A 57,279-nucleotide genomic window follows, 5' to 3' on the forward strand; every position below is an offset into this window, starting at 1 on the left:
CAGTCACAGCGTTTGCCCAGCAGGCGCTGACAATTGCAGGGACCATCGAAAATGATGTCGCAGCGGCCTTTGCTGCGCGCGATACCGGCGGTGCGATGGATAACGACACCCCAATCATAAAGGCTTAGGAAGATGGCAAACACACCAATCGGGCTTGGCCCAAACACGCCGATATCGGGATTGTCCCAATCAGCTGACGTAAAAGCTGGTGATGATCTGCGATTCCGCTCGCCCGACAACAAGGGCAGTTCAGTAGCCGAGCTGTTGCGTGGAAAGCTATCGCAATTCCGCGCAGGCACTGCGGCACCGGCAAATTTAGCTGTGAATTTCCAACCGCTGGCCAATCCCAGCGCGGCGACACTTGGGATCATGGGCCGGTTGCAAAACGGTATCTAGGGTCAGAGCCCTATCTAGCTGCCAAAGCGGAACGCCTGCTTTGGCTGATCTTTCTTCGCCGCTTCAACCCGGTGATCACCCATTTCCATGTCGATCACACCGTGATCCAGCGGGCCCTGATAAAGGCTGCTTTTGTTGTGGGAGACCCAGATCAGAATCTCGGCTACCACATCAAACAGCTCATCCGGGACATATTGATCGACATCGGTATCGGCAAAAAGGCTACGGGTCAGCGGCACGTTGCGGAAAATCGGAACGCCCGCAGACTCGGCCTGACCGCGCAGGAAATGGGCGTATAGATTGCGGCCCTTTGCAACGACAATGGGCAGCGGGTTCACATCAGGATCATATTGGATCGCGACGGCAAAATGGGTTGGGTTGATCACAACAGCGGTTGATTTCTTAGCCCGCTCGCCGCCATCGCTCATGGCGAGTTCCTGGGCAAGCTGTTTGCGTTGGCCTTTGATGATCGGATCGCCTTCACTTTCCTTGAATTCGCGTTTGACCTCTTCTTTGGTCATCATCAGGCTTTTGGTGTGTTGTTTGCGTTGAAACATGAAATCCAGCACAGCAACGATGACAAAGGCCAGGGCCGACCAAAGTAGCGTCTGCGCCATGACCTGGGCGGTTACATCAATGATGCAAACCATGCCGCAGGCCACCGTATTCAGATAGGGGCCCAATGCGTCGCGGACGACGATGAACAAAAGAACCGATAGCAGAACGATTTTGAGGATCGATTTGAAAACCTCAAACAGCTGCTTCATTGAGAAAATACGCTTAAACCCCTTCATAGGGCTGATATTTTCCAGCTTCATGGCGACATTATTACCCGCAAAGATCGTACCGAATTGCAGATAATTGGCAAAGATACCGGCGACGATCACCACAACCAGTAACGGGGCAATAATCGCCACGCCTTCGTTAAAAACGATGGCCATGCCAAGAAAGGCGGCGGTTTGGAAATCGACCGTGTAAAGGGCGGTGATCTGGTCGATCGCGGCAACCAGCCGGTCAAATATGGCCCCCCACATGAACCAAAGATACGCGATAGCCGTCATCAGTGACGCGGTGGTGACGACCTCTTGACTGCGGGCGACCTGGCCTTTTTTCCGGGCGTCGCGCTCCTTTTTGGGGGTTGGTTGTTCTGTCTTTTCACCGGTGGAATTATTGCTCATGGGGCACCCCCCTGATTTTCCCGCAAAATGCGGCCGCTTTCCAGGATGGTGTAAAGCGCCTCGGTCCAGGTTGCGAAGAAGGACTGTTGATCAGTTGCATAGGGGAAAAGTAGGCTGCAATAGAAGATCAGGATCACAATGGCGACGCCGCTTTTGATGGGCATGGCGAGGATGAAAACCTGGATTTGCGGCGCAAACCTGCTGACCATGGCCAGTGCAAATTCTGAAAGGAACATGATCGCGACCACCGGGGCGGCAAGCACGAACATCATGCGCATGGCGTGATCAAAAATCCGCAGGATCAATGCGGGAAACTCAGGCGACAGGATCGGCAGCGCCTCGGTCACAGGCCAAAGCGAGTAGCTGGTGTACAGAACCTGCAAGATGATCAGCATCCCCCCGATTGAGAAGAAATAGGTGACAAACGCCTGCGAAAAGAGGTTCCCCAAGGGCGATGTCTCGGTGCCCTGAAGCGGGTCGATGCTTGAAGCAATCGCCGCCCCCCGTTGGTTGTCAATCAAATCGCCAACGGCTGTGATCATCCAGAAAATCCAGCCGACCATGTAGCCAAAGACAAAGCCAATCGCGAATTCCTTGGCAAAGAAATAGGCGACGCTGCCCAGCGTGCGGTCAATCGTGTCCGCATTAACCAGATTAACCGGAACAATGGGCACGCAAAGGATCAGGATCGTCGCGTTTCGCGCCAGGCGGGGCACCGCGCCTGGGCTGAGGATCGGGGCGGTGATCAGAAAGCCGTAAATCCGCGGGATCGAGATCAGCAGCGCCAGCAGATAGGTTTCGAATTGCAGGAAAAGCCCGACCAAGACCTCCATCGGGCTAGCCTGTCAGCTCGGGGAAGGTCGTGAACAAGGTCATTGTGAATTGCAGTATTTCCGAGCCCAGAAACCCGGCCGTCGCGGCAATTGTGATCGCCACGGCAATCAGTTTGACAGCGAAGGACAGCGTTTGCTCCTGAACCTGCGTCAGCGCCTGCAGCAAGCTAACGAGAATGCCCACAACCGATGCCACGATGATCGTGGGCATGGACAGCACCATCACCAGGATCATCGCTTCGGTTAGCGCATGTAATGCGTCACTTGGCGACAAGGCTTACCCTTTCTCACACATAGGTCTGGACCAGGCCCAAGATCAGCCGCGACCAGCCATCGACCATGACGAACAAAAACAGCTTGAAAGGCAGCGAAATAGTCAATGGCGATACCATCATCATGCCCATGGCCAGCAGGATGTTTGAGACGATCAAATCGATAGCGACAAAGGGCAGGTACAGCAGAAAGCCGATCTCAAACGCCTCGCGCAGCTGCGAAATCGTGAAGGCAGGCAGCAACACCACAAGCGAGTTTTCATCAACCCGTTCTTGCATTTCAGGGGGCCACAGATCTTGGGTGGCGCTCAGGAAAAAGTTTCGTTCCAGATCATCTGCGTGGCGGTCCAGAAAGGCGACAAGCGGCTCTTTACCGGCTTGAAAAGCGGCTTCGAACCCCGCCACATTGTTGAAATCGAAATTCCCTGCGATCATGATGTCATAGGTCGCGACGGCCACCGGGGCCATGATGTAGCCCGTCAGGATAATGGCCAGCGCATTGATCGCCATATTGGGCGGGATTTGTTGCACACCCAGGGCATTGCGCACCAGCATCAGGACCACGGCGATCTTGATGAAGGATGTCGCAACAACTGCCAGAAACGGCACAATCGCCGCTCCGGCCAGTATCAAGATAAGATTAAGCGGATCCATCGGGGTCTACGATCCCGGCTCTTGGGTTAAAAGCTGATTGACCCGAACGGCGAGCCGATCATCGATCTGCACGATCTCGCCCGACGCTATGGTCTGCGCGCCTGCACGAATGGTCACTTGTAACCCGTCCGCAGTCAATTGGTGGGGCAGAGGCACAATTGCGCCGGTCTGTAGGCTTTCCAGCTCAGACAATGTCATGCGCGTGGTGCCGCATTCAAATATCAGCATGGTTGACACAAGCGATGCCATGTCCGGCAGCGCTGCATCTTCATCGGCTTGTGGCGCCACAGGGTCGCCGGGTGCATTGTCCATCGCGTGCAACTTTCTGAAATTTTCAAAGGGCTGGACCGTTTGGCAAAGCCATCCATCCTCTGCCGGTTCAAAGTGGTAGATGCGGTCTTCGCAGCGCAGGATCAGGTCGGCTGTTGCGGGGTCTTCCAGCACGATAAAATCGCCGATTTCTAAACTGCGAACCTGATCCAGTTTCAATGCAGCCCGTCCGATCAGCCGATGCAGCGGAACGTCCAGCCTGTCGCGCAAACCGGTCAAAACCGTATTGGGGGTATGCAGCTTGCCATTCAAAAAAGCGCAAATATCGGTCGCACTGGCCCCGATCGAAAAGAAGACCGGGCTTTCGGCAAGCCCATCCAGCGCGGCGGCAAACCATTGCAGCTGCCCCATATCCGGGCCGTCCTGCGTATCTGCGCCCTCAAACGTCATGCCAGCGGTAAGCGCGGCCGGAAAGGCCTGCAAAAGAAACACGGCAGAGCCTTTGTAGATAGCATCCGCCACAGCGGGGGGCAGATCATTTGCCGCTTCCAGATCGAAATCGACCCCCAGCAATTGGGCAAAGGGAAAGGCATCCAAATGCAGAAAAAGCCGTTGCCCATCTGCTGCACGCAATTCGTGCATTGGGCCGGTGATATGCGGTGCGCCAATCGGGCTCAGCCGTAGGCTGGCCCCTGTTCCGGCAAGCGGCAAGGGTGCGCCCATATGGTTCATGGCCATGTTCCAAAGCGGCAGATCGCTTGGCGCGACCCCGCTGTCGGGCGGTGTCCAATGTTGCGCGGTCATAACTTGTCTTTGTCTGATGAAAGAAAGTGCAGCAGGGGCGAAGCCGCGCCGGACTTTGCCTGTGTTGGGCCAGCCTCTTCGACAGGATCGGCAGCATCTTCCAGCCTCTGGGCGACTTTGATCGTTTTTGCCGGATAGCGGTTTTGCAAAATCTGCGCGAGGTTCAGCGCGGCCTGTTTGATATCATGCGCTGCCTGATCCACGCCGCGCACGACCGTCACCGTCAGAACACCCTCATTCATGACCACCTGCACTTCCTTAAGCCCGGTTGATGCATCAAGCGGGATGGACAAGGACACGGGTAGCGGTGTGACGACAGGACCAGAGCGTAAAGCGGCGTCCATCTGCCGCGACACCAATTTAGCAATCTCATCAGTCTTGATCTGTTGATTGGCGGCTGTAGCCGCCTGCAAAACCGGCGCTTCTTTGGCGGCCGCCTTTTCGGGGGTCAGGGTGACCAATACATGGGTTTGATCATCGCCCGTGTCGCGGCCCGGGGTGTCATCTGTATCCTGTTGCCCGCTATGGCGGGGCTGTTCAGGCGTGTCTAAAAGCTGTTCAAGCGCGTTTTGGCTGACCAGAACCGATGAATTGGAACGGCCATGCCCACCCGCACCATGATTGGTCTGACCGCGTTGATGCTGGGTTGCGCCGCGGTTTAGAAAATCACCTGACTTGGTTTCGACCGGCTTGCTGTCCTTGTTGGTCACAACCGGTGGCACTTGGGGTTGGCCATTGATCGTTGTCATATGCGGATGCCCTGCTTCTTTGAGAACAAATCTTCGATTTCGGCGTCTTCTTGCGCTTCGATGGCCTGCAATTGCTGTGTGATCAGGTCCGATTTGATCGTGGTGAATTTCTCAAGGTCGCGCTGTGCTATTTGGTACTGCACACGCGCTTCATCGCGTTCTGTTTCACATCTGATACGGATTTGAGTCAGGCGTTCTGCCTCGTCCTCGTGGTCTTGATGTTCGGCCTGAAGATCCAAAACTTTTTGCTTGGTTTCGTCGATCCTTTCGACCGGGACGGGTTGTTGCATGATGGCGTCATAAAGGGCCGCTTCCTTGGCGGGCAGGGCCGCGCGGCTTTCGGCAACGACACGTTTTTGGGCCGCCTCTTGGGCCAGGGCCGTCTCAACGGCGGCCCGTTTGGCACGCAGGGCCTTCAGCTTGTTTTGCTCATGCAGGCCTTTGACATGGCACAAGGTCTTGAACTGGGTTATCATGCCGCCACCTGCCGCAATTTCGCGACGACATCATCGAAACTGTCAAATTCGTCGGTGCGCTGACGCAAAAACGCGTTGATATGGGTGTTTTTGTCGATGGCCCGGTCAGATTTCGGGTCGCTGCCACGTTGATATTCGCCGATCTTTACCAACAGTTCGACATCTTGATAGGCTGCCAGCAGGCTGTTGACTTCACCGGCCGCTTGTTTCTGGTCGTCTTGAACAACAATATCCATGACCCGGCTTTTTGACGCCAAGACATCAATCGCGGGGTAATGATAGGCGCTGGCCAGTTTGCGGGACAAAACGATATGGCCATCAAGGATCGAGCGGGTTTCGTCAGCGACAGGCTCGTTCATGTCATCGCCTTCGACCAGCACGGTGTACATTGCCGTGATAGACCCCTTGTCGTTCATGCCCACCCGCTCCATCAGCTTTGGCAGATTGGCAAAGACAGAAGGGGGGAAGCCGCGCCGGGTTGGCGGCTCGCCCGCGGCCAGACCGATCTCACGCTGCGCGCGGGCAAAGCGGGTGACGGAATCCATCAAGAACAGAACTTTTTGGCCCTGGTCGCGGAAATACTCGGCAATTGAGGTGGCAACAAAAGCCGCCTTCGCCCGCTCCATTGAGCTTTTGTCGGATGTCGCAACCACCAGAACGGTGTTCTTCATCCCCTCGGGACCAAGGTCATGTTCGATGAATTCGCGCACCTCGCGGCCACGTTCTCCGATCAGGGCAAGAACGGTGATATCAACCGCCGCCCCTTTGACCAGCATCGACAGCAAGGTCGATTTCCCGCCACCGGCCGCTGCAAAAATACCCATCCGCTGGCCTTCGCCAGTAGTCAAAAGCCCGTCAATCGCACGGATGCCGGTCGGCAAGGGCGTGTCGATGATCCGGCGTGTCATCGGATCGGGGGGATCTTGGTAAACTGGATAGGTGGTTTCGGCGACAAAGGGGGTGTCTTTGCCATCGATGAAATTGCCCAACCCATCAAGCACGCGCCCGCGCAGCCCTTGACCGACAGGGACGCGTTGTACGCGGCCAGTTGGGTAGACTTCAGTCTTTGGCGCGACACCCTGTGTTTCGCCAATGGGCGACAGAAGGGCCTCATTGTTCAGAAAGCCAACCACTTCGGCCAGCAGCCGCGCGCCCGTCTCGCGGGTGAATAGTTCGACAATCTCGCCGACCTGCACATCTTTGACAACGGCATGGATAATCGTGCCAATTACCTTGGTAACGCGCCCGCTCATCGCATAAAGATCGTTTTCGGCAATGGTTTCGCGCAGCGCGCCGCTGAAACTGCCGATGCGTTTGCCAATCAGGTCAAGCCGCGCGGCACTCACATCTTGGATATCTTCAAACGGGGCCTGATCAGTCATGAACGCCCCCGGTTGCGAGTGCTGGATCAGCGGCGCGGTTGGCTGCAACCTCGGTCAATGCGTCGTCCAGATGGGTCAGCTTGGCATCCAGATCACAATCGATCCGGCCAACGGCCGTTTCAATAATGATGTTAGGCGCGCGAAGCGCCGGGTCTTCGACGACATCCATGAACTCAATCGCCGGGAAGGCGGCCATCAAAGCGTCAATCCGTTCGCGTAATGTGTCAGCCAACGCCTCGGGGACCCGGATCTGCACGCGCTTTTCGCGGCGGACCTTGGTCAGGCCGCTTTGGATCAGCGCCTCGGCCAGGCTGATATCATCAAAACCATGCACGATCTTGCGGACCGATACCAAAACCAACCGCGCGAGACTTTCTTCGATCTCTGACAGATGTGCATCCAGCGTGGCATGTTCTGTCAACAAACGCTCTAGCGCGGCCTGCTCGGCGGCCTTTTGGCCTTCGGCGAACCCACGTTCGCGTTCAGCTTCCAGATGCTGTTTGGCTTCTTCAACAATTTGCGCGGCCTGTGCTTCAGCACTGGCAACAAGATCATTGGCAGCGGATAGCTTGGCGGCTTCAGAGGCCTTGATCAGCCCCGATCCTTGCGGCAACCGAAAGCCTAGTTTTTTAAAACGGTAGATATCCATCAGGCCCGGCCCATCGCGGCTTGCGGACCCTTGGCGGCCAAAAGCCGTTGAAACGCGCGTTGCTGCGCGGCCTCTAGCGGCGGATGGCCACTGATGAAGGACTGCGGCAACCGCCAGGCAAAAATCTGGGCAAGGCCCGTGTCCACATCATGCAGATAACGATGCACCAGACTGGCGCCCATCCCCAGCGTTGGGTGGTCTGCGTCAGGGTCACCTGCAAAATAGTTTTGCAATGAAGGATCTGCCATTTCAGCGTAAAAGAACGGGGCCTCACGCAGGGCCGTATTGTAGGCGGCATCGCCCAGTATGGCGGCGACGCGTTCCCGGTCGGTCTTTAAAACGCAGTTGCGCACGGCATGTTGCAACTTGACGGCGGTGACCTGACGCAAAAAACCCTCGATGATATCCAGCGGTGCGATGACCAGATCGCAGGCATCGCGGGTCGCAGCCGTTGGGTGCAGATCAAGCGTTGGCGTTCCCAGATGCCCCGCAATGGCGGTATTCATCGCCTTGTTGATCCCCGGCACACGGCAAAGGCCCTTTAGCTGGGCATCATCCAGACCAGAGACGGCAGCAACGTGATCGGCATGGAAAAACTGCACTGGATTAGCCAAAACAGCCGCCAGCTGCACCAGCTGTTTCAGCGGCGGGCTGTCTGCCGCAGGATCATCAATAGGATGATTGATATGGGGCATGGCATTCATTCTGATGGGGTTGCTTGATCAGCCAGGGCAAGCTCGGCGGTGCGCCGAGCCTTGCGCGCCCGTGAAAAACCCAAAAGGGTCAGCAGGTTTGTGACAACCAACAGGACAAGCGCGATGGCTGCGCCGCCGATGGCCCACCAAAAGATCTGTGCGTCCGCCTCACGTATGCCCAGACCGGGGACGATTTCGACAATGGGCGATGGATCATTGCGAACGGTGATATTCGGGCGCTCAGCCTCGACCAGCAGGACAGTCACATCATCATAGCCGACGCCCTCGATAGAGCTGCTGACAAGGCGGCGGATTTGCGGTGTGGCAAAATCCAGATCGACACCAATACGGTGTTTGATGAAAACGGCGGCCGAGGACGGGGTCAGCTCTTCGCCAAAATCGGGCTCTTCGGGCAGCACGATATGCACGCGGGCGGTCAGCACGCCGTCGATCTCAGTCAGGGTACGCGACACCTCTTCGCCCAACGCATAGACAAAGCGAACACGCTCTTCAAAAGGCGATGACATGATGCCGCTTTTCTCAAATACGGTGCCCATGGTTTCATGGGTTTCGCGGGGGAAGCCATTTTGCTTGAGCACATCAATCGCGCGGGGCAGGTCAGATTCCTCAACCCGCAACGTGACGCCCTCATCGCCAAGATACTCCTTGGTCACTTCGATATTGTTTGAGATCAAAACAGCGAGCATTTCATTCGCCTCGCGTTCTGACAGATTGCGATAAAGATCAGTCTTGCACGCGGATAAAACGAGCAAACAGAGCAGAAGAAAAACGCGCCGCATATTGTAAAACTCCAGCAGGCCGCAGCCTTATTGGCCCTTCATCAATGTATCGAAGGTCTGGGTTGATTTGCCGGCCAACTTGGATGTGACATCCATCAGCATGGAATATTTGACCACTTCAAGCTGCAAATTGATCAGTTCAGAGGTGTTCGTCAGCCGCGCGCCTGCGGTGTCGGCAGGGGTGATGCCGGTGACGGCCTGCTCTTGTGCGTCAAAGACGCCGCGCAGCTTTGACAAACCATCAATAATGCCTTGCCCGGTGCCGGGGGCTTCGACAGCGGCGGTCTTGATTTCACTGATTGCGCCAAGAGGATTTTCAAATGTTGGCGGGGTGGCTTGGACGGTATTTCCATTCACCGGCTGGATCTGATCCGCCGGTGTCGCCTGAACCTGAACGAACGTCTCAGGGCGGGGGGCTGCATCAATCTCAAACGCGGCATTGATGCCATCAGTGGCGGAAAAGGCCACGGGCTCTGGCGCGGGGATATCGGCGCGGGCCATGGATTGTTCAAATCGCAGAACAGATTGGCTTTTAGCGCCTGCCGGGTTGGTCAGATCGGCGGTGTTGATCCCGGTGCTGGTTCCCGTAACATTGGTCAGTGATGCGGCTGATATGGACATGGATGTTTCCAGATGGCGTTAATGTTGCGGTGCGTTTGCAGCAACCGAGTTGAGCGTGTCAGCAGCGATGCGGGCAAAGGGCGTATCGGCGCTGGTATCGATGACCGATTGCAGCAGTTTCTGGCCCTTCTTCACCTCGGACGCCTGAACCAGGGCGATGCCCAAAAATGTGTTGACCGCGTCGCTGGGCGGGGCGGTTTGCAGGGTTTTCACCGCCGCAGCAGGATCGCCATTCAAGATCTCGACCATGCCCAGACCCAAGTAACCGGCCTCGCCTTCGGGGCGCATGGCCTTGACGCCGTCAAAGATCGCAACCGCATGATCCTTCAGCCCGCGTGAGACAGCGATAAAACCGATATCGGTCAGCAGTTTCAGGTCTTCTTGCTCTAATAACTCGGCCATTTCGGTTCCTAACGTGATGAAACAGCGCTGGGTTGGTGGGGCGATTTTGGGGCCCGGTGCCATCCCGGCGCTGGTCGTTAAGTTCCTCTAGCAACCATCCGAAAGCCGATGTGTACAATTTGGTACACTTCGGGGGCGAATGATGGCCTAGGAAGCAGTTGCGCCTGATCATGGGTGCCGTGCGATCCCAAACTCAGGCCGTCACTTCATGTTGAAATTTCTGAATATGCTGTCCAAACGTAACGACGTTGTTCTGGCATTTCTGCTGATCTGTATCGTCTTCATGATGATCCTGCCCTTGCCCACAATCGTGGTCGACGTGCTGATTGCGGTGAACCTGTGCCTGGCGGCGATCTTGCTGATGGTGGCGGTCTATATCTCGGATGTTGTGCGCTTTTCTGCGTTTCCATCGATCCTTCTTTTGACCACGCTTTTTCGGCTGGCGCTGTCGATCACCACAACCCGGCTGATCCTTTTGCAGGCGGATGCAGGCGAGATCGTGGACACGTTTGGGAACTTCGTTGTCTCAGGCAATCTGGTTGTCGGGGCCGTGATCTTTTTGATCCTGACCATCGTGAATTTTCTTGTGATCACCAAAGGGTCCGAGCGCGTGGCCGAAGTGTCGGCCCGCTTTTCGCTTGATTCGATGCCAGGCAAACAGATGTCGATCGATTCCGACATGCGCGCCGGAATGATCGAAATTGACGAAGCCAAGAAACGGCGCGGCAAGCTGGAAAAAGAAAGCCAGCTTTATGGCGCCATGGATGGGGCGATGAAATTTGTCAAAGGCGATGCGATCGCCGGGCTGATCATCATCGCGGTCAATATCATCGGCGGTGTGATGATCGGGACCTATCAGCGCGATATGACCATGGGCGAAGCGCTGGATGTTTATGCGATCCTGACCATCGGTGATGGGCTTGTGTCGCAGATCCCTGCACTCTTCATCTCGATCACGGCGGGTTTCATCGTCACGCGTGTTGCGTCCGAAGAAAACGAAGACCTTGGCAGCGACATTGCCACGCAGATCGTCAGTGAACCTAAGGCGCTTTTGATTGCATCGGGTATTTTGGTGGGCTTTGCATTGGTGCCTGGTTTCCCAACGATAGTGTTCCTGGTCCTTGCGATACTTTGTGCAGGCGGCGGTTATCTGATCATTAAACGCAACGACCTTGCTGCCAGTGCGGGCGGCGGGGCCAATGAAATGCCTGCCTTTGCCCCGGCTATTCAACCACATAACACGCCGCCCTCATTTCCCGATGAGGGCGACGATTTTGAAAAAGTCGAACCTGTCACTTTTGCGCTGACAGTGCCACTGATCGTCGACATTGCCTCTAGCGTGCGTGCGGCCATCCGCCCCGAAAAGTTGGATAATGAGGTGGCCCGGGTCAGACGCGCGCTTTATTTCGATCTTGGGGTGCCATTCCCGGGTATTAATCTGCGACTGAACGATAATCTGAAAGATGGCGAATATCGGATCATGGTGAATGAAATTCCGGTCGCCGCAGGCCAGGCGCGGCCGGGTTTTGTCATCGTACGCGAAACCGAGGCCAATTTGAAAATGTTCAACATCCCCTATGAGGTGGGTGATGACTTTCTGCCAAACACGCCCAGCTATTGGGTCGCTATGAAACATCAGGGGTTGGTCCAGCGGGCGGGCATTCAGGTGATGACGCTTTCTTCGATGCTGACATATCACTTGGCGCATGTGTTGAAAAACAACGCGGCAGAGTTCATCGGCATTCAGGAAACCATGTACCTGATGAACCAGATGGAAAAGAACTACGGGGAACTGGTACGCGAGGCGACACGGGCATTGTCCATCACGACAATTACCGACGTGCTTCAGCGGCTGGTCAGTGAAGAGGTTTCAATCCGGGATATGCGCACGATCCTCGAAGCTCTGGTTGAATGGGGGCAGCGCGAAAAAGACCCGATCATGCTGAACGAACATGTGCGCAGTGCGCTCTCACGCTACGTGACCTTTAAATTCTCCGGCGGGCAGAACATCATTCCGGCTTATCTGTTGTCGAAAGAAATCGAAGATGAGGTGCGCGGTGCGGTGCGTCAGACTAGCGGGGCGTCCTATTTGGCGCTGTCACCGGATGTGCACCGGCAGATCATCACAGCGCTCAAAGCGGCGACGGGCAATCTGGCAACCCATGCCACCAGCCCGGTCTTGCTTGCGCCGATGGACATCCGACGCTTTATGCGCAAAGTGGTTGAGCGGGATTTTCCAACGCTACCGGTGCTGTCCTTTCAGGAACTGACACCAGACGCGAATATTCAACCGCTTGAGCGGATCAAACTTGGCACGTCCGCACCCGAGCAACTTTCATCAGCATCGTGAGAGCCAGCGTTACGGGCCTCGCGGACATTGATTTTCAACGGTTTCGGCGCGGTCGGATGCGCCGAACAGAAAATTTCGAAAAAAATCCGCTTTGTACAGAATAATACAGTTTGCCCGTGCGTAGACATCTAGAACAGCGGGTGTTTGCGCGCCAACCAACGAGGAACTGAAATGGAAAATCCAGTATCAACCAGCCCCCGCCTTGCTGTCATTCTTGAGAACCCTGCATCAACAACCGATGCGGCGATCCAGTCGGAAGAGGCAAATCCAAACGCACCGGCATCCAGCGATGCCAAGGCGCGTCAGTTTGCCCAGATGTTGGACGACCAACAGCAGGTGACAGAGCTCGAGATCAAATATGAAACCGCCCTGTTCGATCCCGCGCAGGACATTGAAATTAACGCAACCTATTCAGAGCCCGGAAAGACGGCGCAACTGTAATTGGTTTAGGTAGGTCTTATTCAACATGGGAAAGCATGTGATAGATTGGTCTGAAGAGTTCTCCGCGCTGCCGCAGCCGGTCAAGGACTCTATCTTTCAGAAATCTGTTACACGGACTTTTTCGAATAATGGGATCATCTATTTTCAGGAAGACGATGCAACCAGCTTTCACTTTGTGATTTCGGGTCATGTACGCCTGTCCTATTTGATGGAAGACGGAACCGCCATTCTGTATACAATCGTTCCGCCAGGTCACAGCTTTGGGGAATTGGGCGTCTTTGATAACGGCCAATACCCCGATACCGCATCGGCAATTGGAAAAACCCAAATTTTGTCAATCAAAGCGGATTCGGCGGCGGCAATGGATATGAATGGCGGGCACCTGCAGGGCGCCTTAAGTAAGCTCATCGCAAAACGCTACCGCACCTATATTGACGTGACCAAAAGTCTTTATCTGAAAAGCTTGCAGGCGCGTCTTGCCCAGTCACTGTTGCGTCTTGTCGACAGTTTGGGGGAAACCACAAATTACCAAGGAAAAAAGGTCGCTTGCCTTGGTTCTGCCGTGAATCAAAGCGATCTTGGGTCCATGGCGCGCGGGACACGTGGGAACATAAACCGCACTCTGAAAGGGTGGGAGGCTAATAATTGGATCGCGATTGAAAGTCGAAAGATTCTAATTTTGGACCGCCAATCAATTATTGATCTGACATTCGACGAATAGGGTCGATGAGAGGAATGAAGAATGAGTGACGCGTTAGATTTTGGAATGACTGACTTGGAAGAGCGTCTGGCGTCAAATGAGGGCGCTGAAGTGAAAACGGAAATTCTCGGCAAACTTGCCATGACAGGTGAAGACATCGCGCAGAAAATAAATTCCGGTTTGCATCCGGATGAATTCAAAAAAGCACAAGCTGTCTATCAGGCGCTTGCGGCTGCACATGAAATTGTAACCGTATTTCCGACAAAAAAGCCGGAATAAGACTTAAGCAGAAAGGACCAGACAATGGGAACAGTATCAGACTTTGCAAATGTTGCGACCGGCGCACGCGCCGCGCCGGATTTTGCCAATCCGGGGACTGACATAAACCGCGAAGGTTTTGATTTGATTTTCCGGCAGACCCAATTGCAGGAACAAATGGCGAGTATTGAAGACGATATTCGTGAGATTGAACAAAATACCAACCTGTCCGACACGGAAAAGATGTTTTCGATGCAGATGGCAATGAACGCGTGGTCCGCGATCACCAACCTGCGGTCGAACATGCTGAAAAACGTGTCAGATTCACTGAAAACGATCGCGCGTAACGTCGCCTAAGGCGATCTGCCACCTTTTGGTGGCAGCAGGATGATCATTTGGGGTGCCTTCAGGGCTCTCTTATCCTGCGCCTGTTGCCCAGTTGCGAAAATGCGTGTCCAGACAAGATGAGTGCGGATCATGATTGATGAAAACGCCTATGTCCTGAAAGTTCTGACCGGTGCCCAAGCGGGTGCTGAAGTATCGATTGCGGATGCAGAATATGTCGTCGGATCTGGTCCCGACGACGATCTGCATTTCGTTGATGTCAGTCTCAAACCTGGCCACGCCCGTCTGCGACTTGCGGGTGGCGTGATCACGATCGCAGGCGGTGCGGGCACAGTCAAAACGCAATCGGGAATCCACATCTTAGCCGGGGACGAAACCTGGCAAGAAATCGACGCGCTTGACATCATCACGATTGGTACAACCTCTTTTGCGATTGGGCCCTCTGTTGCCGATTGGTCGCGGGTGCAAAACTTTAACGCAGCTGGCGACGCGCAGAAATCCGCGACCCCGCCGCCCGTCGTCACCCAACCAAAATGGGGGGCAGGGCGCTATATCGGTATCGCGGCGATCCTTGCGCTTGGGACATTCGGAGCGGTCTGGATGACCGGCGATGCGGCACAAGACACAGCCCGGGCCGAGACGATCGATAACCGGCCTGAGCTGGAGATCATCCTTGATGCCTTTGGCGCGTTTCCCTTTGCCGGGGGTATTACCGTCGCGCAAGAGGTGGACGGTGTGATTGAGGCTGCAGGTTATGTCGACACACCGGCCGAACGGCGCGCTTTGCGCAATGCGATTGATGAAACAGCGATCCCGGTGCGTTTCCGGGTCTGGTCGCGCGCGATTATCGAAAATGAAATTCAGGCCATCGTCGACAACCAGCAAATCCCAGTACAGTTCGGGATCGACAGCGAAGGTGTACTGACCCTGCGCGGGGACATCCTGGACCGGCGGCGCGTGGACCGGCTGATTGCAACGATCACCGAAAACGTGGCGGGCGTCGCGGCTGTCGATACACAGGTGCAAACAGCAGAAAGCTACCTGGAAGAAATCCGCGCTCTGCTAGTCCGGACCGAGCTGGACGAAAGTGTGATTGTCCGCCTGGATGGCATGCTGATCGAGGCCAATGGCGTCGTTATCGCCGACAAGATCGACAACTGGGTCGGCTTTATTCAATCCTACGCCCGGCGCTATGCCGACAAGGTGGCGTTGCGGTCCTTTGTTCAACTGGTTGATGAGAATGGCGAAATCATCGCCGATCCGGTCTCTGCCCAACCGGGTTTGCCAGTCATTCTTGGCTCGGCAGATGCATTGGAAAGCGAACCAACTGCGGCGTCTGACCCAGAAGCACCGGCATTGCCCGGTTCCAATCAGTCGGGCGTTGTGCTGGATCTTGATCGACTGCGCGAAGGATCATTTGGGGCCGAAGATGTCTTTGCGGGCTTTAACAGTTCGGGCCTGACCAGTCCGACCAATTTCACGCCCGCAAATGTGGTGCAGCCAAATTTTGGACCGGACTTGCAGCAGACAAATGTCGCCGTGCAGCCAAGTGTGATTGATGCGCAATATCTCAACCGGGCTGCCCGCCCGGAATCGATCCGGGGCACGCGCGTGCTGTACAACATGACGAAGGCGCTGCTTTCAAATGAAACGGGCGTGGCGGCGCCGCACGGTTATGTCGATGATCTGGCCGCGCTTGGCGATGTTGATGTGACCTTGGAAGAGCTGAAAAGGCTCTGGACGCCGACCTTGGGTGGACAGGCTGCGCAAGATGCGTATCTGAATATGCTGGTGAACGATCCAGCCGCCGACTTTACCGAATGCTGGGACAACTCGATCGCGGCCTTCGGAAATCTGCCTTACACATTATTTTGGCTCGATTACCTCAGCATTTCGGATGATGTGGACGTGAGCGTCATCAATCTGGACGCGCAGGTGCTCTTGCTGGAAGCCGCCTTGAACCCCAACCGATTGGCAGCCTGCGCAGCACGGCTCAGCGCGGCGCAAGACATCGATTTGGCCAGCTTGTCACTTTATCTGCAAGAGACGGACATCAACCCGGAATTCATCCGCTTTATCGCGCGGCAGCTTGATCCCTATCCGTTTGCTTTGTCAGGCGTCAATACGGGCTTTCAGAACCGCTACGCGCAGCTTGCAAATGGGGCGCGTCTGAACGAAGGGGCCGCGCCTGACCCCAGCAGCCTGCTGGTGAATATTGGTGAGCTGGGGGTTCTCGTTAAAGAACAGGACCGGCTTTTGGTGACGGTCTATGACGCATCATTGAACTGGAAATCCGGTGGGTAGCGGGGCCGCGCCGGGCGGGTCAAAACTGTACTATTTAGCACAGAAGACCCAAGGCCAGAACACTAGCAAGGCGGTTGGAATGGGCGGCCCATACCGAAAACCCGCGTTCGATTTAATTTTCACAAGCCGCAGCATGGGGGCCTGAAAATGCGCTTTATCTTTCTGATCTTCGTCATGGCGTTCAGCGCATGTACAACCCTGGATGACGGGCGCACTGCGCGGCTCGACCGTGATGCCATCGCAGATCTCGACAATGGCGGGGACAGCACCAGCGGACTTGAGATTAACACGTTGTTTGTTAATCGCAGCGGCGTGACAGGGCTGCAGCAAGATACCTTTTTAGAACTCGATATCATCCAGAATGATGACCCGGTGTTCCGAACAGCACAAAGCCGGAATATTCAGGAACTCAATGAAGCTGGGGCTGATCCGTTTAACCCTGATCAAAGGGTCGAAATCCGGTTTGAAAATGACCCGCTGACATTGGTCGTTGATCAATTGCTTGGCGGGCTCTTGTCTGCCAATTACATCGCAGCAACGCCCTTGCAGGGGACGGTGGATTTCGAAACGCGTGCGCCTGTCTTGCGCTCAGAAATCCCAACGATCCTGCGCGATATCTTGGGGGCGCAAGGTTATGTGATGAAGCTGATCAACGGGGTCTACCAAATCGGTGCGCCAGAGACGATTGAGCAGCTGGAATTGAACGCAGCCGCTGGTGCCAGCTCTGAATTTGAAACGCGTGTCATCCGTATTGAGCGGGGCGATCTGAACGAAATCGCCGATGTGGTCGCCCGGATTTTGCCGCTTGGGGCAACTGTGACGCCCGTTCCAAATGACGGGTCCTTGATTGTCAGCGCCAGCGCTGCGGATATCACCGCCGTTGTGAACCTGGTCAATACGCTCGTGGATACAGGGGTCGCGCAGGATTTGGTCAGCATCGTAACCCTGCAGCGCAGCGCGCCCGAGTCGGTGGCCGCGTCGCTTTTGTCCTATTACGAACAAAGGGGCACGCCGCGTTCACGCATTCCCATCGTGATCCCGTTGGAAAACCAGCAATCGCTGTTACTGGGGGCGCGTGATGCGGGAACAATGAACAATGCGCGGCAATTGATCCGCAGCATGGACCGGGATCTGCGCGATACGGCCTCACTGCGGATCATCCCGATGACGCATTTGCCCGCCGCCGAAATCGCGGCACAACTGAACCAAATCTTCGGCGGGGGGATCACGCCCAATATCGCATTAAACCAAACAGCTGCACCCGCATCGACATCGGTGCCGGTCCCGGCGAACATCCGCGCCGAGAGCGCCGCCGAAACCGCGCCGCCCGAAGCAGAGCTGGCACAAGCGGCCAGCGCCTCGCCTGTTGGTATTTCCATCGTGCCAGATAGCCGGAACAATGCGCTGTTAGTCTTTGCGACATTTGAACAATTCAAACGCATCCGCGAAGTCGTCCAAGCGCTGGACCTGCCATTGGCGCAGGTCGTGATCGAAGCGACGATTGTTGAGGTGGACGTCAATAATAACCTTAGCTTCGGGGTGCAGTCCTTTCTGAACCGCTCAAACCTGAGCGTCCGGTCGGCCAGCACGACGACACCTGCCGACCCAGGCACCGCCGGGTTCTTTGGTAGCTTTACCGCGATCGGGGGTAGCTCGGTTGATGTGGTGCTAAATGCGCTTGAAAGCGTGACGGATGTGCGGATCATCTCATCACCCTATTTGACGGTGCTTGACGGCAGCTCTGCACGCTTGTCCATTGGCGATCAGGTACCGTTCCTGACCAGTTCAACCGACGCAGAAACGGACGGGACGACGACCACAACAAATGAGATCGAAATCCGCGACACTGGTGTGATCCTTGAGGTGACACCAAGCATTGGCGCCGACAACTCGGTCCTGCTGAATATCGTGCAAGAGGTCAGCTCGGTCGCACCTGCAGGGGCCGAGGTGAACCAGCTAACGCCGACAATCCAGCAGCGGACGATTACATCAGATATCGTGGTGCAATCGGGGCGGACGGCCTTGCTTGGGGGGCTGATCCAGGACAGCCAGATCGATGTGACAACCGGCGTTCCGGTGGTCAGCGACATCCCTGTTGTGGGTGAGCTCTTTAAGCAAACCACAAACGATGTGGCCCGGACGGAACTGTTGGTGATGATCACGCCCCGCGTGGTGCGCAAGCCATCTCAGCTTGACAATATCACGCGGCAATTGCGCGAAGGGCTCAGCCGCTAAGCGATCTAGCCTAACAGGCGATCAGCGCAGCGGTGTCCTGCAGTTGGGTGATCGACATGGGGCGGGACAAGGCAAAGCCCTGCGCAAGGCAGGCGCCCTTGTGCCGGGCAAGCTCAAGCTGCTCTTGGGTTTCAATCCCCTCGGCGACAACCTTTTGCTTGAGGCGGGCAGCAACCATTGTCAGGGCATCGACCATGGTCTCGGTCCGCTCATTTGTGGCCAGCTCTTGCATGATGCTGCGGTCGATCTTGATGATATCCACGGGCCATTGGCAGGCATGGGTCAGGCCGGTACGCCCAGCCCCGAAATCATCAAGGGCAACACGACCGCCGCGCAAACGAATTTCCCGCAACAGGTTTGGCACCACGCCATTGCGCGATTTGACCATCGTGTCCTCGTTGATTTCGATGACCAAATGATCCCAGGACAGCTTGTATCGGGACAACACGGCTTGGATATCAAAGATGAAATCAGTGTTTAGGCAGTCATTATCGGTCACATTCAGCCAGATATCCGGTACGTCCCGGACATCGATGCAGGCCTCGACAAAAAGCTGCTCTAGGGCGGTATCAAGGATATGGGCGGTCAGCCCCGCCGCCAGACGATAGTCACGGAACACCCAGGAAAACGCACTTGGTCCAAGCAGGGTTCCGTTTTGATCCGGCATACGGGCCAAAATCTCAAGCCCCTGACATTTACCATTCGCAACGTCGTAAATGGGTTGGAAGTGGGTTGTGATGCGCTGGATTTCAAAGTCGTTTGGTCCGCCGAATTTCGTTGCAGGTTCAAGCATCGTACTCATATCGGATGAATAGACGGTGGCAGACACCTGATCGGATCTCTTGGCAGCATAGAGCGCGCAATCGGACATGCGCAGTAATTCATGAAACTGGGTGGCTTGATCGGGGAAAGTACTGACGCCGGTACTCAGCGCGCCAAGTTCTACTTTTCCCAGCGTCGCTATTCCCCGTTTAATCGCCAGATTAGTATGGCGAATAACGCTTTGAAGATAGGCACGACCTGAGTCAGGAATATCGACAAGCGCACAGAATTCGTCACCACCTGTTCGGCCGATAATGCTCCCCTTGGGCAGCGTGACTTTCAGGGTGGCGGCGATCGTCTTTAGATATTGATCACCAAAAGGATGCCCATAAAGATCATTCACCTTTTTGAAGTCATCTAAATCGAAGGCAAGCATGGCCGCCGGTCGCAGATCATTAGTCAACCGGGCCTTGCACTTCTTTTCAAAAGAGGCCTTGTTTTCTAGCTTGGTCAGTTGATCGGTTTCCGCAATCTTGGTCAGCCGCTTCGCATGATCATGGGCCACCGCCAAATCGGCCTCTAACTGATGTGAGATATGGCTACGGGCCAGCAACATCGCCGTCAAATCGCTGATATGGCTCCCTTTTTCTGCGTGGAATGCATCGAAATCTGCGGCATCAATCGCCAGCGCCATCCAGCCAATCTGTTGGTCGTCAAAGGCAAGCGGGTATGCGGCCAGGGCGAGATCAGTGTGCACGCATTGGGTGTGCGATGCGTCTGTGTTTTCGCTGATACTACGCGCGTCCAGCAATTCTTCTAAACTACAGTAAATGGCGTCTTTATTTATTGCTTTGGGGCAGGTTGCGCCGCCCAAATGTCCGAAAAAACGATGCCATATCGCGACACCTTTGACACCGCAGGCCTGCAAAACCGCCTCCGAGGCGTTTTGTGCAATACGGTCCATGGAATCCTGAACAACGATTTGCGCATCAAAAGAAACTGCAGTGTCAGTATTACCCAATGGTCTCGTTCCCAGATATGTCGTCGATGGATCAGGCCAGCCTTTGGATAGAAAACCCAGGGGCTTCGCGAAATTTACCATTTGGTAATGGTTAGGCCGGGATCGTTAAAAGAGAGTTAATTTTGTCGTGGGCTGGGAGCGCGTTCCGGGTTTATAAGCATTTTGAATGCGCCTGAAAAATTTGGGCGCGCAATGCGGTCATGGCCGGGCCGGGTGGCAAGGAAAACGATGCATTATCTTCAGCGCGAGCTTCAGGAAAAACTCAAGAATGACAGTGAAATATGGACGTTTTTGCAGCAGTCCTGCCTTGATGGCATCTGGTACTGGGATCTTGAGGACCCCGAACATGAATGGCTGAGCCCCGAGTTTTGGCAGCTCTTCGGCTATGATCCCGAAACGAAATCCCACACCCCTGAAAGCTGGTTCGATATCATCGATCCTGACGACAAGCAGCTTGCGCTCGAAAATTTCGAAAAACACCTGGCTGATCCGAATCATCCTTATGATCAGGTGGTGCGGTATCGCCATGCCGATGGCAGCACAGTGTGGATCAGATGCCGGGGGCTGGCGTTGCGCGATGCCGAAGGGCGGGGTATCCGAATGTTGGGCGCGCATACCGATCTGACGAATTTCGTACGTGAAAACGACCGGCGCGGTAAAGAAACGGCGCGGCTCGCAGCGCGCCTGTCTGCGGTGTTCAACACGGCACATAGCGCAATTTTCGGGCTAGACCGGGCCCGTAACATTGTCACGCGTAATCCTCCGGCGCGTGATCTACTTGGGCATGCGGATGACGATGCGAATGTTCCTTGGCCCAGCACGGTGCACTTTCTTGATAGTGCGGATCTCAAACCGCTTGATGCATCAAACGACCCGATCAATCGGGCGCTCGCGGGCGCGCGGCTGGGGGGCGAGGTGCATCTGATGACCCTTGGCGACGATACCGAGCGGGCGCGTTACGTGCGCATCTCCAGCGCGCCTGTGGATGGTGCAGATAGTGACATTCACACCGTGATCGTGATGGATGACGTGTCCGAGCAGGAAAAGAACCGCCAACAGATCGAACGGCAAAGCCGGTTGGATGCGCTGGGGCAGCTGACAGGCGGTATCGCGCATGATTTCAACAACCTTCTGTCCACGATCATGTATGCCAACTCAATGCTGCTCGAAGAGCAGCAGTCAGAACATTCCGCGCGTCTTTTGAAGGAAACCCAAAAGACAATTCTGCGTGGACGTGATCTGGTCGACCGACTGCTTGCCTTTGCAAAGCAAAAACCGCAAAGCCCGAAATACCGCAATGTCGGGGTTCTTCTGGAAGAGTTTTTTAAACTCGCAAAGCCAACAATCGAAGAACAGATTAACGTCGATATCCATGTAGACGGGCCGGAATTGTCGGTGCTCTGCGACCAGCACATGCTGGATAATGTGCTGTTAAATCTCGTGCTGAATAGTCGCGATGCGATCACGCGCAGCAATGAAGGCAACAAGATCACGCTTAGCGCATCCGAGGTTACTGATGAGGCCGAATTGGCCCCGCTACGAAATGCCAATCTGGGGGCGATGCGTGCGGATCAGCGCTATGTGAAACTGCAGGTGTCCGACAATGGCCCCGGCATGGCGCCCGAGGTACGCAGGCGCGCAACCGATCCGTTCTTTTCGACCAAATCCAGCAATTCCGGCACCGGCCTTGGCCTGTCGATGGTCTTTGGTTTTGTGCAGCAATCGGGCGGCTCGATGCGGATCACATCCGAGCCGGGGGAAGGAACACAGGTTTCATTGATCCTGCCAATGGAACAGCAAAGCCGCGAAGAGCCTGCGGCACCAACCGGCGAGGTGGGTTATTCTGGGCGGGGCGAAACCGTTCTTCTGGCAGAGGATGAGCAGGTGCTGCTCTTGATGATGAAAGAACAGCTTGAATCGATGGGCTATGTCGTCGTGGCCGTTGGGACGGGCGTTGCGGCATGGCAGCTGATCGAAAGCGGGCTCGAGTTTGATATTCTGGTATCTGACGTCGTGATGCCCGGCGGTGTGGGCGGGTTCGAACTGGTCCGGCGGCTTGCGGACACGCACCCGCAGATACCCGCCGTTTTGCTATCGGGGTATGCGGGCTATTCGGCCGAGCGGCGCGATGATGTGGATGCCACCCATCTTGCCAAACCTTGCCCGCCCGAAACCTTAGATGCGACGCTGCGCCAATTGCTGGACAAGGCGGCAAATCGTCAGGGTTAAAGCCTGATTTCAGGGCCCTATCGCGTTTCGATTTTAACTTGAGACATGTCGCATCACTTTTCGCGTTCGACCGAAGGGAGAGGCAGCGAAGAAGTGATTCAAGTATAAATCGAAATGCTTTAATCCCAACGAAACAAGATTATAGCGCCTGGCGTCCGGTCGCCTGCAACACCCAGCATTGTCTTGCGCACCTCAAGTGTCATCGGGCGGCCCGAATGGGTGCCGGTTTTGATCTGCGGCTCGCCGGTTTTCCACAATGCAGCGGTCATTTCGGCCAGATCAGCAAATTCAAGCCGCGGGCCGACAATATCAACCGAACGATTGATATCATGCTCTTGAAGCAAGAAGTCCCGCTCAATCATTTTGCTAAAGCGGCGCAGCTGATTTTCTTCGTCCAGAATGATCACGCCCGTATTCAGCAGCTGCAGCACGCTCTCGGTTGTCTCGTTCAGCTCTGACAGCATGTCGATCTTGCGCTCATGTTCAGCACTGACAGACACAAGCTCTTCGTTGACGGCATGCAGCTCTTCGTTTGAGCTTTGCAACTCTTCGTTTGAAGCCTGCAATTCCTCGTTTGAGGCTTGTAATTCCTCATTTGAGGCCTGCAATTCTTCGCCGCTGGCCTCAAGCCGTTCGGTCACATGTTGCAGTGTTTCTTCGGTCAGACGCAGGTCGCGTTCCAAGACATGCACACGTTTTGTCAGGACCGTGACATCGTCCGAATTCGTGACCTCAACCGGGATGTCCTTGATATCCAAGACAGAACTGGGCTGGCTGCCTTCAAACGCGACCTTGACCAGGATCAGATCATCATCGGGGCCAAGGTTCAGCGCTTCGACCTCAACGGTGCAGCGGGTCGGACCCTTTTCAGCCAGGTTGACCGTGACGGTGCGGGTATGTGTTGTCAGATGGCCAAGACGTAGTTTTTCGATGCCAACATTGATTGGAAAATGCAGGTCGGGGTGAACGATTTCCTGCACCGTCCAATCGGCCAGGTTGTTCATCGTATCAATGACCTCGGCAGCCGCCCCGAACCAATTCAGCACGGTCGATTGTGACGATAGCAATATTGATGAAGGCGCATAGCGTTTCAGCAGAATATCATAGCTGCGGATCAGTATCTCACGGGACCGGACCGCATTGATCTGGGTGCGCAGCGGGGTGCGTTCGTCTGAAATGCGGCTCGGATGGGGATTGCGCGAAAACGAAAACTCGCGCTTGGACGGGATTTTCACCTGGGCAAGCGATGGGGTCCGCGCGACTTTGCGGAAGATACGCCAGCGGGGATCAACCACTTCAAAGGCTGTCTTGAACTTACCGACGCTTTCCGAGGCCCCGAGAAACAGATAGCCCTGCGCCAAAAGCCCGAAGATGAACATCGAAATGGCGCTGGCTTGCGGCTCTTCTTCGAAATAGATCATCAGGTTGCGGCAGGACACCAGATCAAGGTTCATGAAAGGCGGATCGCTGATCAGATCATGGGTGGAAAAGATGATTTTCTGGCGCAATGTCGATTGGATGACATAGCCACCGGGTTTTGCGTCAAAGTAACGGGCGCGCAGGTCATCGGGGACACGTTCTAGCTTGTCCTCGGTGTAAAAACCGCGGGACGCAGTCTCGATTGAACCGCTGTGGATATCGGTGCCGATAATGCGAAAACGGCGGTCAGATCCCGCCTCGCGCAGGGCTTCGCTCAGCTCGATCGCGATCGTATAGACCTCTTCGCCACTGGCGCAGGCGGGAACCCAGATTTTGATCGGGGCGGTTTCGTCCGTATCTGCGGCCAGTTGATCCAGGACATTCGTGCGCAGCGACGCCATTGCGTCCGCGTCGCGGTAAAATTCAGTAACGCCGATAAGCATATCTTCAAATAATTCGCTGACCGCTGTGGGGCTTTGCGATAAGACCTCTTCATATTCTTCAAGACTGGCATGTCCGCGCAGATGTAGGCGGCGGACAATACGCCGGTTCACATTGGCCGGCTTGTAATTGCTGAAATCGACATTGTGCTGGGCTTCCAAAATCGCCAGGATTTTCTTGATCCCGTCGCCCATCGGCCGGGGCGATGCGCCGGTACCGATTTTGCCATGGGCAAAAATATCTTGCACCACGCCGGGCATATCGGTGGCGTCCAAAACCCGGTCTACAGAGCCTGACAACAGCACAGCACGGGGCATTGATGGAAAGGACGCCTCATGCATGGATTGAACAAGCACAGCCGCACCCGCATCATGTAGAATTTGCGCGCCTTTCGACCCGTCCGAGCCTGAGCCGGACAAGACTATCGCAACGGTTCTGTTCCAATCGCGCGATGACAGGGACGTAAAGAACCGGTCAATAGGCAGATGGGGCAGCCCCTCCCCGTCGATATAGGTGAAGGTGCGAAACAGGTTACCCTCAAGCTCAAGATATTCATTTGGACGGTTCAGATAGATGGTGTTGATTTCCAGCTGCATACCGTCTTTGACATGCTTGATGGGCAGGTTTGACCGTCTGGCCAGCAGCTCATTCATCATCGACCGATAATCGGGCGAGAGATGCTGCACAATGACATAAGCAACGCCGGGTTCGTCCGATACGGCGTCAAAGAAGGCCTCAAGCGGTTCTAGACCGCCAGCTGACGCTCCGATGGCCACAAGCGGCACGACTTCGCGACTCAATTGTCCGATAGTCTTGTCCATATGTTCTATGGCCTTTCACAAAAATCATGTTTACTAACCTATCGAACTCTCGGCATCCTATCAACCACAGGTAAAGTGAGGCAATGGCCAAAGTACTGCTCGTCGATGATGACCTTATTTATCTCAGCGAAATGGCCGATTCCCTTGGTTCATTCAACCATATGGCCACGGCAGTCACCTCGCTGGATGAGGCATTGGCAAGTCTGAAAAGCGAGACATTTGATATCGTCATTTGTGACACGATCATGCCGGGCGGCGGTGCGCTGTCGCTGTTGCATGAGGTGCGGGCAATTGATGCGAGTATTCCTTTTGTCGTCATCACAGGGCGCCCTGAAATCGCGACATCGCCGCTGTTCCAAAAGGGCATGAAGGAAGCAAACGCGAAAATCGAAAAATCCGCCACGCTGTTTGAGATCGACCGCGTGATCCGAACTTTGGTAAGTTGAAACAGCCAAAGATCACTCAAAACAAGGCTTTTGGGCCTGGATCGGTATCATATGTGTTTTCACAATACGCCCTTTGTTGACCTAAACCGATGCTGACCGATAGCGCCCTTCAAGAGGTGCTGAACTGCGTTAAGGACAGGTTGCTATTTGCGTATTCTGATGATGGTGCCAACTGTATCGCCAACAAGATCGCCCATGCCTTTGTGCCTGCGGGGATGGATATCGCAGATTGGCTGTCCGGCCCGTATTTTCATGACGCCGCCAATCGGACCCGGCTTCCGGCGCGGGCGACACCAAAGGCGGTTTTGCTGGGTGAGAAATTCGATAGCGTGACAGTGGGCTATCTAAGCCCGGCAGGGGCCGAACATATTTTCGAATTCGATCTGCGGCAAATGCCCGAAAACAATTGTTGGTTGATCACCGGCCACGATGTGACGTTGCAGCCTTCCACCGCATTGGATCCGACCGCGACACATGTTGAAAAGGTGGCACATGATCTCGGCAATGTGCTGGGGATTGCGCAGATCGCAGCGGACGGGCTTGGGCGATCAGGGCTGGGCGACGATGCGCGCATGCGGGTGGCCGATATCCTCAATGCGGTGCACCGGGGCAATTATTTGGTGCAGTCATTGATCGATCCGGATCAAGCATCAGACAGGCAGGTCGAACACACGGCAGATGTGCCATCCGTGATCCAGAACGCAGCCGAGCTTTTTCAACGGGTACTGCCGCCAGCGATCACGCTTTCGGTCGACCCGGTGCCACAAATTCGGACAACCGCAGGATCACATTCCGAACTTGAGGCAACGGTCATTGAAATGCTGGGCGCCGCACGGAAATTCATTGTCCTGTCACCGTCCAAAGCGGGACGGATATCCGTTCAAACGACGCAGCGGACAGATACGGTGAAAATCCGTGTTCTGGCGCGGATCGATGCCTCAGACGCGATGCAGGCCGCATCATACGCAATGCCACCTGACCTGATCAGAACGCTTGTGGCCAGCGCCGAGTTGGCGAAGGCGGCGGGCGGCGGGCTTAGCGTGGGGAGCGCGGATGACCACGAACAGCGGATTTCCTTGCGGCTGCCGGTACTGCCCGCCTCATTGGACAATTATGCGCCCTCGGGGCACCAACCGCCCAGCGATATGCTGCGGGGTTATAGGATTTGTTTGGCGCAATCTGATGGAACGCTAGCACGGTCTTTGGCGCGCTACCTGCGGGCACAAGGGGCAGATATTATCGAAATCAGCGAAGGTGATGCATTCCCTGACGTGATCAAAGCGATCCGCGATGTCGATGTTGTGATCGCCTCGCAAACACTTCCCGATACCACGCCTGTTCGCGATCTGGTGCGCGCGATGCCAAGCGCGGCTCCGCATGTGCGCATGATCCATTTTTCAACTGTCGCGACCTATCCGAAAACGGCCGAAGGCAACGTATTCGGGCTTTGCCTGCCAAAGTCAGTTCCGCTAGAGACGCTGCTGAACGCGATCCGGCTGCTGCCCCCGCGCGCAGATTTGGGGACAGACGGCGGATAGGCGGTGTCACTGAAACGTGCGAAAAGCTTTGGTATAAATCGAAATGCTTTGGGCTTGCGACTCTCCGGCTTTTGGTATACCGCCGCATACAAATAGGCGGGGGCGTGGCGTTGACCTGGTCTTCCTGCCTCTGAGCCCCCAGCATGACGTGTCAGGATAGCCCATGAGTTTATATACAGATTACCTAAATGAGATCGAAACCCGTAAGGAACAGGGTCTCAGCCCAAAGCCAATCGATGATGCCCCGCTGACCGAAGAGGTGATCGCGATCATCAAAGACACCGGTCACGAACACCGGGCTGATGCGCTGCACTATTTCATCTATAACACGCTGCCGGGGACAACCAGCGCGGCGGGGGTAAAGGCGCAATTCCTCAAGCAGATCATTCTGGGCACAGAAAACGTTGCCGAAATCACGCCCGAATATGCGTTCGAACTGCTGTCACATATGAAGGGTGGCCCCTCGATTGAGGTGCTGATCGATTTGGTGACGGGCGATGATCAGGCAATTGCCAAACAGGCCGCCGAGGTACTGAAAACCCAGGTCTTCCTCTATGAAGCCGATACCGAACGCTTGAAAGCGGCGCATCAGGCGGGCAACGCCATCGTGACAGAGATTATCGAAAGCTATCTGCAGGCAGAGTTCTTCACTAAGCTTCCCGATGTCGACGAAGAGGTAGAAGTCGTCACTTTTGTTGCAGCCGAAGGCGATATTTCAACCGATTTGCTGTCGCCGGGCAATCAGGCGCACTCGCGTGCTGACCGCGAATTGCATGGCCAATGCATGATCGATGAAAAGGCACAAAAGCACATCGAAGAGCTGAAACTGCAGCATCCTGACGCACGCGTCATGTTGATCGCCGAAAAGGGGACTATGGGCGTTGGCTCTTCGCGGATGTCTGGGGTGAACAATGTCGCACTTTGGACCGGCAAGCAGGCCTCGCCCTATGTGCCATTTGTGAATATCGCGCCCGTTGTGGCCGGTACCAATGGGATTTCGCCGATCTTCCTGACAACTGTCGGCGTGACCGGCGGGATCGGGGTTGATCTGAAAAACTGGGTCAAGAAGGTCGATGAAGACGGCAATGCGATCCTGAACAATGACGGCAACCCGATTTTGGAACAGAAATACTCGGTCGAAACCGGGACAGTTCTGAAAATCAACACCAAGGATAAAAAGCTCTACAGCGAAGACGGCGAAGAGCTGGTCGATATGTCCGCCTCTTTCACACCGCAGAAGATGGAGTTTATGAAGGCGGGCGGCTCTTACGCCATCGTCTTTGGCAAGAAACTGCAGACATTCGCGGCTGAGACACTGGGCGTCGAAGCGCCGCTGGTCTTCGCCCCATCCAGAGAGATCAGCCATGAAGGCCAGGGCCTGACGGCCGTTGAAAAGATCTTCAACGCCAATGCGCGCGGCACCACGCCGGGCAAGGTGCTGCATGCAGGATCGGACGTGCGCGTTGGCGTGAACATCGTTGGCTCACAGGACACCACCGGCCTGATGACCATGCAGGAACTCGAAGCGATGGCGGCGACCATTGTGTCCCCGTCGGTGGATGGCGCTTATCAATCAGGCTGTCACACCGCATCGGTCTGGGACATCAAAGCGCAGGCAAACACCCCGCGTTTGATGAAGTTCATGAACAACTTCGGCCTTGTCACCGGGCGTGACCCCAAGGGCGAATATCACGCGATGACCGACGTGATCCACAAGGTGCTGAACGACATCACCGTCAGCGATTGGGATGTGATCATCGGCGGCGACAGCCACACGCGGATGTCGAAGGGCGTAGCCTTCGGGGCGGACTCGGGCACGGTGGCGTTGGCTTTGGCGACGGGCGAGGCGTCGATGCCAATCCCTGAATCTGTGAAGGTGACTTTCAAAGGCCAAATGGCCGATCACATGGATTTCCGCGACGTGGTGCATGCCACCCAGGCGCAGATGCTGGAACAGCACGGCGACAACGTCTTCCAGGGCCGCGTGATCGAGGTGCATATCGGCACGCTGCTGGCCGATCAGGCGTTCACCTTCACCGACTGGACGGCCGAGATGAAGGCCAAGGCCTCTGTCTGTATTTCGGATGATGAGACGCTGATCGGCTCGCTGGAACTGGCGAAATCGCGCATCCAGATCATGATCGACAAAGGTATGGAGCATGACAATGGCATGCTCGCCAGCCTGATCGCAAAAGCCGACGCGCGGATCGCTGAAATCAAATCAGGTGAAAGACCAGCCCTGCGTCCCGATGCGAATGCGAAGTACTTCGCCGAGGTTGTGGTTGATCTGGATGCAATCGTTGAACCGATGATCGCCGACCCTGATGTGAACAACGTCGACGTCTCCAAGCGGTATACTCACGACACAATCCGCCCGATTTCCTTCTACAAGGCGGAAAAGCATGTTGATCTGGGCTTTGTTGGCTCCTGCATGGTGCACAAGGGCGACATTAAGATCGTGGCGCAAATGCTGCGCAATCTTGAGGCCGAACATGGCGAAGTCACCTTCAAAGCGCCGCTTGTCGTCACCGCGCCGACCTACAACATCATTGATGAATTGAAGGAAGAGGGCGACTGGGAAATCCTGCAAAAATACTGCGGGTTCGAATTTGACGATGCCGCGCCTAAGACAACCGCGCGGACCGAGTATGAGAATATCCTCTATCTCGAACGGCCCGGCTGTAACCTTTGCATGGGCAACCAGGAAAAGGCGGAAAAGGGTGACACCGTGCTGGCCACCTCAACGCGCTTGTTCCAAGGACGGGTTGTTGCAGACACGGCCGAGAAAAAGGGCGAATCCCTGTTGGCTTCAACCCCGGTCGTGGTCTTGTCGGCGATCCTGGGGCGGACCCCAACTTTGGACGAGTATATAAAGGCGGTTGACGGGATCAACCTGACGAAATTCGCACCGCCCAAGAAAGCCCCAATCGACGCGCTGTCCGTGCATTACTAAGCACGGCACCCTGACGAATGACAAAGGCCCGCTGCATCAGGCGGGCCTTTTTCTATGCAAAGGTTGGGCCCCATCTGGGTCAGGTAGACGATATTGGAATTCCAAAATGGAATGGCTCCTAACCCCATAGTGTCTGGTGTGGACAGTATGGGCACCTAAACTCTCATAAGACATCAGGCAGGCGGGGAATGCCGCGGGCCTGCTGACAAAGGGGAGGATTGAGATGAACAAACACCTCATAGGGGCCGTTTTAGCGATCACCGGGGCCATCGCGCTATTTGCGGCAGGACCGGCCAAGGCCGAATGGCCCGAGAAACCGATTACGATCATTTACCCATGGCCCGCCGCCGATCCAACATCAGCTGTGATGCGGACAATTGGTGAACTGGTATCAGAAGAGCTGGGGCAGCCCGTGGTGATCAACAACGTCACGGGGGCCGGGGGAACCAAGGCACTGGCCACAGCGATTTCGGCTGATCCGGATGGGTATACGCTGGTCAGCAATTGGGTGGCAGCTCAGGTCAGCGCAAAACTGTTCAACCCGGACCTGCCTTACACAAACGATGATTTTGTACCGGTGGCCGGGGTGTTTGCGATCCCGTTCACGTTGACAGTGGCAGCAAACCACCCGGCAGACGACATCAGTGCATTCGTGGATTGGGCCAAAGCCGAAGGGCGGACCATCAACTACGGGGTCTGCGCACCGCAATCGGTGCCGCGACTGATCGGCGAGCAGTTCATGACAGTGGCCGAGGTGCCCTATAACCCGATCCCTTTCAGCGGTGGATGCGGCGGGGACAATGTGACGGGCCTGATGAACGGCACATTGGATGCCTCAGTGGCGGTTGTCCCGCTAATCAACGCCTTTGAGGGGCAGATCAAACATCTGGGGCTGATCACAGATGAAAGACACCCGATCGACCCTAGCCTGCCTTCCGCAGCCGAGCAGGGCTATCCGGTTGGCTGGGGGGACACGGCCTTTGGCTGGGGCGGGGTTGCGGCCTTGTCGGGCACTCCAGATGACGTTGTCGAAAAACTGCAAGACGCGTTCAGGGCGGTATTGGCGGGGGATGCATTGGCCGCACAGCTTGAGGGCAATGTAGCAGCTATGATCAAATATGTCGGGCCAGACGCATCGGCGCAGCTTTGGTTGGATTCCGAAACTCTATTGGCCCAGCATGTGGCGAATGTGCTGAGATCGACAAATTAATTCCAGCGCAGACGGGGTATTATGGCCGGGGTCCTGATGATCAGCCTGATCGGAACATACTCGGTCGCACGGCAGATCAATGATCTGTGGCTGCTGATCCTCTTTGGGCTGATCGGATATGTGCTGCGCAAGGCCAACTACCCGCTGGCGCCCATTGTGATCGGTTTCGTTCTGGGCCCGATATTTGAGTCCAATTTCCGCAGAACGGTCCTGATCGCCCAGGGAAACCTCTTGGACTATGTGCAGACCCGGCCGATCACCCTCGGCGTGCTGTTTTGCGTCTGCATCTTCCTTGTCTGGCCGCTGGTGTAAAGGACCCGGCACAAGACCTAGTATCGGGCCAAATGCTGATAATCCGCGGCAGAGCGTTGGAATTGCGCCTTGATCTGCTCAAACACAAACCGGCCCGCTGCGGTGACAGGGCGGTTTTTGCGAAATGACATGCCTGCAGGGATCCGCCATTGCAGATCGGCGCAGGCCATTTTGGCGACAGGCGGGCCAAATTCAGGATCGTTCAGCAATGGCAAATAGGCGATCAGATTGGTCTTTGCGACAATCTCAAGCAAGGCGTTGCGGGGAAGTATCTCAATATCCGGGCTGCGCCAGGGCAGGCCGTGCTTGATATATTCGCGCTCAAGAAATGCAGCAGTGCACTGATCGCCATCAGCCATGATCCACCCATAATCAACAATATCCTGGATGCGGATTTCCGGCAGCTTGGTCAGCGGATGATCAACAGCGGTCACAAGGCCAAAAACCACATCGCCCATGCTTTCCATAACGACTTGCTCATCCATCGGCTGGGACATGGCCAGATCGATCCGGCCCTCAAGCAGCAATTGCTCTAGCCGGGCGGCATTGTTTTCAACCACGCGGATTTTCAGATTGGGGCGGGTGGTCAAAAGGCTGGCCAGAATACCCGGCAGGATTTGGGTGGACCAGGCCGCAGTGTCCAAAACCACACGGCCGGTTTCCCCTGATTTGAGCGCGGCGATCTTGGATTTGGCATCGCGCATCTCTTTGTCGATGGCCAATGAATGCTCAAGAAATGCAACGCCATATTCATTCAGACGCATCCCGCGAGGATGGCGATCAAACAGACGCTCGCCGAATTCCTGCTCGATCCGATGCAGGATTTTGGTGATGGCCGATTGGGTATAGCCAATCGTCTCCGAAGCGGCGCGGATGCTGCCAAGCTTGGCAACTTCTTCGACAACGCGGGCGTATCTGGTCTCCATCGGTATTCCAATCAAGCATCACTGGCGGCGTAAATTGCGCTCGTCAGTCATACCAGAACGGCCCTAACATTTCCACAAAACCGGCGCCGGCAACGGCGCAGCCGATTACCGGAGCTGTCATGAAAATCGACGCACATGTCCATTTCTGGGAACTGGGCGAGACGCACAACATCTGGAGCGCGCGCAAGATCGGCGGGCTCCAGCATGATTTCACGCCGCAGATGTTGCAGCCACTTTGCGCGCGGGCAGGGATTGACGGGGTGATCGTCGTGCAGGCGGCCACTGACCCGCGGGAAACGGCCTATATGGTGCGTCTGGCGCAGGATATCGCAAGGTTGCGCGATATCCCCAAACTTTGCGGCATCCGGGCACATCCCCCGAAAGAGTTTGACCCAAGCTGGTTTACCGACCCTGGTCTGCGTCAAAGCTACCGGGTGATCGGGGCGCATGGGGTGCCGGTTGATTTTCTGGCCAATTGCACGCAGCTCGGGCCAGTCTGTGATCTGTTCACTGGGGTTCCCGAAATGACCGCCGTGTTGAACCATGGCGGGCGGCCTTTCGTGATGACGGGCGAGCTGGGCAAGTGGCGGACAGATATGCAGCGCATCGCCAAAGATACGGGGGCCTATGTGAAAGTTTCAGGGCTGGTTGAGCGGGCAGGGGTCGAATGGCAAACCGACACGCTGCGCCCCTGGGTCGAAGCTTTGATTGAGGATTTCGGCTGCGAAAGACTGATTTTCGCCAGCAACTGGCCAGTGATGACGTTGATGGGCACTTATGATCTGTGGTGGGCGGCCATTCAGGAAATTGTCCAAGACGCGGGGGTGCCTGATCAGGCTCAAGCACAGCTTTTTGGCGGCACAGCGGCGCGCGTCTATGGGCTTGGGGGGTGAAAGATGGCTAGCAATGTGCTTTTCATCTTGTCTGACGAACATGCGCGGGACATTGCGGGCTGCTATGGCAACCAGATTGTCCAGACCCCAAACATTGATGCGTTGGCAGGGCGCGGGGTGCGGTTCGACAACGCGTATTGCAACTCGCCAATCTGCGTGCCCTCGCGGGCAAGCCTGGCCACCGGGAACTATCCGCACCGGACGGGATATTGGGACAATGCGCACCCTTTTGATGGGGGCGTGCCAACCTGGCATCACCATCTGCGGGACGCGGGGCATAATGTCGTTTCGATCGGCAAATTACATTACCGCGATGCGGGCGATGATGCGGGCTGTTCGCAAAGCTTGCATCCGATCTACGTGCCCGATGGTCAGGGCGATGTGATCGGGTTGTTGCGCAAAGACGGTCAGCCGCGCAAGGCAGCCAGCGCGATGGCCGAAAAGGCAGCCAGGGGCATGTCAGATTACGCCGCATTTGATGATCGGGTGGCTGGTGCGGCAACCGATTGGCTCAGGGCGCGCAGCGGGGGCGCAGGCAAACCTTGGGTGCTTTATGTATCCTTTGTGATCCCGCATTTTCCGTTGATTGCCCCCCCGGATTTCTTTGCGCTCTATGACGATGCGGACATCCCGCTACCGGATCAATATGGGCATGATGAACGGCCCCGTCATCCTGGGATCGATGCGTATCGGCAGTCATTCAATTACGATGATTATTTCGACGAAGACAGCCTGCGCACGGCGCTGCAGGCCGCTGGGCTGGAAGAGGACACGCTTGTCATCTACGCCTCTGATCATGGTGAAAGCCTGGGCAACCGGGGGCTATGGGGCAAATCTGTCTTCTACGATGATGCCTGCGCTATTCCGATGATCATGGCAGGGCCGGGCATCAAAGCGGGGACGAAGAATAGCACCCCATGTAGTCTGGTTGACCTTTACCCCACCATTCTTGGGGCAGCAGGGCGTCGTCTGAATGCGCGCGAACATAAGCTGCCAGGCAGCGATCTACGCGCATTCTTGGACAGGCCCGCGCCTCAACGTGCGGTCTTCAGCGAATATCACGCGGCAGGCTCGACATCGGGCGGGTTCATGCTGCGCAAGGGTGATTGGAAATTGATCTATTACGTTGGTCATCCGCCGCAGCTTTTTCACCTGCCAAGCGATCCACGGGAAAAGCATGACCTTGCCGGACAAGAAAGCACGGCAGAGATACAGGCGATGCTCGAAACAGAACTTCGCCAAATCGTGGATCCAGAAGCAGCTGATGCTAAAGCGTTTGCAGATCAAGCCAGGCGGATCGCGGCGCTTGGCGGTGAAGATACCATTCGGGCGCGGTCAGAAATCGGCTTTACGCCAGCGCCCAAAGGTTAGGGGCATGGGAAAAAGACCCAATTTTCTGTTTATCACTGCAGACCAACATAGGGGCGATTGCTTTGGTTTCGCAGGGCGGCGGGTATCAACCCCGCATCTTGATGAAATGGCTCGGGGCGGCACGGTCTTTTCGGCTTGCATGACCGTCAATCCCATTTGCCAGCCCGCGCGGGCCTCGATGCTAACAGGGCTATTGCCGCGCACGCATGGGGTCTCTGACAATGGGATCGATCTGGACCCCGCTTTGGGGCAGGCTGGTTTTGCAGGCCGGTTGTCGGGGGCGGGCTATCGGACATCCTTGATCGGCAAGGCGCATTTTGCGACGTCGCATAATTTTCAGCCCAGCGGAACGCCGGAATGCCGCGACAGCATGCAGCATTTCGGCCCGGACTGGCACGGCCCCTATATGGGCTTTGATCATGTCGAACTTGTTGTCGAAGGCCATAACGCCCATCTGCCGCTGGCACCGCCAAACGGGCAGCACTATGAACGTTGGTATGACGCAGGCGGGCAAAATGCCCGGCGCAACGCGATGTATGAAAGCAGCTCGGGGCGGGATACGCTGGGCGCTCCGCAAACCTGGCATTCAGGCCTGCCGCCGGCATTTCACAACTCCAGCTGGGTCGGGGACAGAACGATTGCGCAGCTCAACCAGGTGGCAGAGCGGGCAGAACCATTTTGCATCTGGGCGTCTTTCCCGGATCCACATCACCCGTTTGACTGCCCGCTCCCTTGGAGCCTGCTGCACGATCCAGCCCAGGTTGATTTGCCGGAACATCGCAGCCGCGATCTTGACCGGCGGCCATGGTGGCACCGCGCCACATTAGAGGGCGATCCGCAGATCAGGGCTGATATGGCCGCTTTCCGTACCCGGTTTTCACGCGTTCCAGAGCTTGACGATGCCCAATTGCGCGAGGTGATCGCGAACTACTATGGGATGGTCTCGCTGATTGATCACAATGTGGGGCGGATCATGGCCGAACTGCACAGGCTCGGGCTCGATGAAAATACCATCGTCATCTACAGCGCTGATCACGGCGACTGGCTGGGCGATCATGGGCTGCTGCTCAAAGGGCCGATGATGTATGAAGGGCTGCTGCGGGTGGGATGCATTTTTCAGAGGCCCGGTGTTCCGGTCGGAAAGGAAGTGGCCGATCCTGTGTCCAATCTCGATTTCGCCGCGACTTTTCTTGATTATGCGGGGCTGGCCCGCCCAGCGGCGATGCACAGCCAAAGCTTGCGACCCTTGATCGAAACAGACAGCGCCAGCCGCGATTTCGCCTTTTCAGAATGGGAGCTGCGACCAACGCACGCGGGTACCGCATTGCAATTGCACACCATACGTACGGCCACGCATAAATTGACGGTCGATCAGATTTCCAAAGCGGGCGAGCTTTATGATCTGATGGGTGATCCGTTTGAGATGAACAGCGTCTTTAATGACCCGGAGCATGCGGCGATACGGGCCGAGCTGGAAAGCTATATGGCACAGCGCCCGGATGATGCATTGCCCGTGCCGCTGCCGCAAACCGGGATGGCATGAGCAGGATAGGGGCGGCTGTACATACGCTGTATGTACAGCTTCTGTACGGATGTTTGCTGGAATGATTTAGCGCAGTTTCGGCGGTTTGGCCGGGTTCATGCCGGGGGCTGAAGGGACCTCTGGCTTGGGCGCTTCTGGCAGATCAAAACGCAGCCCGACCTTCGCCAAATGGGCGGCCAGCGGGTCTGCGGCGCGGATGAACAGCACATCCATGACGCCCGCCTCGATCCCCGAAAAGGTCAGCGCTTCGCTGGCCGCATGGGCAAGTGCCTGTTCTGCATCAGGTAATGCGTCAATGAAAACAAGAGCATGGCCCTGCGATCCGCCCTCATAGCTGGCCGCAGCCAAATAGGCAGAGCGGGCAAGACCTGCTGCAATGGCCAGTTTGCGATCCAGCCCGGTCACAACGCTTTGCGGGACATTGGGGGCAGATATCTCTTGCAAGCGGGCTTCGGTCTGATCGGGGCTATGGGCCAATGTCTGGGCTAGCCAGTCGACCGCATCGGCAGGGATCAGCATCGCCGAAGGGGCGACCTCCAGATTAAAGGCCAACCCCACCCCTTGCCCGGCCAACATCTGGACCAACCCGCGCCCGGGCAATCCGGCGTAAGGAGCGACGCGGCCGACAAATTGGGCCAGCCTTTCTTCGCGGTCGAAGACCAGCGTAAACTTTTGATTTTCAATCTCAAATATCTCGGGATTGATCTGATCGCCCTCCGCCTCACTGCCGAGTAGCATGAACAGCTCGCTATCAGCCAGCCGCTCATAAAACTGCAATCGGGCGGTATCGTCTTCGGGCGCGGCCTCCATTGCGGCATGGGCCAGATCAAGGTCGGTCATCAGGTGCAATCCTTTGCGCAAGGCAACAACAATTGCATTATGGCGTATTGGGTTCGGATTGATGAAGCAATAGGACGGTGCACGCGCATGCCAGCCGTTATCGATATATTGGAAGCTGTGTCAGGTGGTTAACGCTGATGGGGCCGCTTCTAGTCTATGAAACTGTCCAGAAAGCTGCGAAATGACGGCCGAGTTCCATGGATCGTCATCTCGTCACTGTTTGTCCAGAAATAGACCGCCGCAACTTCACAGACCAGTTTAAGGCCAAGCTCGGGCTGGAATGTTTGCGGCTAGAAATTACACTGGGTATCCCCGGTTTGCCGGTTGATGATGACAAACTGCATGGGGTTCATTGTTGTCTCGGTCCAGGTATTACTGAACTCACCCAGTTGAAATCTACAGGTGAAACGAAGATGCCAAGGGGTCAGCCTATTATCGGCTGCGTCGATAAGTTCAACATAAGCACTGCGAAATCCCGACTCGCTGGAAAATGCGGCGCCGGCAGAATAGTTGGACTGAATATAAAGCACCGCAGTCTGCCTGCCATCGGGGCTTGGATAGCGCGCGTGTTCTGAGAAGGTTGGGAACATATCGGATGTGAACGTATTGAACGGCGGCACAAAAATCACGCATCCCAGCGCCGCAATGACCCCGAAAAAGACTTTGTTTAGCCGCTTCATCCATCAAACTCGGCAAAGCCAATGACGGACTGCAAGAAAGTCACACGGGCGGCGTTACGCTCTGCAATGCAGCGCGCATTTCCTGCGTCAGCAGCAAATGGAAGCGTGCCCGCTAGCCTGCAATCTAAACGGTGGCCTTCATGCCAGATTTCCTGAGCCTTGGAAATTGAAGCGATGTCGTCATTGTCGACAATTTGCGACAACCGGGCAATGGTTTCGGCCTCTTGCGCGGCCAGAACTGAGCGCCAAACGTTGCTTTCATGCGCCCAACAATCGGTCCAATCTTGCCCGGGTGTACAGCCGTGTTCTTTTATGTCCACGTCACGCGCAATGCCGAGACATGCATTTATGTCGTCGTTGCTATCGGCGCAGTCCGATATCAGTCTTATGCCCTCGGCCGTTGCCTGAGCAGGGATTTGGCCGATCCCGTCGCGTGGTGTACCGGGTGTCACCGTCGTATCGTCACAAACCAGCACCGTTTCCGAGCCACCAGGGTATTTCACACGTATACCACCCTCGGTATGGTGCTCTGCTCCGGTGGGGCTACTGTAGATTGTTTCGTATGCGTATATCTCATAGGATGTGTCGCCATTGTGAAAACGTATCTGCTCGAAATTGTCGGCGGTGACACGATTGTAGGGGACATTTTGAAGGTCAGTGATCGTTGATGATAACGATATTTCGGGGCGATCTAAATCAACCCCGAAACTGTAGGATACAACCTTATCAGATTGGCACAGGGCCATTTGCCTTGCCCCGTCATCGAAAGTGCAATGCATCAACAAATTTGCCGTGTCGGGGCAGGCGTCTGTCACTTGGGCAGCGACCAGAGTTGGGTTAAAAATGTGAAGCAATCCGATCAGGGTATAGATACGTGTTGATGCCTGCGCCATTTTTTGCCCTGTCTATGTGCCGTTTTGTGAAAAACTAACGCGTATCATTTCAACAAGGTCAACAAATTTGTCGGGCAAGCAATGTCCAGCCATCCCAATTCGTTTTGGGCCGAGGGGTGTAAAGTCTTTTCAGATTTTACCTTTCGACGCCCAATGGTTGGCGGATTAATAGCGCCGGTTTCGGTCAACGACATGTTTCAAGGGCTGTCCTGCTTCGGCCCGGGAAATGTTTTCGCAGATGATCTGGGCTGCGGTGTCTGGCCGTGTGGTTGAGGCGATATGGGGCGTTACCGTCACGCTCGGATGGGCCCAATAGGGATGCGCGGCGGGCAGGGGCTCAGTCCGGAACACATCCAGGGTGGCATGCCCGACTTGCCCGCTGTCCAACGCGGCCAGCAGCGCATCATCGTCAATCAGCGGCCCGCGTCCGGGATTGATGATGAATGCCCCCGGCGCCAACAGCGCAAGCGTTTCGGCGTTCAGGATGTTTTCGGTCGCGGGGGTTTGCGGCAGCAGCAGGATCACGATTTCGGCCCCGCTGAGCGCTGCCTGCAACCCGTCTTGCCCATGTAAATGCCGGATATTTGGCAACTCTTTTGCGGTTCGGCTCCAACCGGTGACCGGAAAGCCAAGCGCATGTATCGCCTGTCCGCAAGCCGCCCCAAGCGCCCCTGTGCCGAGGATCGTGACTGGCCGTTTTCGCGCCAGCGGTGGAAAGCGTTCTTCCCAGACCCCGTCCTGTTTGCGGATGTGGTGGTCCATCCCGAGATGGTGGCGCAGCGTATGGCCTGTGACCCATTCGACCATGCCAGCGGTCAGGCTGGGGTCGACCAGCCGGCACAGGGGCTGGGTCAGTGTCGGGTTGTCCACGACGGTTTCGACGCCTGCCCATAGGCTAAGCACGGCTTTGGTTTTTGTGTAGGGGCTGAAGTCGGTGACCGGCCCGTTGGGCGCGAAGATGATGTAGTCCACCGCTTCAGGCGCGTGGTCGCGCGCGATGTTGGCTTGCAGCCCGGCGGTGGCGAAGGCTGCGTTGAGCGGGCCTTTGTATTCGTCCCAGCGTTCAGGTTGCGCCGAAAAGAGGATGTTGAGCATGGCCGAGCCTTTGGTAGAGGTCCCGGATCATGTCCGGGACTTGCGTTGCACTTCTTAGCGGGGGCGGTGCACATGCGCGCTTTGCATCAGCCCAAAAGCGACCAGCAGAACCAGCATGGCTGATCCCCCATAGCTGACCAGCGGCAGGGGCACCCCAACCACGGGGGCCAGCCCGGTGACCATCGCCATGTTCACGGCAAAGAACAAAAAGAAGGTCATTGCAATCCCAAGTGTCAAAAGCGATGCAAACCGGTCCCGGTTCCCCAGCGCCGAGACGATGCAGAACACAACGATCAGCAGATAGAGCACCAGCAGCGTGGTTGCACCGACAAAGCCAAACTCTTCGGCCAAGGTCGTAAAGATAAAATCGGTGTGTTTTTCAGGCAGAAAGTTCAGCCGGCTTTGTGTGCCTTGCATAAACCCCCGCCCGGTCCAGCCGCCCGAGCCAAGGGCGATCTTGGCCTGCGTGATGTGATAGCCCGCCCCCAGCGGATCATTGGCCGGGTCTAGGAACGTGTCGATCCGCCGATATTGATAATCCTTCAGCAATTGCCAGGCTGTTCCCCGGCTTTGAAACACCGCCACAATCGCGCCCACGCCCGTGCTGACCACCGTTGCAAAGTAAAGCCAATGCACCCCCGCCAAGAACATCACGGTCGCGCCGCCCATCAACAATAGCAGTGCGGTGCCCAGATCTGGCTGGTTCAGCACCAGCGCCACAGGCAGCAGGATGATGACCACCGGAAACGCGACCCATAACGGGTGCGAGGTTTTGTTGTTCGGCAACCAGTCGTAATAGGCTGCCAAGAACATCACCAGCGTGATCTTGGTCAGCTCTGACGGCTGTAGCCGCATGAAGCCGAGGTTGATCCAGCGCTGGGCGCCCATGTTCACTTCGCCGAAAAATTCGACCCCAAGTAGCAGGACAATCGACCCTCCATAGGCCAGAAAGGCCATGTTGCGCCAGAACCAGATCGGCACCATGGCCACGATCACCATCAGCATCATGCCCGCAGCAAAGCGTTTCATCTGCGGCTCAACCCAAGGCGATGTGGACCCGCCAGCGACGGAATAAAGCATCAGGAACCCGGCTGAGGCCACGGCAGTCAGCAGCATGATGATCGGCCAGTGCAGATACCAGATTTTCCGCAACCCGGTGGGCACATGTTTGGTGTTATACTCAAGATAACTCATACTTGGCCGTGCCCTTTGGCCCCGGGTGGGATCCGTGCTTCGATCCGTCTTTGCTGGGCGGCAATTTGATCGTGCAGCCCTGATGGATAGGCCTCGAGCGGGGGTGGGCCGCCAAATTGTGCTTGCAGGATGATGTCCCGCGCGATGGGGGCCGCTGCACGTGATCCACCGCCGCCATGTTCTACAACGACCGACACCGCGTAGCGTGGATTGTCAAAGGGCGCGAAGCCGACAAACAGCGCGTGATCGCGCCGTTCCCATGGCAGGTCTTCGTTGCGGGTCACCCCGGCGGCGCGTTCTTCGGGGGTGATCCGCCGCACCTGGCTGGTGCCGGTCTTCCCCGCCATCTTGCGCGCCTCATCTGTGATCCGCGACCCGTAAGCTGTGCCCCGTCTGTGGTTGCAGACGTCATACATGGATGATCTGATCCGCCGTAGCGTGTTTTCATTCAGTCCCAGACTGTCACCCAATCCTGTGGGTTGTTCGACCCCATCGATCAGCTTGATCAAGCGCGGCGTCACCTCGCGGCCAGTGGCCAAACGTGCGCTCATCACCGCCAGCTGCAAAGGTGAGGCCAGAACGTAACCTTGCCCGATTGAGGCGTTGACCGTGTCCCCGATCCGCCAGTCTTCGCCGCGCACCGAGGTTTTCCAGGCTTTGTCTGGGGCCAGTCCCTGCGCCACGGCCGACAAGGGCAGGTCATGCCGGATCCCAAGCCCCAGTTTGCGCGCCATCTCGGCCATTTTGTCGATGCCAACCCGCTGCGAGATTTCATAGTAATAGCAATCGCAGCTTTGTTTCAGGCTTTCATGCAGATTGACATTGCCATGTCCGCCGCCTTTCCAGCAGTGGAAGCGCACGTTGAAAACGTCGGTAAAGCCAGGGCAATAGACGGTCTCATCCGCAGCAACCAACCCTTCTTCCATGGCAGCCAGCAGGGTGATCATCTTGAAGGTCGATCCGGGCGGATAGGTGCCTTGCACGGCTTTGGCGGCCAGCGGTCGGTAGCGGTCTTCGTTCAGGCCGGTCCAGTCGGTTGTCGAAATGCCCCGCACGAACAGGTTGGGATCAAACGAGGGGGCCGACGCGATGGCGCGCAGATCACCGTTTTCAAGATCGATCACAACAGCCCCGGCGCTTTCCCCCTCGAGCCGGGCTTGCACATAAGACTGCAGGCGGCTGTCGATGGTCAGTTGGATGTCTTTGCCGGGATCGCCCTCTTGCCGGTCAAGTTCGCGCATGATCCGGCCGGCGGCGTTCACCTCAATCCGGCGCGTCCCGGCTGAGCCGCGCAGCGATTGCTCTAGCTTGTTTTCCGCGCCGGTCTTGCCAATCTGGAATTTTGGAATTTGCAAAAGCGGGTCGGGATCATCGATCCGGCTGAGATCATAGTCACTGACCGGGCCGACATAGCCGACCACATGCGCCAGATCGGCGCCCCATGGGTAGACGCGGCTTAGCCCAACCTCGGCCTGGATTCCGGGCAGAGCCGGGGTGTTCAGATTGATCTGCGCGACATCTTCCCAAGACAGTCGATCGGCGATCGTCACCGGGACAAAGGGCGACCGGCGCTGCATTTCATCCATCGCGCGCATCAGGTCATCGGGCGCGATCTCAACAATCTCGGTCAGTTTGGCCAGTACAGCACCAACATCACCGGCATCTTCGCGGACCATGACGACGCGATAATTCTGCTCATTTGCGGCAATGGGGATCCCGTTTCGATCAAATATCAGACCGCGCGCGGGCGGCAGAAGCCGGATGTTGATCCTATTCTCTTCGGCCAGCAGCCGAAACTCATCCGCCTGTTCAACCTGCATCGATTGCAGCCGCCAACCCAGCGCCCCGATAACGCCAAGTTGTACGCCGCCCACAACAAGCGCCCGCCGCGAAATCGTGCGGGCGCTTTCGATCACATCCTTAGGCGGTCGTTTCATATCTTCTGGCCTCGGCTGCCGATTTGTCCGGGTGCTGCCCGCGTGACGCCAAAGGCAAAATGCCCAACGATCACCACAAGCGGATAGATTGCGATTGTCGAGATCATCTGAACAAGCGTCAAGCCCAGCGGCGCTTGTGGCACCATCACAATCGCGAGCACCAGCCGGTTGATCAGTGTAATCATCACGATCCCCACGCTGACGGTGCCCCATTCGACCAAAACAGGCATATTTCGAAAGTCGTGATGTTGGCGCCGGAGCGTTTCTGTCAGCATCACGACCAGCGCTGTCCAAAGCCCGGGGGGCGGTGCAGCAGCAGGTCGGTCATCAAAAACAAGGCAGCGATCAGCGCGACAGGTGCGTAATCCGGCTTGCGCACCACCCAGGCCAGCGTCATCGCCAAAAGCAAATCGGGCCATGACCAGCTGGCGGGCCGCATATCAAGCGGCACCAGCTGGGCGACAACGATCAGGAAGGCGACCAGCAAAAAGACGCCTCGGTTGATCCAAATCCTTGGGTCTGTTTGATCAGCCATCGCCAAGCTCATTCGTCGCAAGCGATGAGGGCGTCAGGGCCGCCGGTCCAAAGAACTCGGTATCGGGTGCAAGCAGATCCTCGGGATCGGCGATATCTTCATGGGGCTGTGATCTGAGGACGCGCAGGAACTCAAGACGTTGGTAGTCGGCCGATAGCCGCACGCGCAGCCGGTTATCGGTGCCAAGCGCCACCTGCCCGACCAGAAGATCGGCGGGGAACACGCCCCCATCGCCGGAAGAGACCACCCGATCACCGGGCCGCACCATCGCGGTATCTTCCAGAAATTCCAGCGGCGGGTTCAGCGTATTGTCCCCCGCAAGGATCGCTTTTTGCCCTGATGGCTGGATCGTGACGGGGATCCGGCTGGACGTATCGGTCAGCAGCAGCACCCGGCTTGTGTTCTGCCCGACACCGGCGATCCGCCCGACAAGCCCGATCCCATCCATTGTGGGCCAACCTTCAATGATCCCGTCCCGGGCGCCGACATTCACCAGGACCGATTGCCGGAAAGGCGAGCCGCTATCGGTGATCACCACGCCGGTCACGTAGGTCAGTTCGGGGTCCAGACTGACATTGTTCAGATCCAGTAGCTTGGCGTTTTCCTGCTCAAGCTGCAGCGCGGCCTCGCGCCAGGCCTTTAACCGCTGAAGCTCGCGCCGCAGGTCCTGATTTTGGGCCCGCAGCTGTTGGTAGCTTTGAAAGTCGCTGATCAGGTTCAGCGTTCCATTGATCGGGGCCATCGCCCAGGAAAAAGACGGGACAACCCGATCAATCGCAGCGGCCCGGAACCGTTCGACCCGTGGGCTGTCAATGCGCCAGACCAGGAACAGCCCCAAAAGCGCAAGAACCAGCAGCCCGACCAGCAAGCGCCGGATCGGGCCGATATAGTCTTCGCTGTTCTTGTCCTTGGCCATCGGTGCCTTTTGGTTGAACCTAGCTGTCGTAGTCTATCACATGCCGCAGCTGTTTTTCATATTCCAATGCGCGCCCTGTTCCCAGCGCCACGCAGTTCAGCGATTCGTCTGCGACCGATATCGCCAGACCTGTCTGCTCGCGCAGCGCTAAATCAAGCTGCCCCAGCAGCGCGCCGCCCCCGGTGAGCATCACGCCCCGGTCGACGATATCAGCGGCCAGATCGGGCGGGGTGGCTTCGAGCGCGGTCATCACCGCTTCGCAGATGGATTGGACCGGTTCGGCCAAAGCCTCGGCCACTTGGGCCTGACTGATCTCGGTTTCTTTCGGGACGCCGTTCAACAAGTCGCGTCCGCGGATGTGCATGCTCTGCCCGCGCCCGTCGTCGGGCATGCGGGCTGTGCCGATGCTGGTTTTGACACGCTCTGCCGTGCTTTCCCCGATCAAGAGGTTATGTTGCCGGCGCAGGTAGTTGATGATCGCCTCATCCATACGGTCGCCGCCGACCCGAACCGAGCGGGCATAGACGATGTCGCCCAGCGACAGAACCGCCACCTCGGTCGTCCCGCCGCCGATATCTACCACCATGTTCCCGGTTGGGTCGGTGATGGGCATGCCCGCCCCGATTGCCGCAGCAATGGGCTCTGCGATCAGACCCGCGCGCCGCGCGCCTGCCGACAGGACCGATTGACGGATCGCCCGCTTTTCAACAGGTGTCGCCCCGTGCGGTACACAGACGATGATTTTGGGTTTGGAAAAGGTCGAACGGCGGTGCACCTTGCGAATGAAGTGCTTGATCATTTCTTCGGCGGTGTCGAAGTCGGCGATGACGCCGTCGCGCATCGGGCGGATTGCCTCAATGCTGCCGGGGGTGCGGCCCAGCATCAGCTTGGCGTCTTCGCCCACGGCGAGCACTTTCTTGACGCCATCTTTGACATGGTAGGCGACCACCGATGGCTCGGACAGGATCACGCCCTTGCCCTTTACATAGACCAGCGTGTTCGCTGTGCCCAAATCAATCGCCATATCTGACGAAAACAACCCACCAAAGCCTGCCATACCTCGGACTTCCCCATTGTTGGTTCTATTGCGCAGGGGGTCCCCGCCCCACGGTCAATCCACTTTATAAACAAGGGGAAGGTGAGAGAGAAGCCTTCGTTTTGGGTAATGTAGCGTTAATTCGCCGCTTATACTTTTTCAACATCTAAGGGACAAAAAGGAGCCGTATGTTCGATCAAAATATTACTTAATCAACCTTTATTGTGATTGGAGGCTGAATTTGTTTGTAAAAGCCATTTGTCAAAGTGCCGCTTCCGCTTGGCGGGCGTGATCAGTCTTGCACAGCTTAGATGTGCCAAAGCCTTGGCTTTGGCACATGATTTGGACACCAGCGTAGCGGGTTACCACCCGCGCAAACCCTGATCAGGTGGCGTCTTTATAGCTGACGCCTTTGACGTCATAGCCCGGCGCGGATTGCTCGCGCCGCACCAGCAGCCGGTTGAGCGCATTGATATAGGCCTTGGCGCTGGCGACGACGGTGTCGGTGTCAGCGGACTGGCCCGTGGCGATGCGTCCGTCTTCCTCCATCCGGACAGTCACGGTGGCCTGCGCGTCGGTGCCTTCGGTCACGGCGCTGACCTGATAAAGTTGCAGCCGCGCACCGTGTTTGAACAAGGCCTTGACCGCGTTGAATGTGGCGTCAACCGGGCCGTCACCTGCGGCCGAAGTTTCAACATCGGTGCCGTCGATCTCCATCACCATATCGGCTGTCTGCGGCCCGTCGGTGCCGCAAACGACCTTGAGGGATTTCAGTTTCAGCCGATCATCGCCGCTGTCGTTTTGGTAAACCAGCGCCATCAAGTCATCGTCAAAGACTTCCTTTTTGCGGTCGGCCAGATCCTTGAACCGCACGAACAGATCTTTCAGCTGGTTGTCGGCCAGATCAAAGCCCAGTTCAGAGAGTTTCGCGCGCAGTGCCGCCCGGCCAGAGTGTTTGCCCAGTGGCAAAGACGTGCCGGACAGACCCACGTCCTCGGGCTTCATCACCTCAAAGGTCTCGCGGTTTTTCAGCATTCCGTCCTGGTGAATTCCGCTTTCATGGGCAAAGGCATTTTTGCCGACGATGGCCTTGTTGAACTGCACCGCAAAGCCCGAAACCGTGGCGACCCGGCGCGAGATGTTCATGATCTTGCGCGTGTCGATGCCTGTCTGATACGGCATGATGTCACCGCGCACTTTCAGCGCCATGACGACCTCTTCCAGCGCGGTATTCCCCGCCCGCTCGCCCAGCCCGTTGATGGTGCATTCGATCTGTCGCGCGCCACCTTCGACGGCCGCAAGGCTGTTGGCCGTCGCCATGCCCAGATCGTTGTGGCAATGGGTGGCAAAGATCACCTCATCCGCGCCGGGTACTTTTTCGATCAGCATGCGGATCAGATCGGCGCTTTCCACTGGCGCTGTGTAACCCACTGTGTCGGGTATGTTGATCGTTGTCGCACCAGCCTTGATCGCGATGTCGACGGTACGGCAGAGGAAATCCTCTTCCGTGCGCGTTGCGTCCATCGAGGACCATTGCACATTGTCGCAGAGGTTACGGGCATGTGTGACGCATTCGTGGATGCGTTCGGCCATTTCATCCTGCGTCAGGTTCGGGATCGCCCGGTGCAGGGGCGAGGTGCCGATGAAGGTGTGAATGCGCGGCTGTGCGGCATGTTTCACCGCCTCCCAGCAGCGGTCGATGTCTTTGAAATTGGCGCGGGACAGACCGCAGATGACAGAGTTCTTGGACCGTTCGGCGATCTCGCTGACGGCTTTGAAGTCGCCTTCGGATGCGATGGGAAAGCCTGCCTCGATGATATCAACGCCCATGTCATCCAGCAGCTCGGCGATTTCCAGCTTTTCCGCATGGGTCATTGTTGCGCCAGGGGATTGTTCGCCGTCGCGCAGGGTGGTGTCGAAGATCAGGACTTTATCCTTGGTCATGATCATGCTCCTTCAAATATGGTCTTTGGCGGCAGCGGGTCGATCCGCGTCGCCAGAATTCGGTTCGCCCTTTGGTTCGATCAACAGGACTTTGACCTCCTGTTCGGCTCGGGGGCGGTGTACAACGCCTTTAGGGACAATGAAAAGCTCACCGGCGCGGACTTTGATGCTGTCTTGCCCTTCGATATCCATGAACATCTCGCCCTCGAGGACGAGAAAGAAGTCATCTGTGCTCGCGTGCTGGTGAAAGGGGTATTCACCCTTGAACTTCACGACCATGACATCATTGTCGTTGTAGTTCGCGATAACCTTTGGATCCCAATGGGTTTGGAACAGGCTGAGTTTCTCAGCAAGATTTATCGATTTCATGATGTTTCCTTAGCAGTTCGTTTCTTGGCGCTGGTCCCCTCTGAGCGGTCGCGCCAAATGGCACGCTCAGAGGCTGCTAAGAAGTAGGATGTCGCGCGAAAGGGCCCCGGAAGAGGCAGCAATATTGATATGGGCGCGGGTCATCATGGGCGCGACTATACAAGTGTTTGGCCCGATGAAAAGCCTCAAAATGTGCCGTTTTTTGCCTTACGAAAGCGCCGTGATCACGCCCCGTAGCTCTGCCAACCCGCGCAGCCGTCCGATAAGCGGATAGCCTGCTTGTGTGCCCAGACCTGCATCCATCAGCAAATCATGCCCATGGTCGGGCCGGAATGGGATGGATTTTCCGTCGCGGCTTTCGGCCTCGAGCAGTTCATCGATCACGGCGACCATATCGGTGTCGCCTGTCAGATGGGCGTCTTCCTGGAATGACCCGTCCGGGTCTTTGCGCACATTGCGCAGATGGGCGAAATGGATCCGATCCCCGAAGCTCCGGGCGATTTCGGGCACATCATTCGCCGGGTTCGCCCCGAGCGAGCCCGAACACAGCGTCAGCCCGTTTTCGGGGGCGTCATAGGCCTTCATGATCCAATCAATGTCTTCCCCGTTTGAGACGATCCGCGGCAACCCAAGAATATCGCGCGGTGGATCGTCGGGATGAACGCAGAAATTCATACCCAGTTCTTGGGCGGTGGGCATCACCTCATCAAGGAATCGTTTGTAGTTTTGACGCAGATCATTGCGGCCGATCCCTGCGTAGCTTTTCAAGACTTCGCGCAATTCAGGGATCGTATAGCGGTCAAACGCCCCGGGCAGCCCGGCCATGATCGCGTTCAGCAATGTGGCGCGCGCGGCCTCATCGCTTTGCTCATACCAGGTTGTTGCTGCGGCGATAACCGCGGGGTCGTAATCATCATGGGCGGCTTCACGGCCCAGCATGTGGATTTCAAAAGCAGCCATTTTGGGCGCTGAAAAGCGCAGGCAAGTGCCGCCGCGCGGCACGGGCGCCGCCAGATCGGTGCGGGTCCAATCCAGCAGTGGCATGAAGTTATAGCAGATCGTCTTTAGCCCGGCAGCGGCCAGATTGACCATCGATTGTCTGTAGTTTTCAAAAAACGGGGTCAGGTCACCCTCGCCTTTCTTGATCGCTTCGTGGATCGGCAGGCTTTCGACAACGTCCCAGGTGAAATCTGCCGCTTCGATCATATCTTTGCGTTCGGTGATGGCCTCAGCCGTCCAGACCTCACCATAGGGGATATCATGCAAGGCTGTGACAATCCCCTCAGCGCCGGTTTGGGCGATTTGGGGCAGGGTGATTGCATCCTTTGGGCCGAACCAGCGCCAGGTCTCTTTCATGATTTGTCCCTTATTGAATCATGTATCCAAGGCCAGCGGCACCAAAGCGCCTTTCTGGCCAATGACCTGCCCTGCCACAGTGGCAGCCAGGCGAATGGCGTCCTGCATTGACCCGGTCTGTGCCAGTCCAACAAGAAAGCCTGCATTAAAGCTATCCCCGGCCGAGGTTGTATCGACAATCCGTTCGGCCACAGGCGGTTTGACAAAGCCGGTCTGCCCATCTTTGCTATAGTGCACTTCGCCCGCCCCGTCCTTGACCACAACCACCGAGGCGCCGGTGTCCAGATAACGGTCGCGGGTTGCAAAGATGTCAGCATCGCCGAAATGCGCGGCCTCATCGTCATAAGAGGGCAGCACGATATCGCTGGCGGCGGCGGCCTGCATGACGGTTTGTGTCATCTCTTCTGCGTTCGCCCAAAGCCGGGGGCGCAGATTGCTGTCGAACACGATGGTCTTGCCCGCCTCGCGCGCGCCTTTGATCACGCCAAGCAATTTGGCCCGCCCTGCGGCGTCCAGAATGGCCATGGTGATCCCGGAAAAATAGATGATATCGGCGTCTTCTGTTGCGGCAATCAGCGCGGTTTCGTCATCTGCCAGTTGCCGCGCGGCGGAATGATCGCGCCAGTAGGAAAAGCTACGCTCACCATCTTGTACGCTGATCAGATACAGCCCGGCCCCGCGGGTTTTGCTGCGTTGCATATGGGCCGTGTCGATCCCGGCATCGTCCATCATATGAACCAGCTGGTCCGAGACGTCATCCATCCCAACCCGGCTGACATAACGTGTCGCCCATTCCGGCGCGAGAGTCTTCACATACCAGGCCGTATTGAACGTATCCCCCGCAAAACCCATCTGAAATTGCCCGGGCTTATCGGCTGGGGCCATTTCAACCATACATTCCCCGATTGACACAAACCTAAATTTGTTTGGGCTGCTGTTGGACGGATTAGATATGTTTGCAAAGAGCGACATGGCGAAAGAGGCTTCCTTTTTGCGAACTGGTATACTATCATACCAGTTAATGAAAGTCCCCTAAAACCCCGGTGGAAGAGTTAGTGGATGCGGCTACATATACCGTCATCCCCTTGCTCAGATGCGGGGTTTCAACATGTCAGAAGGAGTGCTCTCGATGACCGATTTTCCTGTGGTGCGTCCGGGCGAGAACGTTACGCGTCAGGTGCTGGCCGATCATCCCAATCTTATGGTTGTTGCGTTTGGTTTTGAAAGCGAAGGTGCCGAAGGCGCTTTGCATCATCATCCGCATGTCCAATCGACATTTGTCGAAAGCGGTCGTTTCCGGTTCACCATCGATGATGAAGTGACCGAGGTCGGCCCCGGCGATAGTTTTGTGATCCCGTCAAATGCCGTGCATGGCTGCGTCTGCCTTGAGCCAGGCCGCCTGATTGACTGCTTCACACCGCGCCGCGACGATTTTCTTTAAATGTAAATGGGGGGAGACAAACCAATGACGCTAAAGACTGAACAGCGCTACGCCATCGATCCGGTCACAACCAAAGCGCTTGATACCGAAGGCCTGCGGGCGCATTTTCACAAAGACGGATTGTTTGCCGACGGCGAAATCAATCTGCTTTACACCCATTATGATCGCTTTATCCTTGGCTCTGCCGTGCCTGCCGGTGCGGATCTTACCCTGGATCATATGGCCGAAACAGGCACCTCAAATTTTCTGGACCGCCGCGAGATGGGCGTTCTGAATATTGGAGAAACCGGGACTGTTACCGTTGCGGGTGAAACCCACACGATTGAAAATGGCGAGTTGCTTTATATTGGCATGGGTGCAGGGCCGGTGACATTCTCGGGTGCGGGCCGCTATTATATCACGTCTGCGCCAGCACATCGCACCTGCCCGACCAAATTGATCAAGCTGTCTGATGCCCGCCGCATCGAAATGGGAAGCCGCGAAACGGCGAATGAGCGTGTGATCATCCAGTTCCTGCATCCTGATGTCTGCGACAGCTGCCAGTTGTTGATGGGGTATACCCAGTTCCAGCCTGGCAGTGTGTGGAACACCATGCCGGCCCACACCCATGATCGCCGGATGGAGGCGTATCTTTACTTTGATGTGCCAGAGGATGCGCGCGTGTTTCATTTTATGGGCCAGCCGGATCAAACCCGCCATATCATCATGGGCAATGAAGAAGCCGTTGTTTCGCCCCCATGGTCGATCCATTGCGGTGCGGGAACGGCCTCTTACACGTTCTGCTGGGCGATGGCCGGTGACAATGTCGATTTCACCGATATGGATATGGTTGCCATGGATGAATTGCGGTGAGCCCGTTTTCGCTTGCGGGACAAACCGCGCTTGTGACCGGTGCCAATACGGGCATCGGGCAGGCCATCGCGGTGGCGATGGGCCGCGCCGGTGCGCATGTCATTTGCGCGGGCCGCTCATCTTGTGATGAAACGACAGGGTTGATCGACAAGGCCGAGGCCCTAAAGCTCGATTTTGCAGATCCGATGGCTGCGGAAGATGTCTTTGCGGGTCGGCAGATTGATATTCTGGTCAATAACGCGGGCATTATCCGCCGTGATGATAGCGTCGATTTTTCCCAGGCTGACTGGGATGACGTGATGGATGTCAATCTGAAAGCGGTGTTTTTTACCTGTCAGGCCTTTGCCAAAGCGGCACTGCCGCGCGGACACGGCAAGATTATCAATATCGCCTCGCTCTTGTCATTTCAGGGCGGTATTCGCGTTCCAAGCTATACCGCCTCCAAACATGGCGTGGCTGGGCTGACCAAGATCATGGCCAATGAATGGGCCGCCAAAGGCATCAACGTGAATGCCATCGCGCCAGGGTATATTGAGACGAATAATACCGAAGCGCTGCGCGCCGATGCTGACCGGAACAAGGCGATCCTTGACCGAATTCCAGCCGGGCGCTGGGGCAAAGCGGATGACATCGCCGAGACGGCTGTGTTTTTGGCCGCACCTGCATCAAACTATATCCACGGTGCTGTGCTGAATGTGGATGGGGGCTGGCTGGCGCGTTAAGCCGGGTCGTCGGTCCCGAGAAACCCGCCTGATTGGTGTTTCCAATAACTTGCATACAAGCCGCCCTGTGCAAGCAGGGTGGCGTGGTTGCCTTGCTCAACGATCCGGCCTCTATCCAGCACGATGATCCGGTCCATCTGCGCGATGGTGGAAAGACGGTGGGCTATGGCAATGACGGTTTTGTCGCGCATCACATCGCCTAGTGTCGCCTGAATTTCTGCCTCAACCTCACTATCGAGCGCGCTGGTGGCTTCATCCAGAATCAGGATGGGCGCGTCCTTCAAAATGACCCGTGCCAGCGCGATCCGTTGCCGTTGGCCACCTGATAGCTTCACACCGCGTTCACCGACATGCGCAGCATAGCCTTGCCGCCCGGCCTGATCCTGCAGCTGCGTAATAAAATCATGTGCTGCGGCTTCCCGTGCCGCCGCTTCCATTTTTTGTTGGCTGATATCAGGCGCCCCCAGGGCGATATTATCCCCGACTGATCGGTTCAGCAGCGCCGCTTGTTGGCTGACCATGCCGATGGCGCTGCGCAGACTGTCTTGGTCCACATCCCGGATATTTTGCCCGTCGATCAGGATCTCGCCACTTTCGGCGTCGAAAAAGCGCAGGATCAGATTGACCAAAGTGGACTTGCCCGCGCCAGATTGCCCGACCAGACCAACCTTTTCCCCCGGGGAAATCTGCAAATCAACGCCATCCACCCCGCCCAGTTGCCCACCATAGAGATGGGTCAGGTTCGTCATCGTGATTGCCCCGCCTTTGATGACAAGGTCGGGTGCATCCGGTTGGGATGGGATCGCAAGCGGTTGTGACAGGGTTTTGAGCCCCTCGCGCATGCTGCCAATCCCCAGAAAGATCGACCAGATCGCGTCCAACATCCATTCGGCTAGGCTTGTTACCCGAAAGGTCAATGCGATGGCAGAACTGACAATACCGATACTGGCCGCACCAGAGGACCACAGCCAAATGCCATAGCCGATGAAACAAACCATGATGAACCCTTCGAGTGTCACGATCGCCGTGCGGATCGTCACCCCCAATTGCCTGGCTTTGAAAAGGGTCTCGCGGGTGGTTTCCAGCGCGTCTAGATGATCTTGCTCAATCGCATCCTTGCGGGCAAACAGCTTGAGCGTATCGAAGTTTGAAAAGCTGTCGACGACCTTCCCGACAAGGGCTGATTTTGAACCCTGAAAGCGTTCTTGCGCCGCGATCATGCGGGGGATCATCCAGCGCATGATCGCCGCATAGCCAAGCATCCACAACAAGATAGGCAGTGCGAGCCGTGGGTCAGTGCCGGCCATAAGGATGACGATACCGACCATATAGACCAGCCCGAATGCCACGGTGTTCAACGTGTTGAACACAACACTCGCGGTGTAATTGCCCATCTCGATCAGCCGGATCGATGTCCGTCCCGCCAGATCGTTTTGAAACCAGCCCACCGATTGTGCGGCAAGGTGTCCATGCGCCCGCCAACGCACGAGATTGGCGATATTACAATCCAGCCCAATGTCATTAAATATGTGCCGCGCCATACGCAGTATGGGCCGCAATACCAAGACCGCAATTGCAGCCCCGAGTAGTGTCAGCCCATGTTCTTGCCAAATTTGATCTGGAGATGTGTCAGCCAACATATCGATCAGCTGACCTGCGAAACTGATCAACCAGACTTCGATTGATGCAGTCAGTATTGTTGCGATCAGACTGAGGCTAAGTACCCAACGCAGCGGCCGCAGATGCATGCGCATATATGGCCAGACGCGTTTGGGAGGGGTGTGAAGCGTCGCCGCTTCTTGGTACGGATCGACCAAATGTAGGCCGGCGCGTGTTACTTTTTCAAACCAGCGCGCCATGCCTACCTCTTTTGTATCAGACCATCATTGGCATTAGCTAAAGAGCATACCGCCATTGATGTCGACATTGGTGCCTGTGATGAAGGCACTGTCGTCGCAAGCCAGGAACAAGACCAGGTTTGCCACATCTTCTGGCAGACCTTGGCGTTTCACAGGCGCGTTCGCTTCATATCCACGTCGTGCTGCGTCGGGTGTGTGGATGTTGTGGAAATCGGTGTCGATCATGCCAGGGCACAGGCCGTTGACGCGTACATCTGGGCCCAGTTCTTTGGCCAGACCACGTGTCATGGTCATCACCGCACCTTTGGACGCCGCATAGGCTACCGAGCCGGGGCCGCCGCCGTCACGTGCCGCTTGGCTGGCCAGGTTGACGATTGTGCCGGTTTTCATATGCGGGCCAACGGCCTTGATCATCAGGAATGTGCTTGTCACGTTCAGCGACATCACATTGTTCCAATGCTCAAGCGACATTTCCGCAAATGTTTTCCGCGCGATCAGGCCGCCAGAGTTATTGACCAGCACGTCAACGCTGCCGAACTCTTCGACCGTTTTGCCCACCAGCGCATCAACACCTTCCTGGGTGTTCAGATCGCCCTGAAGGGCAAATGCTTTGCCGCCAGCGGCTTTGATTTCTTCCACGGTCGCATCTGCACCTGCACTACTGGCAAAGTAGTTGATTGCGATATTCGCACCTTCTGCAGCCAGCTTCAGCGCGACTGCCCGGCCGATATCACGGCCACCGCCAGTAATAATGGCCGTTTTGCCTTGGAGTTTCATGAGTAGTCCTTCCTTTTGCGAGAGGGCGCCCTATGCGCCGACATCGAATGTTTTCGGGACAACGACCTTAAAGCTCTGGTCGTTGGCATCGGTGAAGTAAAGATCGCAGTCATAGCCCTGGTCATCGAGGAAACTGAAGACACGGCGGGGCGCTGACAGCGGGTATGGAACAAGCAGCGTTGCGATCCGGTGCCGGATTGCTTTGGGGAAGGTCGCGTGCAGGCAGGTGCTGACGGGCAGGCCTTCGATTTCGCTGGGGTCCACGTCCGGAAAACCGGTGTGTTGTGACAGTGTCGGGTTGCCCGCTTCGGACCATAGGAATTGCCCGTAGAAACCGGCCCGTTCGCCAGAATACCGGAACGTTGTATCGCCCAGTGTCATCGGCGCATTTGCGTGCAGCAGCCAGTCGATCTCAACGGGTTCATCCGCATCGATGGCGTCCACGATGACAAAATAGCTGTTGGCGACAAAATAGACATCACGCAGCACCGAGCTGACCTGTGGCGACAAGGTTTGATAGGCCGCTGTCGCATCCCCCTGGATGAAAATATGATCGCCCCGGTCTTCGGCGACGTTGATTTTCCCGGTCGAGCTCATGGCTTGGACCTTGTCCTTGCCCGAATACTGCCCTTCGCCGTTGATCAGGATACCGTTCTTGGACACCGTCTTGCGGCGCCAGTTCTGGTGCATGGTTGAGTTGAAGGCGACATAATGCCCTGACTGGATCGCCAGATCTTCGCCAAAGGCGGCCAGGCAGATCGCATTCTGGTCCCCATGGCTGTGGCTGATTGACCCGTAGGGCGAGGATTTCATCACGAATTGGATGTGGTTATCCGGATCCTGCATCCGGTGTTGGATGGCCGTCCAGCCGATCCCTTTGAACCAGCGCAATTGGTCGTCATCCGATGGCGGCACGGCCTCGATGATCGGGAAATCGGTCTGATAGGCCAGTTCGTCAAAGTTAAAGTCCCACCAGCCCCAGTTATAGAACGCCATCTCGGTGCCCGGGTTGGTCCGTTTGATTTCCTCAAAATACCATTGATAGGCCCCGTTGCCTGTCACACCTGCGTATTGACGCAAGTTGTATCCGATCTTTACGGAGGGCAGATCACCCATCGTGCTGTCATCCCCAAAGGTCGCGCGCCGTGTGTCGGGGGATTTAGTGTAAAGCGGGAAGTCACCGGTTTTCTGAAAGAATGGCCGATCGTAAAGGTTGATGCCCGTGTAGGATTTCAGCAGGTTCGCCGCATCGATCAGATAGGCCATGCCTGTCATCCAATAGTGCGGACCTTCGGCCCAGCCGCCATCGGCATCGCCCCAGGGCGAATAGACCGTGAACAGGAATTCGATGGAGTAATGCAGCCAGTCTTCGGCTTCTTCCGCATCATCCAACAGCGCAATTGAGGCCGGGATCAGCACCGCAGAAACTGCCCGCACAGCATGGCTGTCGAAGGGGAACAGGTGGATATTGGCGTGCTTGATCAGGTGATCTGCCGTTTCGCGGGTCCGTGCCAAAAGGGCGGCGCGGACGGTAACACGCTCTTCTTCGGATAGTTGGTCATGCAGCCAGTCATACCCCCATGCCAAAGCCACATTGACCCGGAATGCCCATTCATCGGTATAGCTGCGTGATGTCGTGCCGGTTGGGTTCCAGGCGGCCGCGCTGAGCAGCCATTCTTTGGCCCGTGCCAACATGGCAGCGTCTTCGGTGACTTGCCCGCCAATGGCGAGGTGCCGGATGGCGTAAAGCAGTTCCTGACAATCGATATAGGTCTGCCGCCAGATCGGGGCCACACGTTGGTGGTTGGGATAGCCGGCAGGTTCGGGCATAATATCCCGGTCCATCCAGGGCAAAACGGACTTTTCAAAGAAGTTTGACCAAGTGCAATGGTCAGGGTTCTTGGCGACTTCCTTTTTGAAACCGACAAGGCGCTCTGGTGTCATCCAAAGCCGCGGATGCGCCCGTGTTGCGTCTTTCAGCCGCGCCTGGCGCCCGGCGAGCGGTGTTTGGGGCAGGTCTTCGGCAAGCGAGAACGTGCGGTCCGCGCTCCAATTACTGATGGCTTCGCCTGTTGCCGGATCGCAAACGGCGTAGGACCAATGGTATTGGCCAGCCGCAAGCGCAGTGTCGGGC

At 56.5% G+C, this 57,279-nt stretch carries 54 protein-coding genes (2 of these 54 cut by a window edge); 21 read left to right on the plus strand and 33 right to left on the minus strand.

The window, feature by feature from the left end; translation table 11 throughout:
• On the plus strand, positions 1 to 128 hold the 3' portion of the coding sequence (locus AABB29_RS08735) for a type III secretion system chaperone (RefSeq protein WP_341367295.1). The gene continues 355 nt to the left of window position 1, outside the view; 128 of the gene's 483 nt are visible here — the last part of the coding sequence; its start codon lies beyond the left edge, outside the window; the stop codon is at positions 126 to 128.
• A gap of 4 nt (positions 129 to 132) precedes the next feature.
• Positions 133 to 396: a hypothetical protein gene (locus AABB29_RS08740; RefSeq protein WP_341367294.1), complete on the plus strand. Its 264-nt coding sequence runs from the start codon at positions 133 to 135 to the stop codon at positions 394 to 396.
• A 14-nt stretch (positions 397 to 410) separates the two neighbouring features.
• Here the strand turns inward: AABB29_RS08740 and sctU are convergent, their stop codons facing one another.
• Genes sctU through AABB29_RS08805 form a run of 13 tightly spaced genes read right to left on the minus strand, consistent with a single transcriptional unit; the run spans position 411 to position 10,181 of the window.
• Positions 411 to 1,574: a type III secretion system export apparatus subunit SctU gene (gene sctU, locus AABB29_RS08745; protein ID WP_341367293.1), complete on the minus strand. Its 1,164-nt coding sequence runs from the start codon at positions 1,572 to 1,574 to the stop codon at positions 411 to 413.
• Positions 1,571 to 2,407 (minus strand): type III secretion system export apparatus subunit SctT, encoded by an 837-nt coding sequence (gene sctT, locus AABB29_RS08750; RefSeq protein WP_373636879.1) that lies wholly within the window; start codon positions 2,405 to 2,407, stop codon positions 1,571 to 1,573. Before sctT ends, sctU begins: the two co-directional genes overlap by 4 nt.
• Positions 2,408 to 2,411: 4 nt before the next feature.
• Complete coding sequence (sctS, locus tag AABB29_RS08755) at positions 2,412 to 2,681, minus strand: type III secretion system export apparatus subunit SctS (protein WP_341367291.1); 270 nt, start codon at positions 2,679 to 2,681, stop codon at positions 2,412 to 2,414.
• Between the two features lie 13 nt (positions 2,682 to 2,694).
• The gene (gene sctR / locus AABB29_RS08760) at positions 2,695 to 3,333 is read right to left on the minus strand and encodes a type III secretion system export apparatus subunit SctR (protein WP_341367290.1); all 639 of its coding nucleotides are present in this window, start codon (positions 3,331 to 3,333) and stop codon (positions 2,695 to 2,697) included.
• Positions 3,334 to 3,339: 6 nt separating this feature from the next.
• Entirely contained in the window at positions 3,340 to 4,407 is a 1,068-nt protein-coding gene (locus tag AABB29_RS08765) for a FliM/FliN family flagellar motor switch protein (protein WP_373636880.1), read from the minus strand.
• The gene (locus AABB29_RS08770) at positions 4,404 to 5,156 is read right to left on the minus strand and encodes a hypothetical protein (RefSeq protein ID WP_341367287.1); all 753 of its coding nucleotides are present in this window, start codon (positions 5,154 to 5,156) and stop codon (positions 4,404 to 4,406) included. Before AABB29_RS08770 ends, AABB29_RS08765 begins: the two co-directional genes overlap by 4 nt.
• Positions 5,153 to 5,632 carry a YscO family type III secretion system apparatus protein gene (locus tag AABB29_RS08775; protein WP_341367286.1) on the minus strand — a complete coding sequence of 160 codons (480 nt, stop codon included), beginning with the start codon at positions 5,630 to 5,632 and terminating at the stop codon, positions 5,153 to 5,155. Before AABB29_RS08775 ends, AABB29_RS08770 begins: the two co-directional genes overlap by 4 nt.
• A complete protein-coding gene (gene sctN, locus AABB29_RS08780) occupies positions 5,629 to 7,014 on the minus strand; it encodes a type III secretion system ATPase SctN (RefSeq protein ID WP_373636881.1) in 1,386 nt (461 codons plus the stop codon). Before sctN ends, AABB29_RS08775 begins: the two co-directional genes overlap by 4 nt.
• Positions 7,007 to 7,663, minus strand: coding sequence for a type III secretion system stator protein SctL (gene sctL / locus AABB29_RS08785; protein WP_341367285.1), 657 nt, complete (start codon positions 7,661 to 7,663; stop codon positions 7,007 to 7,009). The genes sctN and sctL overlap by 8 nt, the downstream gene beginning before the upstream one ends.
• Positions 7,663 to 8,358: a hypothetical protein gene (locus tag AABB29_RS08790; RefSeq protein WP_341367284.1), complete on the minus strand. Its 696-nt coding sequence runs from the start codon at positions 8,356 to 8,358 to the stop codon at positions 7,663 to 7,665. Before AABB29_RS08790 ends, sctL begins: the two co-directional genes overlap by 1 nt.
• A gap of 5 nt (positions 8,359 to 8,363) precedes the next feature.
• Positions 8,364 to 9,158, minus strand: coding sequence for a type III secretion system inner membrane ring lipoprotein SctJ (gene sctJ / locus AABB29_RS08795; RefSeq protein ID WP_341367283.1), 795 nt, complete (start codon positions 9,156 to 9,158; stop codon positions 8,364 to 8,366).
• Between the two features lie 27 nt (positions 9,159 to 9,185).
• Positions 9,186 to 9,779, minus strand: a complete 594-nt coding sequence (gene sctI, locus AABB29_RS08800) for a type III secretion system inner rod subunit SctI (protein WP_341367282.1) — start codon at positions 9,777 to 9,779, stop codon at positions 9,186 to 9,188.
• An 18-nt stretch (positions 9,780 to 9,797) separates the two neighbouring features.
• Complete coding sequence (locus tag AABB29_RS08805; RefSeq protein WP_341367281.1) at positions 9,798 to 10,181, minus strand: hypothetical protein; 384 nt, start codon at positions 10,179 to 10,181, stop codon at positions 9,798 to 9,800.
• A 208-nt stretch (positions 10,182 to 10,389) separates the two neighbouring features.
• On the opposite strand from AABB29_RS08805, the gene sctV reads away from it, so the two are divergent.
• The 7 genes from sctV (at position 10,390) to AABB29_RS08840 (ending at position 18,814) form a co-directional block, all read left to right on the plus strand.
• A complete protein-coding gene (gene sctV / locus AABB29_RS08810) occupies positions 10,390 to 12,531 on the plus strand; it encodes a type III secretion system export apparatus subunit SctV (RefSeq protein WP_373636882.1) in 2,142 nt (713 codons plus the stop codon).
• Between the two features lie 171 nt (positions 12,532 to 12,702).
• Positions 12,703 to 12,972 (plus strand): hypothetical protein, encoded by a 270-nt coding sequence (locus tag AABB29_RS08815; RefSeq protein WP_341367277.1) that lies wholly within the window; start codon positions 12,703 to 12,705, stop codon positions 12,970 to 12,972.
• 25 nt (positions 12,973 to 12,997) lie between these two features.
• On the plus strand, positions 12,998 to 13,693 hold the full coding sequence (locus AABB29_RS08820; RefSeq protein WP_341367276.1) for a Crp/Fnr family transcriptional regulator: 696 nt from the start codon (positions 12,998 to 13,000) through the stop codon (positions 13,691 to 13,693).
• Between the two features lie 21 nt (positions 13,694 to 13,714).
• Positions 13,715 to 13,951 (plus strand): EscE/YscE/SsaE family type III secretion system needle protein co-chaperone, encoded by a 237-nt coding sequence (locus AABB29_RS08825; protein ID WP_341367275.1) that lies wholly within the window; start codon positions 13,715 to 13,717, stop codon positions 13,949 to 13,951.
• Between the two features lie 24 nt (positions 13,952 to 13,975).
• Positions 13,976 to 14,287, plus strand: a complete 312-nt coding sequence (locus tag AABB29_RS08830) for an EscF/YscF/HrpA family type III secretion system needle major subunit (protein ID WP_341367274.1) — start codon at positions 13,976 to 13,978, stop codon at positions 14,285 to 14,287.
• Positions 14,288 to 14,407: 120 nt separating this feature from the next.
• Positions 14,408 to 16,579, plus strand: a complete 2,172-nt coding sequence (locus AABB29_RS08835) for an FHA domain-containing protein (protein WP_341367273.1) — start codon at positions 14,408 to 14,410, stop codon at positions 16,577 to 16,579.
• A gap of 147 nt (positions 16,580 to 16,726) precedes the next feature.
• The gene (locus AABB29_RS08840; protein WP_341367272.1) at positions 16,727 to 18,814 is read left to right on the plus strand and encodes a secretin N-terminal domain-containing protein; all 2,088 of its coding nucleotides are present in this window, start codon (positions 16,727 to 16,729) and stop codon (positions 18,812 to 18,814) included.
• Positions 18,815 to 18,824: 10 nt separating this feature from the next.
• Here AABB29_RS08840 and AABB29_RS08845 read toward each other — a convergent pair whose 3' ends face one another.
• Positions 18,825 to 20,540 (minus strand): bifunctional diguanylate cyclase/phosphodiesterase, encoded by a 1,716-nt coding sequence (locus AABB29_RS08845; RefSeq protein WP_341367271.1) that lies wholly within the window; start codon positions 20,538 to 20,540, stop codon positions 18,825 to 18,827.
• Between the two features lie 285 nt (positions 20,541 to 20,825).
• Between AABB29_RS08845 and AABB29_RS08850 the strand changes: the two genes are divergently transcribed.
• Positions 20,826 to 22,826, plus strand: coding sequence for a PAS domain-containing protein (locus tag AABB29_RS08850; RefSeq protein ID WP_341367270.1), 2,001 nt, complete (start codon positions 20,826 to 20,828; stop codon positions 22,824 to 22,826).
• 119 nt (positions 22,827 to 22,945) lie between these two features.
• On the opposite strand, the gene AABB29_RS08855 is transcribed toward AABB29_RS08850, so the two are convergent.
• Positions 22,946 to 25,507 carry a CheR family methyltransferase gene (locus AABB29_RS08855; protein ID WP_341367269.1) on the minus strand — a complete coding sequence of 854 codons (2,562 nt, stop codon included), beginning with the start codon at positions 25,505 to 25,507 and terminating at the stop codon, positions 22,946 to 22,948.
• 83 nt (positions 25,508 to 25,590) lie between these two features.
• Between AABB29_RS08855 and AABB29_RS08860 the strand changes: the two genes are divergently transcribed.
• The 5 genes from AABB29_RS08860 to AABB29_RS08880 all read left to right on the plus strand — a co-directional run bounded on the left by AABB29_RS08860 (position 25,591) and on the right by AABB29_RS08880 (position 31,966).
• A complete protein-coding gene (locus AABB29_RS08860) occupies positions 25,591 to 25,953 on the plus strand; it encodes a response regulator (protein WP_341367268.1) in 363 nt (120 codons plus the stop codon).
• A gap of 89 nt (positions 25,954 to 26,042) precedes the next feature.
• Positions 26,043 to 27,491 carry a hypothetical protein gene (locus AABB29_RS08865; protein ID WP_341367267.1) on the plus strand — a complete coding sequence of 483 codons (1,449 nt, stop codon included), beginning with the start codon at positions 26,043 to 26,045 and terminating at the stop codon, positions 27,489 to 27,491.
• 163 nt (positions 27,492 to 27,654) lie between these two features.
• Positions 27,655 to 30,444 carry a bifunctional aconitate hydratase 2/2-methylisocitrate dehydratase gene (locus AABB29_RS08870; RefSeq protein WP_341367266.1) on the plus strand — a complete coding sequence of 930 codons (2,790 nt, stop codon included), beginning with the start codon at positions 27,655 to 27,657 and terminating at the stop codon, positions 30,442 to 30,444.
• Positions 30,445 to 30,667: 223 nt separating this feature from the next.
• Entirely contained in the window at positions 30,668 to 31,654 is a 987-nt protein-coding gene (locus AABB29_RS08875; RefSeq protein WP_341367265.1) for a tripartite tricarboxylate transporter substrate binding protein, read from the plus strand.
• A gap of 21 nt (positions 31,655 to 31,675) precedes the next feature.
• Entirely contained in the window at positions 31,676 to 31,966 is a 291-nt protein-coding gene (locus AABB29_RS08880; protein ID WP_341367264.1) for a tripartite tricarboxylate transporter permease, read from the plus strand.
• A 17-nt stretch (positions 31,967 to 31,983) separates the two neighbouring features.
• On the opposite strand, the gene AABB29_RS08885 is transcribed toward AABB29_RS08880, so the two are convergent.
• Complete coding sequence (locus AABB29_RS08885; protein WP_341367263.1) at positions 31,984 to 32,892, minus strand: LysR family transcriptional regulator; 909 nt, start codon at positions 32,890 to 32,892, stop codon at positions 31,984 to 31,986.
• A 119-nt stretch (positions 32,893 to 33,011) separates the two neighbouring features.
• On the opposite strand from AABB29_RS08885, the gene AABB29_RS08890 reads away from it, so the two are divergent.
• Genes AABB29_RS08890 through AABB29_RS08900 form a run of 3 tightly spaced genes read left to right on the plus strand, consistent with a single transcriptional unit; the run spans position 33,012 to position 36,699 of the window.
• Positions 33,012 to 33,785: an amidohydrolase gene (locus AABB29_RS08890; protein ID WP_373636883.1), complete on the plus strand. Its 774-nt coding sequence runs from the start codon at positions 33,012 to 33,014 to the stop codon at positions 33,783 to 33,785.
• 3 nt (positions 33,786 to 33,788) lie between these two features.
• Positions 33,789 to 35,156, plus strand: coding sequence for a sulfatase-like hydrolase/transferase (locus AABB29_RS08895; protein WP_373636884.1), 1,368 nt, complete (start codon positions 33,789 to 33,791; stop codon positions 35,154 to 35,156).
• Positions 35,157 to 35,160: 4 nt separating this feature from the next.
• Positions 35,161 to 36,699 carry a sulfatase-like hydrolase/transferase gene (locus AABB29_RS08900; protein ID WP_341367261.1) on the plus strand — a complete coding sequence of 513 codons (1,539 nt, stop codon included), beginning with the start codon at positions 35,161 to 35,163 and terminating at the stop codon, positions 36,697 to 36,699.
• 66 nt (positions 36,700 to 36,765) lie between these two features.
• On the opposite strand, the gene AABB29_RS08905 is transcribed toward AABB29_RS08900, so the two are convergent.
• The 14 genes from AABB29_RS08905 to AABB29_RS08970 form a co-directional block, all read right to left on the minus strand.
• Positions 36,766 to 37,539: an SseB family protein gene (locus tag AABB29_RS08905; RefSeq protein ID WP_341367260.1), complete on the minus strand. Its 774-nt coding sequence runs from the start codon at positions 37,537 to 37,539 to the stop codon at positions 36,766 to 36,768.
• A 290-nt stretch (positions 37,540 to 37,829) separates the two neighbouring features.
• A complete protein-coding gene (locus AABB29_RS08910) occupies positions 37,830 to 38,219 on the minus strand; it encodes a hypothetical protein (protein WP_373636885.1) in 390 nt (129 codons plus the stop codon).
• Positions 38,216 to 39,112 carry a hypothetical protein gene (locus AABB29_RS08915; RefSeq protein WP_341367258.1) on the minus strand — a complete coding sequence of 299 codons (897 nt, stop codon included), beginning with the start codon at positions 39,110 to 39,112 and terminating at the stop codon, positions 38,216 to 38,218. Before AABB29_RS08915 ends, AABB29_RS08910 begins: the two co-directional genes overlap by 4 nt.
• Before the next feature lie 165 nt (positions 39,113 to 39,277).
• A complete protein-coding gene (locus AABB29_RS08920) occupies positions 39,278 to 40,207 on the minus strand; it encodes a glyoxylate/hydroxypyruvate reductase A (protein ID WP_341367257.1) in 930 nt (309 codons plus the stop codon).
• A gap of 54 nt (positions 40,208 to 40,261) precedes the next feature.
• On the minus strand, positions 40,262 to 41,401 hold the full coding sequence (rodA, locus tag AABB29_RS08925; protein WP_341367256.1) for a rod shape-determining protein RodA: 1,140 nt from the start codon (positions 41,399 to 41,401) through the stop codon (positions 40,262 to 40,264).
• The gene (mrdA, locus tag AABB29_RS08930) at positions 41,398 to 43,338 is read right to left on the minus strand and encodes a penicillin-binding protein 2 (protein ID WP_373636886.1); all 1,941 of its coding nucleotides are present in this window, start codon (positions 43,336 to 43,338) and stop codon (positions 41,398 to 41,400) included. Before mrdA ends, rodA begins: the two co-directional genes overlap by 4 nt.
• Complete coding sequence (locus tag AABB29_RS08935; RefSeq protein ID WP_341367255.1) at positions 43,335 to 43,616, minus strand: hypothetical protein; 282 nt, start codon at positions 43,614 to 43,616, stop codon at positions 43,335 to 43,337. Before AABB29_RS08935 ends, mrdA begins: the two co-directional genes overlap by 4 nt.
• Complete coding sequence (locus tag AABB29_RS08940; RefSeq protein WP_341367254.1) at positions 43,613 to 43,873, minus strand: hypothetical protein; 261 nt, start codon at positions 43,871 to 43,873, stop codon at positions 43,613 to 43,615. Before AABB29_RS08940 ends, AABB29_RS08935 begins: the two co-directional genes overlap by 4 nt.
• Complete coding sequence (mreC, locus tag AABB29_RS08945) at positions 43,866 to 44,789, minus strand: rod shape-determining protein MreC (RefSeq protein ID WP_341367253.1); 924 nt, start codon at positions 44,787 to 44,789, stop codon at positions 43,866 to 43,868. The genes AABB29_RS08940 and mreC overlap by 8 nt, the downstream gene beginning before the upstream one ends.
• Positions 44,790 to 44,808: 19 nt before the next feature.
• Complete coding sequence (locus tag AABB29_RS08950) at positions 44,809 to 45,846, minus strand: rod shape-determining protein (protein WP_341367252.1); 1,038 nt, start codon at positions 45,844 to 45,846, stop codon at positions 44,809 to 44,811.
• Between the two features lie 363 nt (positions 45,847 to 46,209).
• Entirely contained in the window at positions 46,210 to 47,769 is a 1,560-nt protein-coding gene (locus AABB29_RS08955) for a 2-isopropylmalate synthase (RefSeq protein WP_341367251.1), read from the minus strand.
• Between the two features lie 12 nt (positions 47,770 to 47,781).
• Positions 47,782 to 48,138, minus strand: coding sequence for a cupin domain-containing protein (locus AABB29_RS08960; protein WP_341367250.1), 357 nt, complete (start codon positions 48,136 to 48,138; stop codon positions 47,782 to 47,784).
• A gap of 207 nt (positions 48,139 to 48,345) precedes the next feature.
• The gene (gene uxuA / locus AABB29_RS08965; RefSeq protein ID WP_341367249.1) at positions 48,346 to 49,494 is read right to left on the minus strand and encodes a mannonate dehydratase; all 1,149 of its coding nucleotides are present in this window, start codon (positions 49,492 to 49,494) and stop codon (positions 48,346 to 48,348) included.
• Between the two features lie 18 nt (positions 49,495 to 49,512).
• Positions 49,513 to 50,466 carry a sugar kinase gene (locus AABB29_RS08970; protein WP_341367248.1) on the minus strand — a complete coding sequence of 318 codons (954 nt, stop codon included), beginning with the start codon at positions 50,464 to 50,466 and terminating at the stop codon, positions 49,513 to 49,515.
• A 157-nt stretch (positions 50,467 to 50,623) separates the two neighbouring features.
• Here AABB29_RS08970 and AABB29_RS08975 point away from each other — a divergent pair, with 157 nt between their 5' ends.
• The 3 genes from AABB29_RS08975 to kduD are packed head-to-tail and all read left to right on the plus strand — an operon-like array spanning position 50,624 to position 52,509.
• Positions 50,624 to 50,935 (plus strand): cupin domain-containing protein, encoded by a 312-nt coding sequence (locus tag AABB29_RS08975; protein WP_341367247.1) that lies wholly within the window; start codon positions 50,624 to 50,626, stop codon positions 50,933 to 50,935.
• 24 nt (positions 50,936 to 50,959) lie between these two features.
• Positions 50,960 to 51,787 (plus strand): 5-dehydro-4-deoxy-D-glucuronate isomerase, encoded by an 828-nt coding sequence (kduI, locus tag AABB29_RS08980; RefSeq protein ID WP_341367246.1) that lies wholly within the window; start codon positions 50,960 to 50,962, stop codon positions 51,785 to 51,787.
• Positions 51,784 to 52,509: a 2-dehydro-3-deoxy-D-gluconate 5-dehydrogenase KduD gene (kduD, locus tag AABB29_RS08985; RefSeq protein WP_341367245.1), complete on the plus strand. Its 726-nt coding sequence runs from the start codon at positions 51,784 to 51,786 to the stop codon at positions 52,507 to 52,509. The genes kduI and kduD overlap by 4 nt, the downstream gene beginning before the upstream one ends.
• On the opposite strand, the gene AABB29_RS08990 is transcribed toward kduD, so the two are convergent.
• The 3 genes in view from AABB29_RS08990 to AABB29_RS09000 are tightly spaced (at most 33 nt apart) and all read right to left on the minus strand, a layout consistent with a single transcriptional unit that may run on beyond the window.
• On the minus strand, positions 52,506 to 54,368 hold the full coding sequence (locus AABB29_RS08990) for an ABC transporter ATP-binding protein (RefSeq protein ID WP_341367244.1): 1,863 nt from the start codon (positions 54,366 to 54,368) through the stop codon (positions 52,506 to 52,508). The genes kduD and AABB29_RS08990 overlap by 4 nt on opposite strands.
• A 33-nt stretch (positions 54,369 to 54,401) precedes the next feature.
• A complete protein-coding gene (locus tag AABB29_RS08995) occupies positions 54,402 to 55,145 on the minus strand; it encodes a 3-oxoacyl-ACP reductase family protein (RefSeq protein WP_341367243.1) in 744 nt (247 codons plus the stop codon).
• A gap of 30 nt (positions 55,146 to 55,175) precedes the next feature.
• Positions 55,176 to 57,279 carry the 3' portion of a DUF4962 domain-containing protein gene (locus AABB29_RS09000; protein ID WP_341367242.1) on the minus strand. The gene runs 224 nt beyond the window's last position, so only the last 2,104 of its 2,328 coding nucleotides appear in the window; its start codon lies off the right edge, out of view; it ends in the stop codon at positions 55,176 to 55,178.

It is taken from the genome of Yoonia sp. BS5-3 (assembly GCF_038069655.2).
GTDB classification, from domain to species: domain Bacteria; phylum Pseudomonadota; class Alphaproteobacteria; order Rhodobacterales; family Rhodobacteraceae; genus Yoonia; species Yoonia phaeophyticola.

Excerpts from the sequence above, each read along its gene's own strand:
- AABB29_RS08870 (WP_341367266.1), top strand. The coding sequence starts at position 27,655 with ATGAGTTTATATACAGATTACCTAAATGAGATCGAAACCCGTAAGGAA.
- AABB29_RS08975 (WP_341367247.1), top strand. The coding sequence starts at position 50,624 with ATGACCGATTTTCCTGTGGTGCGTCCGGGCGAGAACGTTACGCGTCAG.
- AABB29_RS08825 (WP_341367275.1), top strand. The coding sequence starts at position 13,715 with ATGAGTGACGCGTTAGATTTTGGAATGACTGACTTGGAAGAGCGTCTG.
- AABB29_RS08775 (WP_341367286.1), bottom strand. The coding sequence starts at position 5,632 with ATGATAACCCAGTTCAAGACCTTGTGCCATGTCAAAGGCCTGCATGAG.
- AABB29_RS08950 (WP_341367252.1), bottom strand. The coding sequence starts at position 45,846 with ATGGCAGGCTTTGGTGGGTTGTTTTCGTCAGATATGGCGATTGATTTG.
- AABB29_RS08905 (WP_341367260.1), bottom strand. The coding sequence starts at position 37,539 with ATGACCGACCTTGATCTGGCCCATGCCGCAATGGAGGCCGCGCCCGAA.
- AABB29_RS08990 (WP_341367244.1), bottom strand. The coding sequence starts at position 54,368 with ATGGCGCGCTGGTTTGAAAAAGTAACACGCGCCGGCCTACATTTGGTC.
- AABB29_RS08900 (WP_341367261.1), top strand. The coding sequence starts at position 35,161 with ATGGGAAAAAGACCCAATTTTCTGTTTATCACTGCAGACCAACATAGG.
- AABB29_RS08940 (WP_341367254.1), bottom strand. The coding sequence starts at position 43,873 with ATGGCTGATCAAACAGACCCAAGGATTTGGATCAACCGAGGCGTCTTT.
- sctN (WP_373636881.1), bottom strand. The coding sequence starts at position 7,014 with ATGACTGATCAGGCCCCGTTTGAAGATATCCAAGATGTGAGTGCCGCG.
- AABB29_RS08850 (WP_341367270.1), top strand. The coding sequence starts at position 20,826 with ATGCATTATCTTCAGCGCGAGCTTCAGGAAAAACTCAAGAATGACAGT.
- sctT (WP_373636879.1), bottom strand. The coding sequence starts at position 2,407 with ATGGAGGTCTTGGTCGGGCTTTTCCTGCAATTCGAAACCTATCTGCTG.
- AABB29_RS08830 (WP_341367274.1), top strand. The coding sequence starts at position 13,976 with ATGGGAACAGTATCAGACTTTGCAAATGTTGCGACCGGCGCACGCGCC.
- sctJ (WP_341367283.1), bottom strand. The coding sequence starts at position 9,158 with ATGCGGCGCGTTTTTCTTCTGCTCTGTTTGCTCGTTTTATCCGCGTGC.
- sctR (WP_341367290.1), bottom strand. The coding sequence starts at position 3,333 with ATGGATCCGCTTAATCTTATCTTGATACTGGCCGGAGCGGCGATTGTG.
- AABB29_RS08840 (WP_341367272.1), top strand. The coding sequence starts at position 16,727 with ATGCGCTTTATCTTTCTGATCTTCGTCATGGCGTTCAGCGCATGTACA.
- mrdA (WP_373636886.1), bottom strand. The coding sequence starts at position 43,338 with ATGAAACGACCGCCTAAGGATGTGATCGAAAGCGCCCGCACGATTTCG.
- AABB29_RS08860 (WP_341367268.1), top strand. The coding sequence starts at position 25,591 with ATGGCCAAAGTACTGCTCGTCGATGATGACCTTATTTATCTCAGCGAA.
- mreC (WP_341367253.1), bottom strand. The coding sequence starts at position 44,789 with ATGGCCAAGGACAAGAACAGCGAAGACTATATCGGCCCGATCCGGCGC.
- sctU (WP_341367293.1), bottom strand. The coding sequence starts at position 1,574 with ATGAGCAATAATTCCACCGGTGAAAAGACAGAACAACCAACCCCCAAA.
- AABB29_RS08955 (WP_341367251.1), bottom strand. The coding sequence starts at position 47,769 with ATGACCAAGGATAAAGTCCTGATCTTCGACACCACCCTGCGCGACGGC.
- AABB29_RS08995 (WP_341367243.1), bottom strand. The coding sequence starts at position 55,145 with ATGAAACTCCAAGGCAAAACGGCCATTATTACTGGCGGTGGCCGTGAT.
- rodA (WP_341367256.1), bottom strand. The coding sequence starts at position 41,401 with ATGAGTTATCTTGAGTATAACACCAAACATGTGCCCACCGGGTTGCGG.
- AABB29_RS08855 (WP_341367269.1), bottom strand. The coding sequence starts at position 25,507 with ATGGACAAGACTATCGGACAATTGAGTCGCGAAGTCGTGCCGCTTGTG.
- AABB29_RS08875 (WP_341367265.1), top strand. The coding sequence starts at position 30,668 with ATGAACAAACACCTCATAGGGGCCGTTTTAGCGATCACCGGGGCCATC.
- AABB29_RS08765 (WP_373636880.1), bottom strand. The coding sequence starts at position 4,407 with ATGACCGCGCAACATTGGACACCGCCCGACAGCGGGGTCGCGCCAAGC.
- AABB29_RS08815 (WP_341367277.1), top strand. The coding sequence starts at position 12,703 with ATGGAAAATCCAGTATCAACCAGCCCCCGCCTTGCTGTCATTCTTGAG.
- AABB29_RS08790 (WP_341367284.1), bottom strand. The coding sequence starts at position 8,358 with ATGCCCCATATCAATCATCCTATTGATGATCCTGCGGCAGACAGCCCG.
- uxuA (WP_341367249.1), bottom strand. The coding sequence starts at position 49,494 with ATGAAAGAGACCTGGCGCTGGTTCGGCCCAAAGGATGCAATCACCCTG.
- AABB29_RS08880 (WP_341367264.1), top strand. The coding sequence starts at position 31,676 with ATGGCCGGGGTCCTGATGATCAGCCTGATCGGAACATACTCGGTCGCA.
- AABB29_RS08820 (WP_341367276.1), top strand. The coding sequence starts at position 12,998 with ATGGGAAAGCATGTGATAGATTGGTCTGAAGAGTTCTCCGCGCTGCCG.
- AABB29_RS08740 (WP_341367294.1), top strand. The coding sequence starts at position 133 with ATGGCAAACACACCAATCGGGCTTGGCCCAAACACGCCGATATCGGGA.
- AABB29_RS08920 (WP_341367257.1), bottom strand. The coding sequence starts at position 40,207 with ATGCTCAACATCCTCTTTTCGGCGCAACCTGAACGCTGGGACGAATAC.
- AABB29_RS08890 (WP_373636883.1), top strand. The coding sequence starts at position 33,012 with ATGAAAATCGACGCACATGTCCATTTCTGGGAACTGGGCGAGACGCAC.
- AABB29_RS08910 (WP_373636885.1), bottom strand. The coding sequence starts at position 38,219 with ATGAAGCGGCTAAACAAAGTCTTTTTCGGGGTCATTGCGGCGCTGGGA.
- sctV (WP_373636882.1), top strand. The coding sequence starts at position 10,390 with ATGTTGAAATTTCTGAATATGCTGTCCAAACGTAACGACGTTGTTCTG.
- AABB29_RS08770 (WP_341367287.1), bottom strand. The coding sequence starts at position 5,156 with ATGACAACGATCAATGGCCAACCCCAAGTGCCACCGGTTGTGACCAAC.
- AABB29_RS08970 (WP_341367248.1), bottom strand. The coding sequence starts at position 50,466 with ATGTCGCTCTTTGCAAACATATCTAATCCGTCCAACAGCAGCCCAAAC.
- AABB29_RS08885 (WP_341367263.1), bottom strand. The coding sequence starts at position 32,892 with ATGGAGACCAGATACGCCCGCGTTGTCGAAGAAGTTGCCAAGCTTGGC.
- sctI (WP_341367282.1), bottom strand. The coding sequence starts at position 9,779 with ATGTCCATATCAGCCGCATCACTGACCAATGTTACGGGAACCAGCACC.
- AABB29_RS08895 (WP_373636884.1), top strand. The coding sequence starts at position 33,789 with ATGGCTAGCAATGTGCTTTTCATCTTGTCTGACGAACATGCGCGGGAC.
- AABB29_RS08835 (WP_341367273.1), top strand. The coding sequence starts at position 14,408 with ATGATTGATGAAAACGCCTATGTCCTGAAAGTTCTGACCGGTGCCCAA.
- kduI (WP_341367246.1), top strand. The coding sequence starts at position 50,960 with ATGACGCTAAAGACTGAACAGCGCTACGCCATCGATCCGGTCACAACC.
- AABB29_RS08915 (WP_341367258.1), bottom strand. The coding sequence starts at position 39,112 with ATGGCGCAGGCATCAACACGTATCTATACCCTGATCGGATTGCTTCAC.
- sctL (WP_341367285.1), bottom strand. The coding sequence starts at position 7,663 with ATGGATATCTACCGTTTTAAAAAACTAGGCTTTCGGTTGCCGCAAGGA.
- AABB29_RS08865 (WP_341367267.1), top strand. The coding sequence starts at position 26,043 with ATGCTGACCGATAGCGCCCTTCAAGAGGTGCTGAACTGCGTTAAGGAC.
- AABB29_RS08805 (WP_341367281.1), bottom strand. The coding sequence starts at position 10,181 with ATGGCCGAGTTATTAGAGCAAGAAGACCTGAAACTGCTGACCGATATC.
- AABB29_RS08960 (WP_341367250.1), bottom strand. The coding sequence starts at position 48,138 with ATGAAATCGATAAATCTTGCTGAGAAACTCAGCCTGTTCCAAACCCAT.
- AABB29_RS08845 (WP_341367271.1), bottom strand. The coding sequence starts at position 20,540 with ATGGACCGTATTGCACAAAACGCCTCGGAGGCGGTTTTGCAGGCCTGC.